Genomic DNA, 56942 nt, shown 5'->3' on the forward strand with positions numbered 1-56942 from the left:
TGCATAGGCTAACGGTTCTCGCTCGACTGAGCCCGTAGAGGACTTTCACCTCCTAGAACAACGCCATGCTCGGCGCACAACGAAAAAAGCGAGAGTCCCTACTCTCGCTTTTTCTATATATCTAATCTACCTCAAGATGTTCGTTTCTACGACGCGCCTGTTATCCCCCAATCTGGAAGAAATTGCGTATCCCGTCCAAAAACATCTGGGTCGACATCATGATCAGCAGCAAGCCCATCAGGCGCTCGACGGCCTTAAGCCCCTTCTCACCCAGGAGGCGGTTAAAGACTTCATAGAACATCAAAATGACAAAGGAAGCTCCCCATGCCAACAACACAGCCAGAACCCAGTCCCCGGTTCTGCCCGGCTCCTGGTTAGACAACAGCAGCAAGGATGCCAGCACCGACGGTCCGGCAATCATCGGTATTGCCATAGGTACAATAAACGGTTCCTCACCAGCTGCCAGCCCTGTGACACCACCCGGCTGAGGGAAAATCATCCGGATTGCAATCAAGAACAAGATAATGCCACCTGAAATGCTGACCGTCTCCGCCGAGACATGGAGGAAATTCAGCAGGCTCTGACCACCGAATAAAAATGCCAATAAAATAACCAAGGCAATCAGCAGCTCACGAACCATAATGATTCGTCGCCTTTTCGGCTCAATATGCCGCAGGATCGATAACATTACCGGCAAATTGCCGAGCGGATCCATGATCAAAAATAGCATGACCGCTGCAGAGATTATTTCCACAAAGCAGACCTCAGACAGAGATTAATCGTAAGAAGATTAAGAAAAATAACGGTGTCAGCCAGAAAGCTGACTAGAAGCGGGAAAGTATAACAAACGAACAAAAAGGTGGCGATAAATTTACCACCTTTAACGTAATCTATTTTTTGGGTAGGCGCTTAGTGGCTACACATCCGTTCACGATTGGCCGTGATAGTATCGCCATCTTGAATCACCTTGCGACGATCAAGCAAAAACGTTAACAGCGCATCAAAGGTCAAATCCTGCTGACTACAAGTATGAAAACGCACCTCTTCACCGTATTCGGCAATAACGGCTTGTTTTAGTGACTCAACCGTATAGGGGGTCTCTGCGTCCAGCAGCATATTTAAGACATTGTGAGCATGGGTCTGGGTCATAGGATCTCTCGCAGCCATTGGGATATATGCCAGTATTAAACCACAAGCACAACGCGCGGAGTTGACTCAGGACAACTAAGAGCATTTAAAATATATGTTTAGGGTCTATCACATCCGCACTGCCAGCAAATTTCAAACTGGCCTTCGTTATGCTCGGCGCATTGCGGGCAGTTCCAGCTGCTGGCAGCAGTGTGTTCATATTGCGCCAGCTGCTGCCTTGCCAGCTGCACCTGCTCTTCCCTTACCCAGACACCAACCTGCAGCACGTCTGTCGGCAACTCCCCCGTCGCCGATGACAGACACTCACCACTGAGCTGTACCTCGATATGCTCGCTCTCCAGCATACCCTTGAGGCTATATGCCTCCAGATTATTGGCAGCATCATATACCTTGATCCATGGTCCGCCCATCACACACTCCTTATGGCTGGTTTCGGCCCCGGTAACATCACAGACAAAGACCTTCCTACCAATGGTTTTCTTTCATACCGCCCGGGTTGCTAGCCTTGAATCAATAGCGTTGCCACAAAGAGTGACTGCGCCAGATAGTAACTGGGCATAATGATCGCCGTCGAGGGCTTGAAAGGCCCCCGGAAACGATCAACGGCCAGGACCGTGTCGGAGACTATAAAGACCAGGGCCCCAATAAACGCCAGCAATCCAGCTGTTGAGCCCACGGTTAACCAGAACTCCCCTGCCGCCCAGGTCATCTGAACAATAACCGCAATATAAACGGCAACCGGTACGATCATCTTTCCCAATGACGGTAGCAACAGCAAAAATACGATAACACCGCCACCGACCAACATCGCTGGCAACCACCACACCATGTTACCAGCCAACTGACTCCAGAAAGCCAATGAATAGGCGAGGTGTGCTAGAAGAAAGCTGATCAGGCCAGGAATAAATCGGTCTTTAGGTAACATCAGAAAAACATCACCGACAACAGACAGCCCGAGTCCGACAAAAATGGCCTGGTGGTACACACTCTCGAGCCCAGTTTGCCAGGCCAGGAGTAACAGCAACACCATGGTAAATGGCTTGAAAAAGTAATACTGCCACTTGGGGCCATGGTACGCAGCTGTAACATGTAATAAAGCAGATAAAGATATGGCTAACCAAACCCACATAACATCACCGGTATCATTATAGTTATAAGCAGGGACAGTTTAGAAACCCAAACAGGATTGTCTAGCAGGGATCCCCGAGAACTAGACCCCGCTTATAAAAACACTAAGACATCAGTCGCTAAAGCGTTCAGTATTGGAAATTCACTAAAGCTTTGTTGTGAAATACTTCACGCCATGAGCGATAAGCCTCAGGATAGCAAAACACAAATAGCAAACGGTTGCCCTGCATCAAGGTAATGAATAATCCCCTCACTCAAATTACTCAAACCTATCACAGCCTTTTAGGCGGTAATCCCAACATCACCACGCAGTCAATCTCACACAAACACCCCAACAATATCAACAAGTTAAATGTAAATATTTCAATAAAATACAGAATATATAGCGCAGGACTTTTACACTGCTAATTTCATTAAAAACCAGACATAAACAATATAAGCAGCTGAGCAAACAGCATAATTATCTAATTACCACTTCGCCTTATCGATCCCAATATCACCACCATTTACCAAGACCACATAAAAGCAATCACAGACGACGCATAACGACATATGATCGACAAATTATAAAAAACTCAAAAAAAGACAATGAAAATCACCATCTCACACATTAAAATAAATAAAAAACAGACACTTACAATCATAAAAAGCAAAAACAAGACAATGCGCACACAATTTAATCCACGCAAAAAACACAGTTTATTTAGCCAATAAGCACCATTAAAAGCACCTTAAACTTAACTTATCCTGACAATTTTGCAGTCAAGCTTGCCTAAAGGCCAAAAACAATGCTATTGTATTTATCAAGACATAATCAGCAGCAACACGAGGATCTTACCTATGTTCACAACATCTCAAAAACAAGGGCTTATGATGATCGCAGTGGTTGTCGGTTTAATGACGCTGCCTGTTATCTACTAAGCAAAATACAAAATTCAAAAAAAAGGTGCCTATTGGCACCTTTTTTCGTTTTAGCAGGTAACGGCAGGTAGATTCAGCCCGCAACATCGGGCAAACAGCGGAAAGGGGTAAGCAATTAACCGTTGGTGTTCACTATTCGCGTCAGGGCGTAAGGTTGATACGGTGCCAATGCTCTGAATAGAACCAGACAGCCAATGCGGTAAACCCCAACACGACCAAGGCAGCAACCGTCCAGACAAAGCGGCCGCTGCGGGGTGTCAGTTCATCTTCGCAATCCCGGCAAGCAGCCAGAAAGCCCGGCTTGTCATCCAGCTGATACCCTTCTTCATGTACAGTTTTATTCCGCACCGATGCCACAAAACGGAGTTTGGGGATAATTTCATGAGGCAGGCGTTCCTCACAGCTGGTAATAAGCTGGTGCAGGCCCTTGCCTTCAGCATGATAATGCTCACGCAGTAAGTGCTCAATCCGCCTTGAGCGCGTAACAACTAACTCAATATTGGCCATACGCCGATCTCCTTTCTGCTCTTTCTACTTACCTTATCGTGACTTAAAGTCCTTGCAAAGCCTGCTGACACTGATTTACTCCGGTTTCCTTACAGCAATAACTAACTAATTGTATTGCCTCAGGGAATAACCGTTTCTTTCCCTACAGAGAAAACCCTGTTGCAGTCACGATTTATCACTTCGGATGTACTGCCGGACACGGCATTCCATAATAATACTCTCACCCGGATTGTCCGGCTAACCAAGGAGTACATTGATGCCAATAGGGATTGTGCTGGCTGTTGCCATCCTGTTCGTGATTTCATTTGTTTATTTCATTCGCTTCTATCGCCGCCACGTACAAGGAGAAAACGCCCCCGAAAAGAAAGTTGAGGTCGAGATCCTCGCCAAGCAAAGCGTGCCAGTTATCGGGGCCCAACCCGGTGATGACAACGAAGAGTACTGGATTTATGTTCAGCCGACCAAAGGCGGACCCAAACGCGAATTTTTGGTCGGCATACATTACTACCATGCACTCAACCCGGGCGATCGCGGTATCATGACCTATAAAGGGCTGTCATTCATACACTTCGCCCTGACCCGAGATTAGTTCTGCTACCACCTGGCAGGAGGCTCTAGGGCACCAGCCAGGCTGTTTTAGTGCTCTTTGCCAGCATCCAGCTGGCCGTCAGTGCCAATCCGGTACAAATCAGGGTCCAGAACGGGATCATCATCAGCGGATGGGCAAAATACAGGTCGTATTCACGTACCGGCCACAAAAAAATCGGATGCAACAGATAAATGCCAAGGCTATAACGACTCATGAATGCAATGCGCGTGAGCCAAGCCTGACTTAAGCGATCACAATAATGACGGCACAAGGCAAAAATCATCGCCGCAATACAGGCGGTATTGAGTGTCTTGTAGGACATCCAGCGGCCAACGGTATACTCCCCGGCCGAGAAGCTGTTACTCACCACCATATAGTCGGTCAGCAGCAGTCCCGCTCCCCCCACAACAACCAACCATTTCAATGCCGGCCACTGGAACTGGAACAAACAGTAACCAAGAAGTAAGTACCCGCTATACAAAATCAGCTGATGGCTCCAGAAACCATCAACCCTAACCAGGAACAAAGTGGTCAACACCAGCCAGACAAGGGTAAGTGCGATAGTGCCCGTCCGATCGGTTTGCCGGACATAGTATTGAAGAAACGGCACCACAAAATACAACGGGATAAAATAATAGAAAAAGCCAAGGTGATAGTAGGTTTCGTGCTCAGGCAGGGCTGTCAGCGTCTCCATTGCGGTCGCACCATCATAGCCAGCCGAAGTCAGGCCTGATAACAGAGCATAAAATACAGACCATACCAAGAAAGGGACCAACACCTTGCCAAGGCGCCGTTTGACATAATATTTCGCATCAAATTCACGGGTATCGCTCAGCATTAGCGCGCCGGTGATCATAATAAAGACAGGGACAGCCCAGCGGCTGAAACTATTAAAGCTCGTGGCAGTGATCCAGGCACTGTCGGATATCACACCCAGCTGATCACGGTAGGGTCCAAGAACATGGATAACAACAACCGCAATTGCCGCAACACAACGCAGTAAATCGAAAAAGACAACCTTCTGCCTCACCCGTTGGTCTCCTGTAAGTATTAAGCCAGCTTCTCATCTTGAGGCTAATGGCTTGCCAATACTGTCTAATATAGCAGTCAGCCGGAGTAAGTACCTGAACTTACTCCGGCTTTCATCAATTACTCACAGAATGCTGACATTATGGCTGCTGGCGTGTCGCGGCCAGAACAATCTCGCGGATACACAAGTTCTGCGGCTGCTGGTAGGCAAAACTGATGGCATTGGCAATATCTTGCGGTGCAATCACCCCACCCATGCCGTCTTTCCACTCTTCGTAGCCCGCCTTGATCTCATCATTGGTCGTGTGGCTTAGCAGTTCTGTTTCAACCGCACCCGGTGCAATCGTGATGAAGCGTACGTTGTCGTCGGCAACCTCTTCACGGATATTCTCTGTGATGGCATGAACAGCAAACTTGGTGCCACAGTAGGCAGCGTGGCTCGGGAAAGTCTTGCGACCGGCAACCGAACTGATGTTGATCACTGTGCCGTGCTGGCGCGCCTTCATATCGGCCAGTACCGCGTGAATGCCGTTAAGCAGTCCCATCACATTGACATCGAACATGGTTTTCCACTCAGCCGGATCCTGCTCATGGGCCAGGCCAAGCAACATCACTCCTGCATTATTGATCAGGCAGTCTACCGGCCCGAACTGTGCTTCGGCTTCTTTGATCGCAGCAGCGAAGGCCTCAGCATCTGTGACATCCACCTGACGGCACAATGTATTTGGCAGCAGCAAGGCTTCCAGTCGTTCAATACGACGAGCCAGTAACAATAGAGGATGGCCTTCTGCAGACAGTTTACGTGCCGTTGCTTCGCCGATACCTGAACTTGCACCTGTGATCACAATTAGAGACTTAGACATAATGAAACCCTTTGCTAGTAGATAGTAGAGATGTCATCAACGGCCGGCATTCAGTTGATGGCACTACTATATCGGGCTGTGCTGCTCAGGAAAAATATCCTTTTTTTCTGCTTATCATAAATTTTAGCTATGGATAGATTGCGCTATGCTGTCTGGTATCATGACCATCTGATCCCCAACGAGTTTTCCCTTATGGACTTACGCCTGCTGCGCTTTTTTGTTGCCGTCTACGAAGAGAAGAACATCACTCTTGCAGCCGAACGCTGCTTTGTCTCGCAACCTTCTATCTCCAACGCCATCAAGCAACTGGAAGCCGAGCTCAACACCCCACTGTTTGTCCGCCATAAGAAAGGGGTCGATCTGACCGACGAGGCTCACTACCTCTACCCGCTGGCGATCCGGCTGCTGGGTGATATCAACCGCCTGCCGCAGCTGTTTCAGCAGCGCACCGAGTGCCTGCCACTCAAGCTGGCCAATTTCCCCGATCTGAGCCAATCGCAGCTGGCCGGGGTACTAGCCCAGCTCAAGCAGCAGATCCCGAACTTATTGCTGGAGCTGGTTGATCACGATGCCCCTGCCGATGCGCGTCTGACGCTGGATATGTTCAAGGCCGAAGACGAAATCTTCCTGCCGTTGTGGGATGAGGACTATGTACTATGCATGCCACCAGACCATCCGCTGGCAAGTATGGAAAAGGTGCCGCCGGAGCAGCTCCACCAGCATGATTTCATCGAATGTCCGCCTTGCGAAGCCCACCAGCAGACCATCGGCCTGCTGGCCTGTGACGGCCTTGCCGTAAACCTGGTTGCCAAGGCCGAGCACAAAACACAGGTGATGCATCTGGTACAGGCCGGGCTGGGAATCTCTTTTCTGCCGACCGGGGTGCTGGAAACGGCCAACCAGCTAGTCACCGTCCCACTGGACGGGCCGCGAATGTTCCGCCGCCTTGGGCTATGCTACCCGTCTAACAAAACCCTCAACCCAGCACTGACGGCTGCTGTCAAGGTGCTGAGTCAATATGCCGTGGAAAAGCGCTAGTCTCACCGGTTAGCGAAGACTAACTAACGCAGCGACACTGCAACCAGCCCCAGGCACACCAATCCGGCACCGACCAACCGGGGCCGGTGTGCCGGCTCGCGCAACAGCCAGATCCCCAGCCCGACGCCAACCGGGATGCTGAGCTGACGCAGGGCAACCACGTAGCTGACATTCTCGGTCAACGTCATCGCCAGCAATACCAGCCCGTAGGTGCCACCCATCATGCTCCCGGTCAGCAGGGCAACCCTTCTGTCCTGCCAACCCTGCCTCAACTGCCGGCGCCCTGCATCACTGCAGCACCATAGCAACAACCACAGGCCCGTTACAATAAACTGCATACCCAGATAACCAAACGCTATCCACAATGACGGCAAGGCATGCTGATAATGCCCCGTCATCACTGCCAGCGCGTGGTTATCCAGGACCGAATAGCCAGCCGTGCCCATCGCAGCCAGCAGTGCCCACAGACACCCGCCCTGCCAATAGGCACGCCACTGCCAGCGACGAAAGCTGACTACCGGCACCATCAGGCAACCTAAGGTCACCAGCACCATCCCGGCCCAGGCCAATAAAGGCATCGACTGCCCGAGCAAGGTACTGGCCACCGCCACCATCAACACCGGCAGCGCCCGCGCTATCGGGTAAACTACGCCGACATCCGCCAGCTGATAAGCGCGCGCCAGGCTGGCCATATACACCATCTGACAAAAACTACTGACCGTCAGCAACAGCCAGTACGTAAAGGGAAGCGGCGAGGCCGAGGTCAGTACCACCCAGATCACCGGTACCAAAAGCAGTCCGGCACCGAGGCTGGCAACACAGAAGAACGCCGGTGTCGGCGTTCGGGATTTTCCCAGTAGATTCCAGCTGGCGTGGATAACGGCAGAAAGCACGACCAGCACAAGGGCAAACACAGACACTGTCGATTTATCTCCTGCGGAGTTGTGAAGTTTGGTCTAGTCCCAAAAGACCCAGTGTAAACAAAAAGGCGGTAGCACATCAGCAATGCCACCGCCTTTTCAATAATGATTCATCAAACAGCCACAATCAGGCAGTTGAATCCGGGTTGGGAGAAGTATCAAGGTACAGGGAAGACCACTGCAGGGCATGCTGATAGCTTTTCGCCACCAGCTCCTCACCTATCCCCAGCACCTGGCAATAAGCACTGATCTTCTCCCAGTCAGCCTGCTCGTAGGCATCAAGCAAGGCTAGAATCTGGCCCAGCGCTCCCTGATGATTTAGCAGGGCTTCCCGCACATCCGGCTCAAGCGGCAGCAGGGTCAGCAGCTGCTCCAGCGAGGTATCCAGCAAGGCATCGAGTAGCGAAAACAGACCGGTCAGAAACGCCTTGTCCTTTTCAACAGCCAGTTGGCTACTAACCGCCAGCATCTCGCACATTCTGGCCCGCTGCAGTGACAGCGAGTACAACTCTTTCGGCTTATCGATCGCCGCATGCGCCGTTGCCACGGCACTGACAAAGATTTTGATTTTATCCTCACCAAGATAAACCAGTGCCTGCTTAAACGAGCTGATAGGTTCAATGGTGCGATGAGTGGCCGCGTTAACGTAGCGCAGCAGCAGGTAGGACAGCGAAACATCACTGATGATGATCTTCTCGACCCGGTTAAAGTCCACCGGCTCACGGCAGATCTCCTGCAGCAGGCGCACAGTAGTCAGCTTTTCCGGTTCGACCTGACGATTTTTGAGCATCTCCGGCTTGCTGAAGTAATAACCCTGGAAAAACTGAAAACCGGCCTCATAGGCGGCGGCATAATCTTGATGAGTTTCTACTTTTTCGGCCAGAAACTTAAGCTTGCGGTCACGGTGCTGATTGACGAACTCACACGCCTGCTCGATGCCGATTTTCATCAAATCCAGCTTGATGATGTGGACATAAGGCAAGAAACGCTGCCACGGCGGCGACATCTCGAAGTCATCCAGGGCGATCACATAGCCCTGGCGATAGAGGTACTTGATCGCCACAAACAGCTCTTCATCCGGCGCACAGCTCTCGAGCACCTCAATGATCACTTTTCGCTTCGGCAGAAGCATCGGAAGCAGGCGGATCAGGCTCTCATAGGGAAAATTGATAAACGTGCGCTGACCGGCAGTCGCCGGGTTATCACCAACTGCCATGTAATTTTCCACCAGCAGCCGACACGTCGCCTTGTTCGCATCGATAACAGGAAATGCATTGCTCTCCCCGTCGCGAAACAGCAGTTCGTACCCGACGGTCCGTTGCTGACGGTTAAAAATTGGCTGGCGTGCGACATAGGAATACATGATGCCTGCGTGGTTCCTTAATGGTTTGAAATATAATTAAAATATCTAATCTAATTATAACAGTCCCAGACCTGTGGGCTGAATAGTCACGCTTTGGCCGAGGCGAGCAAGGCGCCGCAGCCAATAAACATCGAACCAAACAGGCGATTTAACCCGCCCATTACCCTGGCAGAGCGAATATACATTGTGAGCTTTGACGCCAGAGTGACATAAAACAACATCACAGCGGTATCAATCACCAAGGTTGTGATCCCCAGCACCGTTAATTGCAGCATCTGCGGCTCGGCCGGGTTCAGGAACTGAGGAAACAAGGCCACCAGAAATACGATCGTTTTGGGGTTGGTCAAATTCACCATGACAGCCTGACGAAACAACTGCCAGGCTGATACCTGGACAACATTCGCCTCAACGTTCAGCGATGCCTTCTCCCGCCACTTCTGAATACCAAGCCAGAGCAGATAAACCACCCCAACCCATTTGATCAGAGCGAATGCCGTTGCAGATTTGGCCACAATCGCGCCCAATCCCACGCCCACCAGCAAGAGGTGAAACGCCAGGCCGACCTGCAACCCCAGAATTGAAGCCAGAGACTTGCGCCAGCCGTAGACCATGCCGTTGCTGATTGAATTGACCGTACCTGAGCCCGGGGCCAAACTAAATACTATCGCCGTCGCCAGATAAGCCAACCAAACTTCGATGTTCACTCTTGCTCTCCCTACCCTGTGAAACGCCTATTATGCAAAATAATTGCCCAGCTAATCAGGCATTATTCTTCTCTAATGCATAAAACGGCTACAAGTTAACAGTAGTTCAATCACTAAAGCAACTCACACTCGCTTAAAGAAGGCGAGCACTTTACGTTATACTGAACGTAGATTTGCCATAAGCCCTGGCGATTGACCGCGCGCAACACCCTATTTTCTATTTTCATTACACTGAGAAAAGCCATGACTGTTCAACCACCGCACTACTTTAATTTTTCACAGGAATCTCAGTTCTGCGATACCATGGCAGGTCCCGTTGCCGAACTCTGGCAACACCGCCTAGAGGGCATGTTTCAGGGGGTTGATCAGCTTAACGTCGGCTGGGTCAGCCTGACCGGATACAATCACGACAAGGCAATTATCGTGGTAAACGGCCGAATCGAAAGCTATTGGAAATACCAAGAGCTTTTTTATGATCTGGTTCAACAGGGCTATGATGTTTTTGCCCTTGATCATCGCGGTCAGGGCGTCTCAGACCGTTTGGCCGAAGACACCGAACTGGGCCACATCGAGGAGTTTGACGACTACGTCAGCGATCTCAAGACCTTCTTTGATACAGTGATAGCCCCCAAAGGCTACCAGCAGCACTGTATGCTGGCCCACTCAATGGGCGGCACCATCGGCAGCCTGTTCATGGCCAAGTACCCTTCCCTGATCGACAGTGCGGTACTCAGTGCCCCGATGCACGGGATCAATATCAACAACTGGATGAAACCCATCGCCTCGCCACTGGCCCGTGTCGTCGAACAACTCCAGCGGCAACCTGACTATGCCCCCGGACAAGTCCCGTATTATCCCAAGCCATTTGCCGACAACCCGCTTTGCCAAAGCCAGATCCGCTATCAGTGGTTCCGCGATCTGTATGAACAAAAGCCCGAGCTTAAAATCGGCGGTCCGAGTGCCCGCTGGGTTTGGCAGGGGATCGCTGCCGCCAAGCAGTGCATCGAGCTGGCTCCCAACATCACCACCCCGATCCTGCTGCTGCAGGGAAGCGACGATTACATTGTCGATAACCAGGCGCACAACCTGTTTTGCCAGGCGATGCAGCAAGCCAACCGCTCCTGCCAGCTAACCGTTATCGAAGGAGCGCGCCACGAACTCCTGTTCGAGGTCGACAAATACCGTCACCCCGTTCTTGCGGCAATTATCAACCATTTTTGGAAGGCGGAAGAGATTGTAGGATAAATTAACCCCTTTTTTCGCAGGCGATCTGGTTTAATATGAATCTTATTACTCCCTATCCCCAGGGGTGGTGAGAGTCCTATTCATTGTTCCGAGAGTTTCCATGTATAAGATAGTTGCTTCAGATCTAGACGGTACCTTACTCACCCCCGAGCACAAAATTGCCCCTTTTACCAAAGATGTTATTAACCAGCTTCATCGTCAGGATAAAGCCTTCATCTTTGCCACAGGCCGCCACCATATCGATGTCGCCGATATGCGCGAACAACTGGGGATCCCGGCATATATGATCACCTCTAATGGTGCCCGAGTGCATAACTGCAAGGGTGAAGTCATTTATAAGCAGGATCTGGAGCCGAGTGTAGTCCGCGATATTGTTGCCATGGCGAAGCAGGATCCCGAGCTGAAAATCCATATCTACCGCAACGATGACTGGCTGCTAAATATCGACTGCGAATACCTGAAAGATTTTCACGAGACATTCCAGTATCAGCTGTTCGATGTCGACAACCCGCCGCTAGAAGGCGTTGCCAAAGTCTTCTTTATCCGCGACGACCAGGATCACGACAAAATGGTGGAATGGGAGGAGCGCTTCAACACCGCTTTTGGCCAGCAGACCAACATCGTCTTTTCGACGCCGTGGTGCCTGGAAGTGATGGATGTCAATGTATCGAAGGGGCATGCCCTTGAAGCGGTGGCGAAAGAAAAAGGCTATGAGCTGAAAGACTGCCTCGCCTTTGGTGACGGCATGAATGATGTCGAAATGCTCAGCATGGCCGGCAAAGGGGTGATCATGGAAACGGCACATGACAGGGTCAAGCAGGCTCTTCCGAACCATGAAATCATTGGCCCTTGCAGCGAAGAGGCCGTAGCCCACTATCTTGCCGACAACCTGCTGTAACCCAAACGTACATCCAACAGGCTGCCTGGCAGCCTGTTATGTTCAGCCTTACCTAGAACTGCCCTGTCATCTGCAGGATTTCCTGCCACTGCGCGTCAGTTACCGGCATAATGCTCAGACGGTTACCGCGCTTGACCAGCGGCATCTCGGCCAGCAACGGGTTGGCCTTCATCCGTTTGAGCGACACCAGACGCAGGTGGCGACGGTATTCAATATCGACCATCACCCAGCGCGGATTATCGGGATCGGACTTGGGATCATAATACGGCCCCTCCGGATCAAACTGGAAATGATCCGGGTAGGCTTCCCTGACCACGGTCGCAATACCAACCACCCCGACATCCTTGCAGGATGAGTGGTAGATAAACACCTGATCGCCGACTTTGATCTCGTCCCGCATCATATTACGGGCCTGATAATTACGAACGCCTTCCCAGCAGGAAACTTTTTGCTGTTTCAGGGTGTCTATCGAAAATGTATCCGGCTCTGTTTTAAATAACCAATTGGCCATAATCGTTCTCGTTATAGTTATTGTGCTGCGCTATCACCCGAGTCCTATCTGGACAAACCGGATGCCCCTGCGAGCGGTATAATGACTTTACGACGGCTCAGCCTAACATACCGAGGGAATCGAATGACACACTTGAGACAGGCTTTACCTGCAGCAGCACTACTGGCAGCTCTAGCTGGCTGCACCACCTCATCACCCTCGTCAACTTCCGGGCCGATTGAGATCACACCTGACGCCAGCCCCCCGACAGCCACCACCGAGCAAGGAAAGGTGCAGGCCTTTATGCTCCGAGGCAATGTCGTCCTTGGCCATGAGTCCAACAGCATCCAGCCCTGCGGCAGCAGCCAGCAATACTGGCTCAATACCCCGATAGCCGCTCGCCAGGCGATTGCCCAAATCACCCGTCCTGGCTACGAGCCGATGTACGGGGAGTTTATCGGCTATCTCGAGCCTGCTCCCGATGAAGGCTTCGCGGCCGCCTATGACGGCCGCTTCCAAGTCAAGCAAATTAACCTGATCTCGGCCGAAATGCTCGGCGGTTGCCAGCGGCCCCCGCATGCTACCCGGGCCTTCGGTAATGAGCCAGGCTGGGTGATCGAGCTGGACGGCGACAAGGCCAATCTGATCCGCCCCGGCCAGCAGCGTCAGCAACAAGTTATTACCAGTAAAGAAATTGTTGCCGGCAGGCAGCATTATCAGGGCCAGGGGTTCTCGTTGACCCTGACCAAGGGCCAGTGCAACGACACCATGAGCGACTCGTTGTTTGGCTGGCAGGCCACGCTAAACTGGCAAGGCAGCAATTACAACGGCTGTGCAACGCTGGGAGCGACAGACATTACCCTGAGCTGGTCCGGTCGCTACCAGGGAACATCCTATATCGACAATACCCCGGTGCTGACCACCACCGTCACCCTTAACCCGGACCATTCGGCGACCACCCGCTATGACTACCCATCCGGCGAGCCCAGCCTCAATGAGGTCGGATTCTGGCAACAGGCCAGTGACAATACCGTACAGGTTGTCATGACCCAGCATCAGGGACGACGTCTGATCAGCGAGCGGGTATTTACCTTCGATGACAACCGGATCACCGTCAAGGAAGAGACAGTCAATGGTCAGACTTTTAGCCTCGGCGGTGACGGGCTAAGTCTGGAAAGGCAATAGCCGGATCACCAGGCGCGAAGATAGCTATCATAGTTATTTGACATAGTTGTTTGGCATAGTTGTTTTGGCCGGCAGGGATATGTCACACTCCCGCCAGCCGAAAACAACCACGAGTACTTTCTATGTCCTGTTCCCGCTGCGGCTTTCAGCACAACTGCATCTGCCATGCCGAGCCCCGATTAGACAGCAAGGCCCGCTTTATACTGCTGACCCACCCCAAGGAGCTTGGCAAGGACACCAATACCGGAGAGCTTATGCTCCGTACTCTGCCTGACAGTCAGCGCTACACCTGGGATAGGGTTAACCCGCCCGCCGCACTGCTTGACGAGCTCCGGGCACCCGACAATCAGCCATGGCTGCTGTTTCCCAGTGACGAAGAACACCCGGCCACAGCCTACTGGCCCGAATCCGACAGACAACCGCTGTTCATCCTGCTTGATGCCACCTGGCAGGAAGCGAGAAAAATGGTACGAAAAAGCCCGTGGCTTGCCCAGCTGCCACGCCTTAGCCTGAGCCCGTCATCGGCTTCCGCCTACCAGCTCCGCCGTAACCAGCAGGCAGGCAACCTCTGTACCTGCGAAGCCGGCATCGCACTGCTAGAACTGCTTGGCGAAGTGGATCAGGCCGCACAGTTAAACGAGTATTTTCAAGCTTTTATCGATACCTTTCATGCCGATAAAAGCGGCCATGCCAAACACACCCAGAGTTAGCTCCCGAGCTCGCTCTCAGCGCCCATCGAACCATTGGCATTCCCGGTTACGCCCGGTTCAGATTCTTCGGCTATACTAAAACCGACTGACTAGTCGGTTTTGTTGAAATAATTATCGATCGTCCGGCAGGACAATAGAGGAAGGGAGAGAGGCAATGACAGCAATTGAAGAGATCAAGACACATCACATAGATAGTGCCGTAATGGAAAAGACCTTACAGTCTCAGCGAGACAAATTCCTGGCCGATCCCATGCCGTCTCTCCAACAGCGCCTCGATAAACTTAACGCCTTGAAACGTGCCCTGCTCAGCGCAACAACGCCACTGTGCGAGGCGCTCAGCCAGGACTACGGCCAGCGCAGTACCCACGACAGCCTGATGGCCGATATCCTGCCGTGCGTGACCAATATCAACTACACAGTCAAGCACCTGAAGAAATGGATGAAGCCCTCCCGCCGTCATAGCGGCCTGATGCTGGCCCCGGCCAAGGTCGAGGTCATTTATCAGCCCCTGGGTGTCGTCGGAATAGTGGTGCCGTGGAACTTTCCGGTCATGCTGAGCCTCGGCCCGCTGATCACCGCGCTGGCGGCCGGCAACCGGGCCATGCTCAAGCTGAGCGAGTTCACCCCGAACACCAATAAGGTCTTGCGAGACCTGCTGTCGGACACCTTCAGCCACGATGAAGTCGCCGTCTTCGAAGGCGAGGCCGACACCGCTGCCGCCTTTACCGCCCTGCCGTTTGATCATCTGCTCTTTACCGGCTCCACCACGGTCGGACGCCATGTTATGCACGCTGCAGCCGATAACCTGACCCCGGTAACCCTGGAGCTGGGCGGCAAGACACCCGCCCTGATCGCCCCGGATATGCCTTTAGAACTGGCTGTTGAGCGAATGATATACGGCAAGAGCCTGAATGCCGGACAGATCTGCGTCGCACCGGATTATGTGCTGGTTCCCGAGGAGAAAGTCGATGACTTTGTTGCCGAGTACCTAAAGCAGTTTGGCAAAATGTACCCGCAGGGCGTGGCCAGCCAGGACTTCACCTCGGTAGTAAACACCCGACAATATGAGCGCCTTACTCAGTGGCTGGACGAGGCCAAGGAGCAGGGAGCCAGGGTGATCCCCTGCCACAGCCAGGCCCGAGATGATCAGCAGCACCGGATGATCACCCATTTGCTGCTCAACACCACAGACACGATGACCCTGATGCAGGAGGAAATCTTTGGTCCACTGCTACCGGTGCTCCCGTATCAGAAAATCAGCCAGGCACTGGACTACATTCGCCAGCGCCCTCGCCCGCTGGCCCTGTACCTGATGAGTTTCGATGCCGAGCTGCAAAACGAGGTCAAAACCACCACCCACTCCGGTGGTATGTGTATCAATGACTCGGTACTGCATGTCGGCGCGGATGATGCGCCCTTCGGCGGTATCGGCCCGTCAGGCATGGGGCATTACCACGGCAAGGAAGGGTTCCTGACCTTCTCCAAGGCCAAGACGGTACTTAGCCGCGGCAAGTTCACCACCACCAAGCTCGCCACACCGCCTTATGGCGGCTGGATTCAAAAGTTGATGCTGGCCTTCTTCCTGCGCTAATCCCCTTCCTTCCGGCCACCTGCCTCGGGTGGTCGGGTCTATCCTTGATACAGTGACAAACAATAATTAGCGAATCGCTAAACCTAAAGTAAACCCAGTATGGCCAAAACCAAACAGCAGAACATTCTCGACACAGCCCTTAGCCTATTTGTCCGCAACGGCATCCAGGCAACCTCGACCGCCAGCATTGCCAAGCAGGCCAATGTAGCCACCGGTACCCTGTTTCACCACTTTGCCAGCAAACAGGCCCTGATCATTACCCTCTACAGTAATATCAAAACCGAACTCGGCCAGGCCATGCAGCCTCAGCACCACCATGATGATATTCAGGCGCAGGTCCGGCATTTCTGGCAACAAGCCCTGCAATGGGCACAGGACAACCCCGACAAACTGCATTTCATGCAGCAAATCGCCCATGATCCGGCGTTTGAGATCAGTCTGCATCAGGAACTCATGGCCGTATCAATGGGCTTTATGATTGATCAGGTTCAGCAGGCACAAGCCCAACAACAACTGGCACCACTGCCGCTGGAGCTGGTCCTCAATTTCTGCCACAGCCACTTTCTGGCAACCGCCAACCTGTTTGCCGAACGCCCGGACTTCGCCTGTCAGCCCGACTACCAGGAAGGTGCTTTTCAGATTTTATGGCGGGGGCTGGCACCGACTGCGCCGTAAGCCAATTTAACGCCGCAAAAACAAAAAACGGGATCCCAGATCCCGTTCTATGATTCACCCTATCCAGCTGGCAATACCGCCTACCTAGGCGTATACCTGAATCCTATGCCTGAATACGGGCATACTGGTTCAGCTCGTCAATGCTTACCGCTGTGACGAATTCGCCATCCAGATAAAAGTTCACCGCGTCACCGGCTTTCTCGCCACGCAGTACTGCACGCTCACCATTCGTGTAGGCCACGTTCATCTCAAGTGTTTTTTCGTCCAGCTGGCGGAAACTTGCCGCTTCGATATTACTCTGACGAACGCTTGCCAGTGGCGCTGAGGTCATCGACTTGTCCAGGCTGCCGTTCACCTTGAAGATTGCCTCCACAGGCTGATCTGCCACCGCCGGCGACTTGCCGGTAATTGGGTTTTTGCCGGTCCAGAACTCGATGGTATTGAAGATAAACAGATCGGCGGTTGCCGCCAGGCCATATACCGGGCTCATCAGAACAAACAACCCGGCTCGGCCATAGCGGTTGTCCACGGCACTCAGGTTAGCCTTGGTAACCAACTGAGATGTGCCCATCTGACCAATACACCCTGTCAGCGACGTCGCCAGTACCGCCATCGCCACAACCTTCAGTGCTGTCTTTTTCATTTCCGATAAACTCCGATATTTTGTACAGATAAAAAAGCTCGCGGATTATAGGTTTTTTCTCTGCGCTGGCTAGGCCTTTTCCGCTGAATTTTTCTAAAATCTCACCGACATTTCTCGGCTGTTAGGGAAAGGTAACATCTGGGTAATCGGTTACTTGTTTGCCCTGATCGAGCGGACTGTTTTTATTGACGGGGTAGATATAATAAACGGCGCGAGTGCGCCGTTTATTAGTCGAGTAATATTTCTTAATCAGACATGCTGGCCGGCAACAAAGCCCGAGCTCCAGGCCCACTGAAAGTTGTAACCACCGAGCCAGCCGCTAACGTCCATCACCTCGCCGACAAAATACAGCCCGGGAACCTGCTTGGCTTCCATGGTCTTCGACGACAGCTCGTCGGTATCGACCCCGCCGAGCGTCACTTCGGCAGTACGGTAGCCTTCGGTGCCGTTCGGGGCAATCTGCCACTGGTGGAAGTAGGCAGCCATCGCGGCGATTTCTTTCGGATTAAACTGCTTAAGCGGCTTGTCCTGAATATCCCCGCGCTCAATCAGCACCTCAATCAGGCGCTTTGGCAACAGGCGGGACAGTGAATTCTTCAGGCTCTGGTTCGGGTGCTTCTCACGCATCGCTGCCAGGGTGTCAGCCAGTTCCAGATCCGGCAACAGGTCAACCGTCACCTTTTGTCCCGGCGTCCAGTATGAGGAGATTTGCAGGATCACCGGGCCAGATAAGCCGCGGTGGGTAAACAACAGGTTCTCTTTAAAAGTGGTTCCGTCTTCGGCCTCAACCACCGCCGGGATCGCAATTCCTGACAGCTCTGCATAGGCTTCCTTCTCTTCCTTGTGCAAAGTGAACGGCACCAGTCCGGCTGTTGTCGGTACCATCTTAAGGCCAAACTGCTCTGCCACCTGATAGCCAAACGGCGTCGCCCCTAATTTCGGCATCGACAGGCCACCGGTAGCAATCACCAGCGACTCACACTCTACCGTTGTCGTATTTAGCTTGAGGCTGAAGCCCGTTTCTGTCTTGGCTATATCGTGGACATCGCAACGGTAACGCTGTTCAATCGTCGGCTGGTCGCACTCAGCCAACAGCATATTAACGATGTCCTTGGCGGAGTCTTCACAGAACAGCTGGCCGTGATCGCGCTCTTCATAGGCAATCTCATGCTTGGCCACCATAGCAATAAAGTCCCACTGGGTATATTGCGACAGCGCCGACTTAACAAAGTGAGGGTTACGGCAGACATAGTTGTTGGCTGCAACATCGTAGTTGGTAAAGTTACAGCGACCGCCACCGGAAATCAGGACTTTTCGTCCCGGCTTTTTGCCATGGTCCACCACCAGCACCGAGCGACCGCGCTTTCCGGCCTCTGCTGCGCACATCAGTCCTGCAGCGCCTGCCCCTATCACCACCACATCAAACTTGTCTGCCATGTCAGTACCGCTCTTCACTCACCCGTTATTGCGCTTTGCAGTTTCTGCAAAGCAATGAAAAAGGGATGCCAGAGCCAAGCAGCCTGCATCCCTCAAAACCGGTGCTATTCTACCTACCCCGGTACTGAATACCAAATTGAATCTATGTCGTACAGTTCACCACGCTTCGCGTCATAAGGACAGCAGAGTGGTATCGCTAAGTGACGCGGCGGCTAGATCCCCAGGTAGGCCACCACGAAAATGGCAATAAAAAATACCATCAGATAGGTACTTGCCAGAATAAACAGTTTGCGGACTTTAACGCATTTTTCCATGAATACCGGATCGTGATGATTCTGATATTGCTGACTGCGTATATAGTGAAATAGGCGAATTTGCTTGGTGACATTGCCTTGGGAAGAGAAAAACCCCCGGCCGTCTACCTGTTGGTAGAGAAGCGGATCACACTCGCGCATCACCGCCAGCAGAGTACGTAGCGTACTGATATAGCGAGATATATTAACGACTGCGACCAAAAAGAGAGCGAATAAAAGTGCATCACCACTAATGATCATAATAACCCCCGAACAACTTTCTCAGATGCTGGCCGGGCGATTCAAGGGCGTGTCAGGCACGCCCTCGGCCATTGTTAGCCAGCCTGAGTATCCATTACCGATGTAGACTCAGCTTTTGCCATCGCGGCAAGATCTTTATCGATGAAGAACAATGCCTTACCGTCTTCACCCACCAGCTCAATCTTATCCAGAATACCTTTAAACAGTTTCTCTTCTTCGTGTTGTTCTGCAACATACCACTGCAAGAAGTTAAAGGTAGAGTAGTCCTGGGTCGTAAACGCGACATGAGCCAGTTTATTAATTTTGTCAGTGATTAGCTGCTCGTGCTCATAGGTTTCGCGGAATACGTCTCCCAACGATGAGAACTCGTGCTTAGGTGCTTCAATCGCACCCAGGATTGGCATGGCACCCGTTTCACTCACGTAAGTGAATAGACGCTGCATATGTTCCATTTCTTCGACAGCATGGGCGCGCAGAAACTCAGCCGCACCTTCAAAGCCCTTGTCCTCACACCAGGCACTCATCTGCAGGTAAAGGTTAGAGGAAAAGAACTCCAAGTTAATTTGCTCGTTAAGTTTTTCAACCATAGCGTGAGCTAACATCGCACTACTCCTATCTATTCTAGTGTATACCAATCTCACCGATCGGTTTGAAATCGCCGATAACCCATTGTCACAATGCATAATTGAGAATGCAACTCAAAGGAATCCATTTATCGCGTCCACCGTGTATCCAGGCCTGCCAGGATGGGATCTGGCCGATATTTTTCCGTTATACTCAGTGCTAGCATGGAAAAAAATATGATAAGGAGTTCACTGTATGGCGTATAAACATATTCTGGTCGCAATCGACCTCTCTGATGACAGCTACACTCTGATAAGCAAGGCTGCCCAGTTAGCCAAGTCACTTGATGCCAAACTATCCCTTATCCACATTGATGTGAACTATGCCGAGCTCTATACCGGGCTCATCGATATCAACCTGTCCGAAGCCCAGCACCGTATGGCCGATGACGCCCAAAAGCAGCTGCACTCCCTGGCTGCCAAGGCCAATTATCCGGTATCGCATACCCTGGTCGGCAGCGGCGATCTGAGCGATGAAATTTGCCACGCCATCAATGATATCGACGTGGAGCTGGTGGTGTGCGGCCACCATCAGGATTTCTGGAGCAAGATACTGTCTTCTGCCAAGCAGCTGATCAACCACACCCCGGTCGACCTGTTGATGGTACCGCTAAAATAAGCGCCATCGTTACCCGAGTGCTCACGGCGAGTGGGCGCTCTGAACCTAATCCCACACAAATTGGCGATATTTCATTCCGCTGCAATCAGTTACACTAGCTGCATTATTCAATGAAACTTCGTTACTTATTCATATGGGATATCTATCTGCTATCACCCTGCTATGGGCATTTTCCTTTAGCCTGATCGGTGTTTACCTGGCTGGCCAGGTCGATGCCTGGTTTTCCGTTTTGACCCGGGTGGCCCTTGCGGCACTGGTCTTTTTACCGTTTCTGCGCAAGCAGCACCTCTACCCTAAACTGGCTGTCAAGCTGATGGTTGTCGGAGCCTTCCAGCTGGGATTGATGTACTGCTTCTACTACCAGTCCTTCCTGTATCTCAGTGTGCCGGAAGTCCTGCTGTTTACCATATTCACCCCTGTTTATGTCACCCTGATCTACGATCTGCTGCACCGGCAGTTCTCGGCCTGGTACCTGATCACCGCCGCCATTGCCGTTTTGGGCGCAGCTGTCATCAAGTTTGAAGGGATTAACGAGAACTTCATTATCGGCTTTTTCATCGTACAAGGCGCCAATCTGTGCTTTGCCATCGGTCAGGTCGGCTACAAGCGTATCATGGAGCAGGAAAAGGCCGAGCTGCCGCAGCACACCGTGTTCGGGCTGTTCTACCTCGGGGCAATTTGCGTTGCCCTGCCGATGTTCCTGCTGTTTGGCAACCTCGACAAGCTGCCGACCACCAACACCCAGTGGGGCATTCTTATCTACCTGGGCATCATCGCGTCCGGTCTGGGCTATTTCATCTGGAACAAGGGCGCCACCCTGGTCAATGCCGGTGCCCTGGCCATTATGAACAATGCGCTGGTTCCAGCCGGGCTTATCGTCAATATCGTCATCTGGAACCGTGATGTCGACTACCTGCGCCTGATCATCGGCGGAGTCATTATCATGGCCTCGCTGTGGGTCAACGAGGCCTGGGTTAAACGCAAGGTCGAGCTGGCGAGGCTCTAACGCCCGCATTAAGCGCCTCGGTTTAAGTAACACGCACTAAAAAGGCGAGACATCTGTCTCGCCTTTCTTGTGACGGAATTTCGCCCTGACGTTAGATAAAGGCAAACGCGTCGGCAAACATACGATCGCGCTCGGCCCCTTTCTCTGCCGTAAACTGCTCTCGCGCAGCCCCGGCCATCTCAAAGCGGCCACACAGGTAGATGTCGTAAGCCGACAGGCTGATAAAGTCATTGTCGACCGCTTCCAGCACATTGCCTACCTTGCCCTGCCAGTTCTCCGTTGCCGTTTCGACCACAGGCACATACGTCAGGTTGGTGTGTTTCTCAGCCAGTGCCTGAAGCTCATCATGGGCATACAGCTGACAGGCGTCACGGCCACCCCAGTAGACAAAAATAGGCTGGCTCACACCGCGGCTCAGGCAGTTGTCCAAAATGCTGCGCACGTAAGAGAATCCGGTGCCACCGGCAATCATCAGCATCGGCTTGTCGCTGTCTTCGCGCACCCAGGCCTCGCCATGCGGGGCTTCAATCTCAAAAGACTGGCCCTTTTCAAGCGCAGCCTTCATCGCATCAACCACTTCGATCGCATACGGGTTATGCTCGGCGGCGCCGATATGCAGTTCCAGTTCGCCCTCACGGCAAGGGCTGCTGGCAATAGAAAACGGGCGCTTGTCTTTCTCGCCCATCACGGCCAGCAAATACTGACCCGCTTTGAAATCTAGTTTTTGCTCTGGCTGAAGCAGAATACGGTAGGTATTGCACGCGAGCGATTCAACTGACTTTACTTCACATTTAATAGACATTGTTTTCCTCTAGTCTAACTCTAATACCAAGTCACTTTTGGCTGTGGCCTGACAGGTAAAGATCCAACCTTCGGCTTGCTCTTTCTCAGTAAGCATAGGCTCAAGCTGGTAACTTATCTCGCCAGATAGCTTGCGACACAGACACATGGCGCATGCCCCGACCTGACACCGGTTAGGAAAAGCGACACCTGCATTGAGCGCAGCCTGCAAGACAGTTTCCCGCTCATCGGCAGTAAACGTAATATCATGAGGCAACAGGCGTACTTGGTGCATATGATTTCTCTCAAAGTGGCTAACACCCGGCTAGCCACTCATTCTCTTTGGGTTATTTCAGAATACCCAACTCACCCCAGATAGCATCGACTCTGGCAACGATTTCCGGGTCTTTGCTGATAGGAGTTCCCCACTCGCGATCCGTCTCGCCCGGTAGCTTGTTGGTGGCATCCATCCCCATTCTCGAGCCTGAAGGCACGCTGTCGATAAGCAAAGTATCACGGCTTGGATCCATCCGGGTCGTGACCGCCCAGATGACATCATTCCAGTCACGAACATTGACATCATCATCGCAGACTATCACGAACCGAGGATCAGTAAACTTATCCAACAATGCCCAGACACCATCCATGGCTCGCAAGGCCTGACCGGCAGTCTCTTTGCGAAGACTCACAATAGCCATTTTGCTGGCATCGGCTTCCGGCGGCAGATAAAAATCGACTATCTCAGGATACTCCTGCATCAAAGCAGCGATACCCGCCTTGATATCGAAGCTACCATCAAACGGACGCTGTTCTGCAGACGAACTAACGGTTTCAGCCTCCCACTTAATGGTGGCATCCAGTCCCATTTTCGAGCCAAGACCAACCACCGGCGAGGCAAAGTCCAGCGAGTCGATAGGGGTATGCTCGATCATCACCGTATCACGCGCCGGCGCCATACGGGTCGTCATCGCCTGAATCACACTGTTCCAGTCCCGGGCGTTGACATCCTCGTCACAGACAATCACAAACTTGGTATACATGAACTGGCGCAGGAACGACCACACTCCCATCATCACCCGCTTGGCATGCCCCGGGTACTGCTTCTTCATGGTAACGACAGCCATCCGGTATGAACACCCTTCCGGCGGCAGGTAGAAATCAACAATTTCCGGGAACTGCTTTTGCAAGATAGGCACAAACACTTCGTTCAGTGCCACCCCCAGTACCGCGGGCTCATCGGGCGGACGACCGGTATAGGTACTGTGGTAAATAGGATCATTACGCATTGTAACGTGCGTAATCGTGAACACGTGGTGACGCTCGACCTCGTTGTAGTAGCCGGTGTGATCGCCATACGGCCCCTCATCGGCAAACTCGTCGGGATCGATATAGCCTTCCAGCACCACTTCGGCACTGGCCGGTACTTCCAGATCATTGCTGATACTTTTCACGACTTCCGTTTTGCTGCCTCGCAGCAAGCCGGCAAAGGCATATTCAGACAAGGTATCCGGCACCGGGGTCACCGCGCCCAGAATCGTCGCCGGATCGGCACCAAAGGCTACGGAAACAGGAAACGGCTTGCCCGGATGGGTTTCCATCCAGTCACGCAGATCCAGCGCCCCGCCGCGGTGGGCCAGCCAGCGCATAATGATCTTGTTCTTGCCCAGCTTTTGCTGGCGGTAAATCCCCAGGTTCTGGCGTTTCTTATTCGGGCCCCTGGTCACCGTCAGCCCCCAGGTCAGTAGTGGAGCAACGTCACCCGGCCAGCAACTCATCACCGGAATTTTATCCAGATCCACCGCATCGCCTTCCCAAACCACCTGCTGGCAAGGCGCTTTGCGCAGCCGTTTGGCCGGCATATTCAACACTTGTCTGAACACAGGCAGCTTATCGATGGCATCACGAAATCCGCGTGGCGGCTCGGGCTCTTTCAGGTAAGCCAGCAACTTGCCGACTTCACGCAGCTCTTTGACATCCTGCCGGCCCATTCCCATCGCTACCCGCTCGGGGGTACCGAACAGGTTGCCCAGTACCGGCATGCTATAGCCAACCGGGTTTTCAAACAGCAAGGCCGGGCCGCCGGCACGTAGCGTACGGTCACAAATTTCTGTGATTTCCTGATCCGGATCGACAGGCTGCTTAATTCGCTTCAGCTGGCCGATTTGCTCCAGATACGCAATATAGTCTCGCAGATCTTTGAATTTCATAGGCTCAATGCTATCCACTATCCAAAAGGCATCAAATCCCGATCTGGTCACCTTACCAGACGGGATCTGCAATTAAAGTGGCAACATTATAACGAGTTGTTAACTTGAACACACTGGAAAATCAGTTAACTGAGGTATCAGGGCAACCTCGCCATCGCTGCCTTGAGGTTGTTTTTTACCACCTGGTTGCGACTGTCGGAGGCCAGTTTTTCCAGCCACTGCACGTAACCTTGCCGGGCCAACTCATAGGCAACCATCTCGCCGTCATCCACTTCGTCCAGCTTCTCTTGCAAAAATGCTCTGGCTTCAACCGGCAGGGGCTTGAGAGTCACGAGGGCTTTGTAGGCGATAGGCTTCAGGGAAGGGTTCATCGTTGCGGCCATCAGTTGCTTAACCGCTACCGGGGCCGGTGCCAAATCAGCCAGTCGGTTCACCTCTGCCAGGCTGTATCGATCCGTTCGGCGTAGCCATAACAGGTGATACATTTGCTCATCACCGGAAACCGCCGCCAGCCGGGCGATAACCCCGTTATCCGGTAGCCACATTAGCTTGCTATCAGAGGTAAACTGGCGTACCAGTTGCGCGACCGCCTGCTCGGATAGCTCAGGGAGGTGCTTAAGAAACAGATCCCGGCGTTTCTTCTGGCTGCGCAGATCCCCGACCAGCCAGCTCGATAGCACCAACTCACCGACCTCGGCATCACGGACCATCTCCTGCGCCAACAAGATCTGTCGCCACTCCATCACCAGACTGCGTGCCTGGACACCGTAATGAAAGGCCGACTGGGTAACAAGGTAGCCATCACCCTGCTCGACCACGGTAAAAGCAGGCTTTCGTTCAGCCTGTGCCTGGAGCCAGGAAGCCTTCGCCTGATCCAGCTCGCCGCTATCAAGCGCATGCTGCACCAGCTGGGAACGGACTGCTTCCTGCTGCAACAGGGCCAATTGGGAAAGATTAAACTCCAGAGCGCGAAAGTCACTCCGGTCATAGAGGGTTGTCAGAGCCGCAACCCGGGTTTGTACCTGGGGCGAAGCCACTACCTGTTTTACTTCCTGTTTCGAGACTTCAACGGCGACGGCAGGTTTCAGGCCGCCCGCCAGAAGTAACAACAGCATGCACAATCCTTGTCGCATGTCACCTCCTCACGGTGAAGAACGCATTCCATTTTAAGCGCTGCAGCCTGTTCACCTTCCTGGTGCACAATCAGCTGCGAAGCCAACGCCTACAGTACCTCAATACAGTGATCAGCATCTACAATGAAATGTAATCGAATACTGTTTGATAGGATTATGCAGGATCTCTGCCCAATAAAAAACGCCACACAAGGTGGCGTTTCAGAAAACTGTGAGTTAGGCAGCTAAATTATTACTTCTGACGGCGCATCGCGTCAAAGAACTCATCGTTGGTCTTGGTCATCGACAGTTTATCGATCAAGAACTCCATGCTGTCTGTTTCACTCATCGGGTGAACAATCTTACGCAGGATCCACATCTTCTGTAGCTCATCCGCTTTCGCCAGCAGCTCTTCACGACGGGTACCAGAGCGGTTGAAGTCAATCGCAGGGAAGACACGCTTCTCGGCAATCTTACGAGACAGGTGCAGTTCCATGTTACCTGTACCCTTGAACTCTTCGTAGATAACTTCGTCCATCTTCGAACCAGTATCGACCAGCGCGGTAGCGATGATAGTCAGGCTGCCACCTTCCTCAACGTTACGTGCCGCACCGAAGAAACGCTTAGGACGATGCAGGGCGTTTGCATCAACACCACCTGTCAGTACCTTACCAGATGAAGGCACTACGGTGTTGTAGGCACGCGCCAGACGGGTAATTGAGTCAAGCAGGATAACCACGTCTTTCTTGTGTTCAACCAGACGCTTCGCCTTTTCGATAACCATTTCTGCCACCTGTACGTGGCGAGATGCCGGCTCATCAAACGTAGAGGCAACCACTTCACCCTTAACCAGACGCTGCATCTCGGTCACTTCTTCCGGACGTTCGTCGATCAGCAGTACCATCAGCTCACACTCAGGGTGGTTGTAGGCAATGCTCTGGGCAATATTCTGCAACAACATGGTTTTACCCGCTTTAGGCGGTGCCACGATTAGACCACGCTGACCTTTACCGATTGGTGATGCCAGATCAAGAACACGGGCCGTAATATCTTCCGTCGACCCGTTACCACGTTCCATACGCATGCGATCATTGGCATGCAGCGGAGTCAGGTTTTCAAACAGGATCTTGTTACGGGCATTGTCAGGCTTGTCGTGGTTAACTTCGTTGACTTTCAGCAGGGCAAAATAACGCTCGCCATCTTTCGGAGGACGGATCTTCCCGGCAATGGTATCACCAGTACGTAGGTTGAATCGGCGAATTTGGCTAGGAGATACGTAGATGTCGTCAGGGCCGGCAAGGTAAGAGCTGTCTGCAGAGCGAAGGAAGCCGAAGCCATCTTGAAGGATCTCTAGAACACCATCGCCAAAAATGTCCTCACCACTTTTTGCGTGCTGCTTGAGAATAGAAAAGATGATGTCTTGTTTTCTCAAACGCGCCAGGTTTTCTAACCCTAAGCTTTCGCCAAGCGCAACCAACTTCGAAATAGGTTGGTTTTTCAGTTCTGTAAGATTCATAGTGGTGGGTTTCTTGTCAGTCAAAATCGGGGTTCTATGTTAGTTGAGAGAGTGTTGACCAATGGGGCTGGTCAAGGAATGAACAAATGTACAATTTACGTGCAATAAGTTAGCACTAAACACGCCATCCGTCTAGCATAGTCGGAAGTCAAACCATGCACAACTGAGAAATTGCGCACGGTTCGGGCAAGAAGCTGCTTACAGGTTCGCGTCCAGGAACTCTTTAAGCTGGCTTTTAGATAGCGCACCTACCTTGGTAGCTGCCACACCGCCGTCTTTAAACAGCAGCAGTGTCGGAATACCGCGGATACCAAATTTAGGCGGCGTACCAGCATTCTGATCGATGTTCAGTTTACCGATCGTCAGCTTGCCTTCGTATTCGTCCGCGATTTCGTCAAGAATTGGGGCAATCATTTTACAAGGGCCACACCATTCTGCCCAAAAATCGACTAATACAGGGCCCGCAGCGTTAATCACGTCGTTATCAAAACTTGCGTCTGTCAGCTGCACAATCTTGTCGCTCATCTTCCACTCCAATGGTTGATTTTGTTGGCTGATTTCATTTTAACCAGCAAATCGATGCTCTATTTGAATGGAATCCGTTTCGTATTGCAACCCTAAGCTGATATTCTATACGAATGAAGACGACTCACATCACAGAGCAGAAATTTGCCGACCTGGGGTTAGACCCTCAGGTTTTACAAGGATTGGAAGCCAAAGGTTTCCATAATTGTACGCCGATCCAGGCGCTGGCATTGCCGGTAGTGCTCACCGGCCGAGACATTGCAGGTCAGGCTCAGACTGGTACAGGGAAAACCCTGGCCTTCCTGACTGCGACTTTTAACTACTTGTTGCTAAACCCGGCAGCGGAGGACCGCAAAACCAACCATCCCCGTGCCATCATTATGGCACCTACACGCGAACTGGCAATCCAGATTTACAACGATGCCAAACCATTGCTTGAAAGCACGGGCCTGAAAGCCGGCCTTGCCTATGGCGGTGAAGCGTACGAGAAACAGCAAAAAACACTGGAAGCCGGTGTGGATATCCTGATCGGTACCTGTGGCCGTATCATCGATTTCTACAAACAGCGCGTGATTGATCTGCGCTCGATTCAGGTTGTTGTGCTTGACGAAGCCGACCGCATGTTCGATCTGGGCTTTATCAAAGACATTCGCTTCTTGTTCCGTCGTATGCCGGCACCAAAGGCACGCCTGAACATGCTGTTCTCGGCTACCTTGTCATACCGGGTAAAAGAGCTGGCGTTTGAGCATATGAACAATCCTGAAAGCGTGATTGTCGAACCAGAGCAAAAAACGGGACACCGTATTCAGGAAGAACTGTTCTACCCGTCAAACCAGGACAAAATGTGTCTGCTACAGACCCTGATTGAAGAAGAGTGGCCAGATCGTGCCATCATTTTTGCCAACACCAAACACCGCTGTGAAGATATCTGGGCGCATCTGGCAGCCGACAAGCACCGCGTAGGCCTGCTGACCGGCGATGTACCGCAGAAAAAACGTGTCCGTATTCTGGAGCAGTTCACCCAGGGTGAAGTAGATATCCTGGTTGCAACCGATGTCGCAGCCCGAGGCCTTCATATCCCTCAGGTAACGCACGTATTCAACTACGATCTGCCTGACGATGCAGAAGATTATGTCCACCGTATTGGCCGTACAGGCCGTGCCGGTGCCAGCGGTCACTCAATCAGCTTTGCCTGTGAGCAATATGCGATTAACCTGCCGGCTATCGAGACCTATATCGAGCATGCGATCCCGTTATCCAAATACGATGGCGATGCCCTGCTGGACGATTTGCCAGCGCCGGTAAGCATCCCGCGTTCACCACGCCAGGGCGGAAACCGTCGCAATAATTCATCTCGTCAGGGTCAGTCGCGCCAACGTAACCGTCGCCGCCCGCAGCACCAAAAACAACAGTAAGATATGTCTATGGAAAGAACAGTATCACCTCTGTACGCCGCGATAGATTTGGGGTCGAACAGTTTTCATATGTGGATTGTGCGGGAAGTCGCCGGCAGTGTGCAGACACTGGCCAAGATCAAGCGCAAGGTCCGCCTCGCTGCAGGCCTCAACAGCCAGAATGAGCTGAGTGAAGAAGCCATGCAGCGCGGATGGGACTGCCTGAGCCTGTTTGCAGAAAGACTGCAGGACATCCCCGACGACAACATCCGCATCGTCGGCACAGCTGCGCTGCGTACGGCCGTAAACTCAGATACTTTTCTTTCTAAGGCCAAAGATATTCTTGGCCATAGCATCGAAATCATTCCCGGTGAGGAAGAAGCCAGGATTATCTACCAGGGGGTCGCCCACACCTCAGGCGGGTGCGGCAAACGCCTGGTAGTTGATATCGGCGGCGCCAGCACCGAGGTTATTATCGGTGAAGGTTTTGACGCCAGTGCCCTGACCAGCCTGAAGATCGGCTGTGTCACCTGGCTAGAGCGCTACTTCAAAGATCGTTACCTGACGGCAGAAAACTTCGACGCGGCAATCAACGCGGCAAAACATGCGATAGAGCCAATCGTCGAGTCCTACCACAAGCTGGGCTGGGACACCTGTGTTGGTGCCAGCGGTACCGTTCAAGCGCTGCAGGAAATCATGCTGGCCCAGGGGATGGATGAAATCATCACCCTGCAGAAACTCAAGCGCATGCAGCGTCAGGCCATGCAGTACGAACGCCTGGAAGATCTGGATATCGAAGGGCTGACCCTGGAACGCGCCCTGGTATTCCCGAGCGGCCTGTCAATCCTGATTGCGATTTTCGAGTCACTGAATATCCAATCGATGACCCTGGCCGGCGGTGCCCTGCGTGAAGGTATGGTTTACGAGATGATGAGCCAGATGCGCCATCATGATGTTCGTGAGCGTACCTTATTGAGCCTGCAGTCACGCTTCCAGCTCGACAGCCAGCATGCCGATGCCGTTGCTCACACAGCCCTGTCGCTCCTTGGCAGTTGCGAGCAGGCATGGCAGCTAGAGCCGCAGGCCAGATACCTGCTCAATGCCAGTGCCACCCTGCACGAGATTGGTACCAGTATCGAGTTCAAGAAAAGTGGTGACCACGCCGCCTACCTCATCAACAACATCGATCTACCCGGTTTTACCCGCGCCCAAAAGCACCTGATCGCCGAGCTGCTACGCCGCTTCCGTGAACAACTTACCAGTTTACCGGAACAGCATGCCCTCTCGGCCCAAAGTGCTGCACGGATCCTGCGCCTGCTACGTCTGGCCGTGATCCTGTGTCACCGTCGCGACCATAACCACCAGCCACCGTTTACGCTAACCGTCGATGACAACACATTGACCCTCACGCTGCCTGCACACTGGCTCAGCACCAACCCGCTGACCAAGGCAGAGCTGCAGCAAGAAGCCGTTCGCCAGACCGACATGGGCTGGCCGCTGGTTATTGTCGAAAGCAAGTAAAACCACAACAACAAACCGTTCGATCAAAAAAGGCTCCCCAGGGAGCCTTTTTATTCTTTTAGCATGCGTCTGATTTAGCCCTGATTCAAAGAGAAAGCGCGGAGTTGATGCTAATCAATGAGCACTTTCGATACTGAAGCAGGGCTAAATAACCAGTTTGAAATTCAATTAGCCGGTGATGCCAGAATGACGCAGTAAAGCATCAATCTTCGGCTCCCGGCCACGGAAGCGCTTGAACAACGCCATCGGCTCCTCGCTGCCGCCACGCTCGAGGATACAATCAAGGAAATCGGCACCGGTCTCGGTATTGAAGATCCCCTCTTCCTCGAAACGCGAATAGGCATCAGACGACAGCACTTCTGCCCACAGGTAGCTGTAGTATCCGGCGCTGTAGCCACCGGCAAAGATATGGCTAAAGCTGTTCGGGAAACGGCCCCACTCCGGACTTGGCACAACCGAGACGCGAGATTTGATATCCGCCAGGGTATCGAGTACCTGAGCGCCGACTTCCGGATCGTAGTTGGTGTACAGGGTAAAATCGAACAGGCCGAATTCCAGCTGGCGCAGGATGCCCATCGCCGACTGGAAGTTCTTGGCATCCAGCATCTTGTCCAGCATTTCTTTCGGCAGAGGTTCACCGCTCTCATAGTGGCCGGAGATAAACGCCAGCGCCTCTTCTTCCCAGCACCAGTTTTCCAGGAACTGGCTCGGTAACTCGACGGCATCCCACGGCACACCATTGATACCGGACACGGCAGGTGCATCGACCTGGGTCAGCATATGATGGATACCGTGGCCGGTCTCGTGGAACAGGGTGACTACCTCGTCATGGGTAAACATGGCAGGCTTATCACCAATCGGTTTGTTGAAGTTACAGGTCAGGTAGGCTACCGGCTGTTGCAGGCTCCCGTCAGTACGGGTACGACGTACCATACACTCATCCATCCACGCTCCGCCACGTTTGTGCTCACGGGCATAGAGATCCAGATAGAAGCTGCCACGCAGCTCGCCCGACGCATCGAAGATATCGTAGAAGGTCACGCTGTCGTCCCAGACATCGACGCCGTCACGCGGTTTTACATCCATGCCGAAGACACGCTTCAGGACCTCGAACAGGCCCGAGACCACCTTGTGCTCAGGAAAGTACGGACGCAGTTGCTCGTCAGAAATACTGTAACGGTGCTGCTTCAGTTGCTCGGCATAATAGGCAAAATCCCAAGGCTCCAGCGACTCGGCACCGAATTCAGAGGCCGCATAGTCACGCAGCTCGGCAACTTCACGCTCGCCCTGCGGCTTGGCGCGGGTTGCCAGATCATTCAAAAAGCCCAGCACCTGATCCGGCGTTTCAGCCATCTTGGTCGCCAGGGATTTCTCGCTGTAAGTGCTAAAGCCCAGCAGTCGGGCCAGTTCATGGCTCAGCTTCAGCTTTTCTGCAATGATATCGGTGTTATCCCACTTGCCGGCATTCGGGCCACGATCGGAGGCACGGGTCACAAACGCCTCGTACATTTCCTGACGCAGCTCGCGGTTATCACAGTATGTCATCACCGGCAGGTAAGACGGAATTTCCAGGGTAAACAAATAACCGCTCTGATCTTTAGCCTCGGCGGCCGCCTGAGCCGCCTGCAGTGCTGATTCCGGCAAACCGCCCAGCTCGTCAGCGTTGCTCACCAGCTTGCTCCAGCCCATCGTGGCATCAAGCACGTTGTTGCTGAACGTCGAGGCCAGCTCCGACAGACGCTTGCTGATCTCGCCATAACGGTGCTGATCGGCCGCTGGCAGGCCGATGCCCGACAGTTCGAATTCTTTCAGGGCATCGGTGATGGATTTTTGCTGCGCCGGGGTCAGTTGCTCGAAACTCTCATCGGCCTTAATCGCCTTATAGGCTTCGTATAGACCTTTGTGCTGACCCACCCAGGTTCCGTAGTCGGAAAGAATCGGCAGACAACTCTCATACGCCTCGCGCAGCTCGTTGCTATTTTTCACCGCATTCAGGTGGCCAATTGGCGACCAGATCCGGCTCAGACGATCATCGGTCTCGGCCAGCGGGGCACAAATCGTCTCCCAGCTTGACGCGGCTTCATTTGCCAATACCGACTCGACATGGGCACGGCAGTCGGCGATAGCCTGTTCAACAGCGGGCTTGATATGTTCAGGCTTGATTTGGGAGAACGGAGGCAGATCCGTCATGGTTAATAATGGGTTCGACATGCGCTAATCCTTAATTCTTCTATCCCTTATTAGATGTGTCTTCGGGCTTGTAAATTCAATCCCTTAATCGCGGTTTGTGATCGCGCTTATCCTTTCATTTTAACGTGTAATTAACAGCCTGTACGACTAAAGATCTTACCGCTTTCTGGATATTCGCCAACAATCAGCCATAATATGCCCCCTATCCCAACACTGACTACCTGTAGAGATCTCATTCATGCTGAGCTATCGCCACAGTTTCCATGCCGGCAACCATGCCGACGTGATCAAACACATCGTACAAAGTCTGATCCTCGATGCCCTGAAGCAAAAGGATAAGCCATTTGTCTATCACGATACCCACTCGGGCGTCGGCCGCTATGATCTGCAGGATGAACGCAGCGAGAAAACCGGTGAGTTCAAGCAAGGCATCGCCCGCCTATGGTCGCGTGATGACATTCCCACTGACATCACCTCATACATTGATGCGATCAAGGTACTAAACGACAGCGATGATCTGCGCTACTACCCGGGCTCGCCGCGTGTCGCCCGAGCCCAGATCCGCGAGCAGGACCGTATGGTTCTGACCGAGCTGCACCCAACGGACTTTCCCCTGTTGCTGCAGGAGTTCCGTAGCGACCGCCAGGTCAAAATCTACAAGGAAGATGCCTTCCTGAGACTCAAGGCCAGTCTGCCACCGAAAGAGCGCCGTGGTGTCGTGCTGATCGACCCGCCCTATGAGCTAAAACATGAGTACATGGATGTCGTTAACGCCATCGCGGAAAGCTACAAGCGCTGGGCAACAGGTACCTATGCGATCTGGTATCCGGTTGTCTATCGCGAGAATATCGACAAGATGCTGAAAGGCCTTGAAAAGTTGGGAATACGCAAAATCCTGCAAATCGAGCTGGGCGTCGAGCCCGATACCACCGAGCGAGGCATGACCGCTTCCGGGATGATTGTCATCAACCCACCGTGGAAACTGGAAAGCCAGATGCAGGCCATTCTGCCCTGGTTACAGCAGGCTATCGCTCCAACCCATGGTCATCACACCGTGCAGTGGGCAGTACCGGAATAACTGGCTTCGAGCATAATTAACCAAGGCGGGTTCCAGCCCGCCTTTATTCTTTCTTGCCATCAGTTATTACTATCCAGCCCGACTTTCTCGATCCTCCCCTCTCGTAACTCCCTGCGTTCTTGATTACACTAGGTTTAGCTAATAAATCGTAGAATTAAGCGGAGAAAGTCATGGCAAAGCATTTTGATTACATTTGTATCGGCGGCGGCAGCGGCGGTATTGCATCAGCAAACCGTGCAGCAATGTATGGTGCCAAGGTTGCTCTGATCGAAGCCAAAGCATTGGGCGGTACCTGTGTAAACGTCGGCTGTGTTCCGAAGAAAGTTATGTGGCACGGCGCACAAATTGCCGAAGCCATGCACCTGTATGCCAAAGATTACGGCTTTGATGTCGATGTCAAAAAATTCGACTGGAGCAAGCTGGTAGAGAGCCGCGAGGCGTACATCAGCCGCATTCATACCGCGTACGATAACGTACTTGGCAACAACAAGATTGAAGTAATCAATGGTTTTGCCCGCTTTGTTGATCAAAAAGAAGGGGTTGATCAGAAGACCATCGAGGTAAACGGCGAGCACTACACCGCCGATCACATTCTGATTGCCGTCGGTGGCGAACCAACCATTCCTGACGTACCGGGTGCTGAGCACGGCATCGACTCTAACGGCTTCTTTGAACTGAACGAGCAACCAAAGCGCACTGCCGTGATCGGCGCAGGCTATATCGCCGTTGAAATCGCCGGCGTACTGAGTGCACTGGGTACCGACACTCACCTGTTTGTCCGCAAGGAATCCCCGCTACGCAGCTTTGACCCGATGATCATCAATACACTGGTCGAAGTGATGGATGCGGAAGGCCCGACCCTGCACACCCACTCAATTCCGAAAGAAGTGGTCAAAGAAGCAGACGGCTCTGTCACGCTTCACTTCGAAAACGGTGAATCTCACAATACCGACGTTCTAATTTGGGCTATCGGCCGTAACCCGACCACGGACAAAATCAACCTGGCCGCTACCGGTGTTGAGACCAACAACCGCGGCTACATCAAAGTTGACGAGTACCAGCAGACCAACGTCGACGGTATCTACTGTGTCGGCGATATCATGGAAGGCGGTATCGAACTGACACCTGTCGCAGTCAAGGCCGGCCGTCAGTTATCCGAGCGCCTGTTCAACGGCAAAACCGATGCAAAAATGGACTACAAACTGGTACCGACCGTGGTCTTCAGCCACCCGCCAATCGGCACCATCGGCCTGACGGAGCCTGAAGCCATTGCCGAGTACGGCGAAGACAATATCAAAGTCTACCAGTCCGGTTTCACCGCCATGTATACCGCCGTAACCGCGCATCGCCAGCCATGCAAGATGAAGCTGGTATGTGCCGGTCCTGACGAGAAGGTTGTCGGCCTTCACGGCATTGGTTATACCGTTGACGAGATGATCCAGGGCTTTGGTGTCGCGATGAAGATGGGAGCCACCAAGGCAGATTTCGACAGCGTCGTAGCTATCCACCCAACAGGGTCGGAAGAGTTCGTTACCATGCGCTAAGTAACAACAGGCTAGTGGCAGTTTCCACCAGCCTAGATATAAGTCTTCTCTGGACAACCTACCAAGCTGGTTAGATGCCTCACTCTGGCGCATCTAACCAGTTTTTTGTATCTGGCGGCTATCTCTGTTATCAGCTGCTGCCATACATAGGTTCCATTAACCTATGATGAATATCTCCCTCACCACCCATTCAACCAACCAATGAGACCCTGTAGACACATTAACTCGCGACAGGTAAATCTCCAATGGAATGCCGCTGCACCCAGGTCGAGCGTGTCAAAAGGACTTTCTGGCAACGTTTGCTCTATAAAGCCATCTATCGTTGCAAGCAATGCAGAAAGGTTTTCAAATTATAAAGGGAGCAGTGAACGGTGGAGGACATGCCACGGCCTCCATTTTAACTACCTAACAAAGTGCATATCTTGTCATCACACCCCGACTGCAAGTAACTGCAAACAAGCTATTTGACAGAATAAAAGTGAATAAATACACATTAAACACCACAAAGTATTCCATTTCCAAACTAAAAACTGTAATCTTTCACCACCTGATTATGGAAGATCAGTGAATATTTATTCCGAAAGGCATAGAGCAGTTATTTACTCCCAGTCAATACAGTTAGTTAAAGGTCGAGTATGCAGGATCAGGCGATAGCAACATCATCCAGAAACAAAGCCACGTGGCTTATGTTTCTTCTCCCTTCACTGTTAGGTGTGTTTCTGTTCATGGCACCTATCGAATACCAGGACACCCTTACTATTCCTATTGCGGTGCTGGCCAAGTCCGTTCAGGCACTGTTTGACGGTATGCTGACAGCCATCGTGACATTCGTGATCTCCCTGACCGCAGGGGCTGCCATTTTGACCAAACTCTTCCAGCCTCGAGCGATCACCGAGAACAGCTTTTTGAGCGGCCTGCTAAATCCGACACTGCCATGGTTTGTTGTCCAGCAAATGGGTGCCGTGTTCGTCCTGATGACCTTCTTCGGTATCGGCCCTGAAATGATCCATGATGGTGCCACAGGTGGGCTGGTACTCAATGACTTGTTACCTGTTCTGTTCTCGGTATTTCTGTTCGCTGGCCTGCTGCTACCGCTTCTGCTGAACTTCGGCCTGCTTGAGTTTGTCGGCGCCCTGTTTACCCGCATCATGCGCCCACTTTTCAATCTGCCGGGACGCTCTGCCGTTAACTGTATCGCCTCATGGCTGGGTGACGGTAGCGTCGGTGTGCTGATGACCAGCAAGCAATACGAGAGCAAGATTTACACCGAGCGTGAAGCTGCAGTGATCGGTACCACATTTACAGCCGTTTCCATCACGTTCAGCCTGGTGGTTATCGCTCAGGTTAACCTGGAACACATGTTTGCCCCGTTCTATATGACTGTTTGTCTGGCTGGCCTGGCAGCAGCTGTCATTGTGCCTCGCCTACCGCCGTTATCTTGGAAAAAGGATAAGTACATTGACGGTGCAGACCTTACCGAAGACTACGAAGCCGTACCGGCAGGAAAAACAGTTGTTAGCTTTGGCCTGGAACAGGCACTTAACAAAGCCGCTGAAGTAAAAAGCCTGCGCCATGTCGTCACAGAAGGGGTGAAGAATGCCGTCGATATGATTTTCGGCGTACTGCCTGTGGTAATGGCAATCGGTACTGTCGCACTGGTGATCGCTGAAAATACGCCGGTATTCAGCATCCTCGGACTGCCATTTATTCCGTTTCTGGAGCTACTGCAAATTCCTGAAGCAACAGCAGCTTCCGAGACCATCGTGGTCGGTTTTGCCGATATGTTCCTGCCGTCAATTCTGGCATCCGGCATCGAAAGCGATCTGACTCGCTTCGTCATTGCAGCAATGTCTGTGACCCAGTTGATTTATATGTCGGAAATCGGTGCCCTGCTGATCGGCAGTAAAATCCCGGTTAAGCCATGGGAGCTGTTCATGATCTTCATCTTGCGTACTATCGTTACCCTGCCGGTCATCGCGCTGATGGGACACCTGTTCTTTTAACCGAGAATTATCCTTCATACAAAAAGCCAGCTGCCTGTCAGCTGGTTTTTTATTGTCCCTTTACCAGCTCCAGCAACTCCCTCAGCATCCCCCCATATCAGTACATCAATATCAAAACCTTAACCTCATTAAGCGGTACCCTCTTCACGCGAGCTGCTGTTCACTTTCCCTCATGACGTTATCAGTTCCTCTATAAGAAGCGTCTTCCTGTGCCCGGTAATAACGTCCATCTCTGTTTACATTTATGCATCTTTCACTGATAAGCCTTTCTCACTGATATCAGTCTACTGTGTGCTCATACTTAGAGAACAAGGAACCTGGCCTTGGTGAGGCACACAGGAACAATGAATGGCGGTTGGCTTACCCTCGGCGATATCGTCAGACATAAAAAAAGCGGCCAGTTGGCCGCTTTCTCATACACTTGCCGGTTACCCTTTGTAAATCTTCGGGTTGAAGACATCACGTAGCCAGTCACCCAGCAAGTTGATAACCAGCACTAGGGTCACCAGTACCAAACCAGGGAAGGCGGTGATCCACCATGAACCCGAGAAAATGTAGTTAAAGCCGATACTGATCAGCGAGCCGAGTGACGGCTGATCAACCGGCAGACCTAACCCGAGAAAAGACAGGGCGGCTTCGGACATAATCGCATTCGCCACCTGTACGGTCGAAATAACCAGTATTGGCGACAGGCAATTCGGCAGAATATGGCGGAACATGATACGAGGCGCCTTAAAGCCCATAACACGAGCGGCCTCGACATACTCTTTCTTCTTCTCGGCCAGTACCGAGGCACGCACTGTCCGCGCGTACTGCGGCCATTCAGCCACCCCGATAATCACCACCAGCATCACCACCGCATACTGGGCAAATAGCTCGGCACCGAGTGCGGTACGGAAGATAGCCGATACGATGATAGCCACCATCATGGTCGAGAACGACAGCTGGACATCGGCAAAACGCATCAGGAAGCTATCGACACGGCCCCCGAAATAACCGGCACTCAGACCGATCACGACACCCAGTATCAACTGCAGGCCAACCGCCAGCAGACCAATCGTCAGCGATAGACGTGAGCCGTAAAGCATAGTCGAGAAAATATCTCGTCCCTGATCATCGGTACCCAGCAAGAAACGACTATCGCCCTCCTCCATCCATGAAGGCGGCAACTCGGAGTCCATAATATCGATGGTCGACAAGTCATACGGGTTTGTCGGGGCCACCCATGGTGCCAGGACTGCCGAGACCACAAAAACCATAAATACCGCAAAGCTGAACATTGCCACTTTGTCTTTGAGAAAATAATACAGAATGTCCGATTGCTTAAAGCGTTCCCAACGGCTCGGCGCTGCTACTGTCGTACTACTCATGACTTACTCTCCTTTGCCAGTCAGATTGACAGTCGGGTTAACCAGGCCATATAGCAGGTCAACAATGGTATTGGTGACCACAAAAATCAGGCCAACAAAAATTACGTATGCGGTGATCAGCGGGGTATCGACACGGTTAATCGCCTCGAGGAACAAGAAGCCGGTACCCGGCCACTGGAACACGGTTTCGGTCAAAATGGTATAGGCTACCATGGTACCTATCTGCACGCCGCCTACCGTCAGCACCGGTAGCATGGTATTTTTCAGTGCATGCTGATAATAAATTTTGTTCATCGCCAAGCCTTTGGCCTTGGCAAACTTGATGTATTCCGAACTCAGAACTTCCAGCATTTCCGAGCGGACTAGGCGTATAAACAGCGGCAGCATGATTGATGCAAGAGCCACACAAGGCAACACGAGGTGGCGAAGTCCGTCGAGGGTAAAGAAGCCTGACTCCCAGCCAAGAAGGTTATAGGTCTCGCCCCGACCGAAAGAAGGCAGCCAGCCAAGTTCAATCGAAAAGACATACATCAGCATGATCGCTGTCAGGAACACAGGGATCGAGATCCCGATACTACTGAAAGCCATCACCACTTTGGTAAACAGGCTATTGGGGTGGATAGCGGAATAGACCCCAAGTGGTATCGACACCACTATAATGATTAGCGTTGCCCCGAAAACCAGCTCCAGCGTCGCGACTAGTTTGTCGAGAATAACGTCTACTGCCGGGCGCTTAAAGAAGTAAGATGTCCCTAAGTCTCCCTGGATGGCATTGCCGAGAAAACGGCTGTATTTGGCTACAAACGGGTCGTTCAAACCCAACTCATCACGTAGTTGTTGACGTTCAGCTTCTGATACCGACTGCCCCACCAGCTCGCGCAACGGGTCGCCAAGGTTATCCTGAATGGCAAACGCCACCAGACTGATCACAAACATCACTATCAGTGCCTGAAACAGGCGCTTGACCAGAAACGTAAACATTCCTTGCCCCTTTTATCATCCTGAAAATCAGTGCCGGAAAACCCTTTCCGGCACTCAGCTTACTTTATTGCTTGATTTCTTGGTGACTTAACGTCTTATAACAAGTCGTTAGTCGACAACAAGATCACCAAAATATGGCATTACCATCGGGTTTACGATGTCAGCAGCATGGACGTTTGACTTAGCGCCCCATGCTTCACTCTGCCAGTGTAGAGGAACAAACGCAGCCTCGTTGTACAGTGTTGCTTCCACTTTCTGCAGGATCTCAGCACGCTTGGCCGGATTAGTCTCTACGTTTGATGCTGTAACCAGCTTATCAACCTCAGCATTAGAATAGTGGCCACAGTTGTACTGGCCTTTACCGGTTTCCTCGTTACGCGTCATGGTCAGGAACTCAGAGAAGTTCGCTGAGTCCTCTGTATCCGAGTGCCAGCCGATCATCATCATGTCAGCCGCACAGACATCAAACTCTGGCCAGTATTGCGCTTTTGGCAACGTCTTCAGATCTACCTTGATGCCAATTTTCGATAGCATCGCCGCAGCAGCCTGTGCCACCTTGGCATCATTCACGTAACGGTTGTTCGGTGCCATCATGGTCAGCTTGAAGCCTTTCTCATAACCGGCTTCTTTCATCAGTTGCTTGGCTTTTTTCAGATCGTAACGTGGAACCAGCTCTTCACTGTAGCCCGCGTAACCAGAAGGCCCTTGTTGACCAGCCGCTGTCGCGAAGCCTTTCATGATTTTCTTCACGATGCCTTCGTTATTGATCGCATGCACAATTGCCTGACGTACACGTACATCCTTCAGCGCTTCGTTGCTGCTCTGGTTCATCTGGAAGGTGATAATACGAGTACCCGGCAGAGTAACCAGGTCGATACCCTTAGCACTCTTAACACGCTTATGATCATTCGGCGCAACCGGATGAATCATATCTACACCGCCAGAAAGCAGCGCAGCAACACGGGTGGCATCTTCTTTGATTGGTAGCAAGGTCAGCTTATCAACATTACCTTTGGACTCTTTGTCCCAGTAATCGGCAAAACGCTCAAACTCAACCTTCACACCCTGCTCACGGGCTGTAACGATAAAAGGACCGGTACCGGATAAATTGGTGGAGGCAAACGAGTTACCGTGCTTAACTAGCTCAGCTTTATCTCTACCGTCTTTTGTTTTACCGGTATAGAACTTGCTGTCCATCGGGAAAATGTAAGTTGCAGTCTGCAGTACCAGCGGGTAAGGACCGGAAGAAATCAAATCGATCGTGTAATCGTTAACTTTCTTAAGCTCGGTATACGGTTCGAAGATCGCTTTAAAGTCTGGCGAGCTCTTCAGACGATTGAATGTCCATACCACATCATCTGCGGTCATGACGTTGCCTGAGTGGAACTTCACACCTTCACGAAGCTTAAAACGGAAAGTGGTGTCGTCGATACGCTCCCAGCTTTCAGCCAGACGCGGCTCAAAATCCATCTCTTGGGTAAAACGTACCAGGGGATCAAATACCATATGGGACAGTTGCAGCGTGCCACCGGAAAGCTGCTCATGCGGATCCAGCGATACAGGGTCAGCACTATAGCCAACTTTGATGTCAGCTGCTGCTGCACTAAAACTGAGGCCTGCGGCCATTAAAGCGACTGCCAGCTTGGTCTTGATGGTTTTCATTGCATAGCTCCTTTATGCGGGGGAGATAACTCCCTTGCCGTTGTGTTTGCTTGTTATTGGTTCTTGCATATACCAGCCCCTGCCACCGCGTCTCAGGCGATGGCGGCAGAGGGTTAAGCTAACTTCAACCCTTCTTGGCTCATGCCTTTAAACTCTGGCATCAGCGAGATAAGTTGTTTGCTGTACTCATGCTGTGGTGCGGTAAACAGCTGCTCGGTCGGCGAGACTTCCAGCAGTGTGCCCATTTGCATCACACCGATGCGGTCACACATCTGTCGGATCACCGGCAAATCGTGGCTGATAAACAGCATGGTAAGGTTCAGTTCATCCTGCAGATCTTTTAACAGGTTCAGAATCTGTGCCTGTACCGACACATCCAGTGCCGATGTCGGTTCATCACAGATCAACAGGCGAGGACGGGTTGCCAGGGCACGGGCGATAGAGATACGCTGGCGCTGGCCACCGGAGAATTCGTGCGGATATTTCACTCCTGAAGCTCGGCCCAAACCCACATGATCCAGCAAATCATTCACGATTTGGCGGGTCTGCGCTTCGTTGTCAGTCAGCTTGTGGAAACGAATCGGCTCGGCAATGATGTCGAAGATCTTCATCCGCGGGTTCATCGAGGTATACGGGTTCTGAAACACCATCTGCATCTGGCGACGCAGCGGACGGCGCTCGGCCTCGCTCTTCAGAGCGGTAAGGTCAATCCCTTCGAACACCACCTTGCCGGAGTTTGGCGGATACAGGCCAGCGATCACCCGGGCAATGGTCGATTTACCGGACCCGGACTCGCCAACCAGACCAAATGTTTCACCTTCGAAGATTTCAAAGCTGACATTATTAGACGCCTGAACATATTCACGGCGGCTTTCAAAGAAAGAGTTCTTGGTGATAAAGCGCAAATTGACATTTTCAACCTGCAACAAAGCACCGTTATAGCTGCGCTGATCTTCACTCTGGCCCAGCCAGTGGTTCTTGACGTCCAGCTGGGTCATTTCCTGCGCTTCTTCAATGTAGCTGACCAGCGGGAAACGCTTCAGCTTCACATCAGAACGCGGTACCGCAGAAATGAGGCTCTGGGTATAGGGGTGATTCGGACGGCCTAACACCTGCTCGGTCGCACCAATTTTAACCAGATCGCCACGGTACATCACCGCAACACGATCCGTCACATTGGAAACAACCCCCATGTCATGGGTGACGAGCATACAACCAACGTTTTTCTTAACGCAGAGTTCACGAATAAGATTGAGGATTTGGTCCTGAATCGAGACATCCAATGCCGTGGTAGGCTCATCGGCAATAATCAGATCAGGCTCACCCGCCAGTGCAATCGCAATCACCACTCGCTGGCGCATACCGCCAGAGAACTGATGGGGATACTGCTTGATCCGCAGTTCAGGCTGAGGAATACCTACCTGCTCCATTAAACCCAGAGCGCGAGTATAGGCCTCTTCCTGACTCACCTGTAAATTAGTGATGATCGTTTCTGTCAGCTGCTGCTCAACCGTAAACAGAGGATTCAGTGATGTCATCGGATCCTGAAAGATAAAACCAATTTTCGACCCGCGCACTTTTCTCATCTGCTCAGGCGTTAAACCTGACACCTTTTCACCGTCGAGATACACATCACCACTGGCGATTTGTCCCGGCGGGCTCAGCAGATCAATCACAGCATTACCGACTGTAGATTTACCTGCGCCTGATTCTCCCACCACACCGACTATTTCACCACGCTCAATCGAGAACGACAGTGATTTCACTGCGGCATGAACACCATGACGAGATGGATATTCAATACGGAGATTTTTAACTTCTAATAATGCCATTACCAGACCCCAACTGCTTGGCAGCGTTCTGCCCTGTCTGAAAAATTGAATCCTTTCATTTCCAGCACAAATTGCTGAATACATGTTAAGCAGTCAATTTGGCAAAAATTTCACAGAAAATCAACAAAACAAGCTGAAAAACTGCAGAAATGAATAATTTTCGAATAATTAATCATTATATCACGTTCAAAAAGCAAACAAAGCAAGTTTAAGCAGTCATCCACACCGCCAGCGAGCGCTTTGTTTATCAGCATATCACGCTATAAATATCGTTATAAGCTATACCATCACCACAGCGCATGATGAATAATTTCTCACACGCAAAAACCCGCACCATTAACAATGTGTAAACAAAAACCCGTAAAACCCTACCTTATTAGTGGTAATGGTGGGTTTAGTGACAATTTGTAAGACAGACAACTGCATATAGATAAAATTTGCAGCAGATCACACTGAGAAGAATTGGGGGATTTGAGCATCAGTTAAGTGCGTTTTTTATAAAAACGTCAAGATAGCTTTACTAGTAGACAGCAAGGGTCAGCCGACTCATTCACCCAGCTTATAATTATGAGCAATACGGCTTGCCAGGTTCGACTGAAAGTGAACAGAGATCGGTGATGTGTCACTCGATGGATGACTGATGAAGAGAAAATCGGACTGGCTACTGCGCTCCATCCACAGACAGAGATCTACAGACATAAAAAAACCCCAGTCTGACGACTGGGGTTTCGAATGGTGGTCGGTGAAGAGGGATTCGAACCCCCGACCCTCTGGTCCCAAACCAGATGCGCTACCAAACTGCGCTATTCACCGAGCAATTTTAGGCAAGTGCCAAGGAAATGATAACATTACCTGAAAAATGGGGTGGCTAACGAGACTTGAACTCGCGACAACCGGAATCACAATCCGGGACTCTACCAACTGAGCTATAGCCACCATTGTAAGTGGTCGGTGAAGAGGGATTCGAACCCCCGACCCTCTGGTCCCAAACCAGATGCGCTACCAAACTGCGCTATTCACCGAGCAATTTTAGGCAAGTGCCAAGGAAATGATAACATTACCTGAAAAATGGGGTGGCTAACGAGACTTGAACTCGCGACAACCGGAATCACAATCCGGGACTCTACCAACTGAGCTATAGCCACCATTGTAAGTGGTCGGTGAAGAGGGATTCGAACCCCCGACCCTCTGGTCCCAAACCAGATGCGCTACCAAACTGCGCTATTCACCGAGCAATTTTAGGCAAGTGCCAAGGAAATGATAACATTACCTGAAAAATGGGGTGGCTAACGAGACTTGAACTCGCGACAACCGGAATCACAATCCGGGACTCTACCAACTGAGCTATAGCCACCATTGTAAGTGGTCGGTGAAGAGGGATTCGAACCCCCGACCCTCTGGTCCCAAACCAGATGCGCTACCAAACTGCGCTATTCACCGAGCAATTTTAGGCAAGTGCCAAGGAAATGATAACATTACCTGAAAAATGGGGTGGCTAACGAGACTTGAACTCGCGACAACCGGAATCACAATCCGGGACTCTACCAACTGAGCTATAGCCACCATTGTAAGTGGTCGGTGAAGAGGGATTCGAACCCCCGACCCTCTGGTCCCAAACCAGATGCGCTACCAAACTGCGCTATTCACCGACAAAATTCTTTTCTTGGTTTGCGTCAAAAGGTTTACCCTCTAGTCCGCTATTCCAAGAGCCGTGATGCGCTATCAAACTAGGCAATTCAACGACTTAATTCTTCAAGGGATTTACCCTTAGATACTGATATTATAATCAATACCTGTGTAATATGGGGTGGCTAACGAGACTTGAACTCGCGACAACCGGAATCACAATCCGGGACTCTACCAACTGAGCTATAGCCACCAAAATGTTGCTGCCAATATTTCTTAAGACCGGAATGGCGCGCCCGAAAGGATTCGAACCTTCGACCTTTGGCTCCGGAGGCCAACGCTCTATCCAGCTGAGCTACGGGCGCCTTGCCCTATCGGCGGAGGTGAATATTACGGATCACACTGCCCCTCGTCTAGTCTTTTTTTTAATTTTTTTCTCGTTCGCTGTAAATATAAACAAATATCTGTTGATTAGTATCATACAAATACAGCCCCCCGGTTTATCACAGTAAATTTAGGGGATATAATCACGTAGTTTTTACATTTTAAACAATCTGTAAATAATCACTGCCTTGTCTCAACAGTACGATTAACAACAACTCATGCAATACGACTGTGGCAATCGCATATAAGAATCTGGAAGTGTAAGGTGAGCTCAATGGAATTATCTCTTCGACAACTAATGGTAGCCGCAGTAGCAGCAATTACTTTTGCCGGCTCTGCCGTGGCAGCCGATATGTCAGACGAAGCTATTGCGGAACGAATTCAGCCTGTTGGCTCGGTATACCTTGAAGGAGAGGCGCCCGCAGGACCTGCCGTAGCCGCTGGCCCGCGCAGTGGTGATACCGTTTATGGCACATTTTGTGTTGCCTGTCATGGTGCCGGCGTTATGGGCGCGCCGAAAAAAGGCGATGCTGCCGACTGGGAAGCCCGTCTTGCCAAGGGTAATGATGTACTGGCTGATCACGCCATCAACGGCTTCAACGCAATGCCAGCCAAAGGCTCATGTATGGATTGTAGCGATGACGAAATCATTGCCGCCATCGACCACATGATTGAAGGCCTATAAGAAGGTCTTAAAATAAAAAGGGTTGATGCATTGGCATCAACCCTTTTTTTATCTTTATTTCTTAAACATGGCCCGGATGTTAGCAATATGCGCCTGCCCTTTTTGCATTCGCTCCTGCTGGGTAACCGGCTTTCTTTCCGTCTCCCAGTCCAGATCATCCTGAGGGAGTTCGTACAAGAACCGGCTCGGCTCGGGTTTCAGTAGCTCGCCGAACTGTCTACGCTCCTTACATAAGGTGAAGGTTAGCTCTTTCTGGGCACGGGTAATACCGACATAGGCCAAGCGGCGCTCTTCCTCGACATTGTCTTCATCAATACTGCTCTGGTGCGGCAAGATGCCTTCTTCAGTACCAATCAGGTAAACATACGGAAACTCCAGCCCTTTTGAGGCATGCAAGGTCATCAGCTGTACCTGGTCGGCATCATCGTCATCTTCACCGCGCTCCATCATGTCACGCAGTGTCAGCCTCTGTACCACCTCTTTCAGGGTTTTCACTTCCTGATCGTAGTTGTCGCCTTCCAGGTCGGCGGTGATCCAGCTATAGAGATCCGACACGTTCTTCATCCGCATCTCGGCCGCCTTCGGACTCGCCGACGTTTCATACAGCCAGTCTTCATAATTGATATCACGCACCAGCTGACGAACAGCCGCAACCGTATCACCACGCTCGGCATTATCGGACAGCTCAACCACCCAGCGGGTAAAGCGCTGCAACGATTCTAGCCCTCGACCGCTCAGGTGCTGCTCCAAGCCCAGCTCAAAACTCGCGGCGAACAGACTTTTCCCTCGCATATTGGCATAGGTGCCGAGCTTCTCCAGTGTAACCGGGCCAATCTCCCGCCGCGGGGTATTCACAATCCGCAAAAAGGCATTGTCATCATCTAGGTTGGTCAACAAACGCAGATACGCCATGATGTCTTTGATCTCGGCGCGCGAGAAAAAAGAAGTGCCTCCCGATATCTTGTAGGGGATCCGGTTTTGCATCAGGGCTTTTTCAAACAACCTTGACTGGTGGTTGCCCCGGTACAGGATCGCATAGTCCTTATAACCGGTATTGTTCAAAAAGCGATGGGCAATCAATTCACCCACCACCCTTTCCGCTTCGTGATCTTCGTTCTTGGCGGTGATCACCTTGAGCAACTCGCCATCGGGGATCTCCGAAAACAGCGTCTTCTCGAATAGGTGAGGGTTATTGGCAATCAAGATATTGGCGGTACGCAGAATTCGGCTGGTCGAGCGGTAGTTCTGCTCCAGCTTAATCACCCGTAATGACGGAAAATCTTTATTCAGCAAGCCGAGGTTTTCCGGCTGGGCACCACGCCAGGAATAGATCGACTGATCATCATCGCCCACCACGGTAAATCGTGAACGCTCACCCACCAGCAACTTCACAAACAGGTACTGGCTGGTATTGGTATCCTGATACTCGTCCACTAGCAGATAGCGAATTCGGTTCTGCCAACGCTGGCGAACTTCCTGGTTATCGCGCAACAACAGTACAGGCTTCAAAATAAGATCATCAAAATCCAGCGCGTTGTAGGCTTTCATCTGCTTCTGGTACATGTCGTAGCAGTGGGCAAAGAGCTGATCTCTTTCTGTCTTGGCATAGGCCATCGCCTCACCAGGCGACAGCATGTCATTTTTCCAGTTGGATATCGTCGACAGCAACTGCTTGAGCAAATCTTTGTCACCGTCAATCTCGGCCTCGGTCAGCTCTTTAAGCAGGGCCATCTGATCCTGATCGTCGAACAGGGAAAAGCTCGCCTTCAGATCCAGGGCTTTGTATTCACGGCGAATAATATTAAGTCCCAGAGTATGGAAGGTAGACACCATCAGCCCTTTTGCTTCCTGACGACCCAAAGTCTGCCCGACCCGCTCTTTCATTTCACGAGCGGCCTTGTTGGTAAAGGTCAGCGCCGCAATATTTCGGGCTTTATAATCACAACGCTGAACCAGATACGCGATCTTGTTGGTAATCACCCGGGTTTTACCCGATCCGGCACCAGCCAGCACTAAACACGGCCCGGCGACGTAATTTACTGCTTCGGTTTGCCTTGGGTTCAGTTTCATCAGCGTATCCTATGTCGTTTTTGATCATCTAAAGGTCAGCAGGCGCATTGTAGCGGGTTCCTGTCACATGTCTATTCGCCCCCGAATATTCATGGCTGATACCGTCTTCTTGTTAAGAAAACACTTGCACAATAAACAATGCTCAATAGAATAATGAATGAACATTCATTCATTACCTTTTTTTACATTTGTGACTTTTATGAGTGATAAGAAAACACGCATATTGCAGGCAACTGAAAAGTTGCTGGCAGTATATGGCTTTCACGGTATATCCATGCAGATGGTGGCCAAGGAAGCAGGTGTCGCGGCGGGGACCATTTATCGCTACTTCGAGGATAAAGACGACTTACTCCACCAGCTTCATGACCATATTTTAACTCACGTGGCGAACAAAATTACTCAGAACGTGTCAGATGAAATGCCTCTGAAAAATCGCTTTCGTACCATGTGGTTGAATATTTGGAACATGGCAAATCAGGGGGATGCCCCACTGATAAACCGTGGTCAGTTTGAAAACCTGCCAAGGCGTCAGGGACAGGAACAGCATCAGTTGGAACAAAAGCTCTTTGCCAAGGTCAACCAGCTGTTTGATGAAGGAAAAGCCGGCGGTCAGTTTAAGCAACTCGATAATGAAATTTTAAGTGTTTTAAGCCTTGAGCCAAGCGCTTGCCTGGCTCGCAAACATGTAAACGGTGTTTTCAACGTTAGCGACGATGCACGAGATGCTGCACTCGAAGCGTGTTGGGATGCCATAACACAGCATTAACATTAGCAATTCCGGAGCACACCATAAAATGAAAAAATGGATAGTGATGCTACTTCTCGCACTTCTGCTGTTCGGTAGTGTGATTGGTTTCAATCTAATGAAACAGAAAGGAATAGCAGAGTACATGGCTAACATGCCTGAGCCTGAATTTCCTGTAACGATTGTTGAAACTCAATCAACCAACTGGGTACCGGCAATTGAAGCCATTGGCTTCATCGAGCCAAACCAGGGGGTCACAATCACAACTGAAACCTCGGGCGTGATTAACAAAATTGACTTCGAATCAGGCTCGACAGTCAAAACAGACCAGCCTCTGGTCAGTCTTGACTCAGATGTTGAAATTGCCAATCTGAAGAGCTCTGAGGCTCGCCTGCCAGCAGCAAAAGCCAAGTATGCTCGTTACCAAGGGCTATATCAGAAAGGGTCTATTTCCAAAGAAGCTTATGATGATGCCGAAGCGTCTTACTTCTCGCTGTCAGCCGACATTGAAAGCCTGAAGGCGACCATTGAGCGCCGTACAATCAAAGCACCATTTGATGGTGTCGTCGGCCTGCGTAATGTTTTCCTTGGCCAGTACATCCAGCCAGGTGATGACATTGTCCGCCTGGAAGATACCACGCTGATGAAACTGCGTTTTACCGTGCCGCAGACAGATATCTCGGATATCCACCTAGGCCAGGACATTGAGATTTTTGTCGATGCGTACCCTGAAACACCGTTCAGCGGCAAGATCAGTGCTATCGAGCCTGCCGTGAGCTATCAAAGTGGCCTGGTACAGGTACAGGCTGATATTCCAAACAATGAAGGCCAGCTACGCAGTGGTATGTTTGCCCGTGCACACATTATTCTGCCGACTCTGGAAAACCAAATCACGCTGCCACAGACTGCTATCACCTTTACGCTATACGGTGACAACGTTTACTTGGTAGGCAAAGATGACAATGGTGATCTGCGAGTTCGTCAGTCAGTGGTTAAAGTCGGTGAACGCAAAGGCGAGGTCGTACATATCCTTGATGGCGTCAAAGCCGGTGACACTGTTGTCACATCAGGTCAGGTTCGCCTGAGTAATGACGCGAAGGTGCGTATTGTCGAAAGCAATGCACTCGAAGCGCCAGCAGAAACACCAATGCTGTAATCCGGAGGATTAATGCGTTTTACTGATGTTTTTATTAAACGTCCTGTTCTGGCGGTGTCGATCAGCTTTCTGATCGCCCTGCTCGGCCTGCAAGCCATTTTCAAGATGCAGGTGCGAGAATACCCAGACATGACCAACACCGTGGTAACGGTGTCAACCAGCTATTACGGGGCCAGTGCAGATCTGATCCAGGGCTTTATCACCCAGCCTCTGGAACAGGCCATTGCCCAGGCTGATAATATCGACTTCATGACCTCGTCATCGGTGCTGGGTTCGTCCACCATTACGGTGACCATGAAGCTCAATACCGATCCGAATGCGGCGTTGGCGGATATTCTGGCCAAAACCAACTCAGTGCGATCCCAGTTACCTAAGGAGTCAGAGGATCCGACTGTAACCATGTCGACAGGTTCGACGACCGCGGTAATGTATATCGGCTTTACCAGTAACGAGCTGGCTTCCAGCCAGATCACCGACTACCTGGAGCGCGTGATCAATCCGCAGTTCTTCACGGTAAACGGTGTCTCTAAAGTCGATCTCTATGGCGGGATGAAATATGCCCTGCGTGTCTGGTTGGATCCGGCCAAAATGGCAGCATACAACCTGACAGCGACCGATGTGATGAACGTGTTGAATGCCAACAACTACCAGTCGGCAACCGGTCAGGCTGTGGGTGAGTTTGTCCTGTACAACGGTACGGCAGATACCCAGGTATCCAATACCGATGATCTGGAGAAATTGGTGGTATCAACCAAGGAAGGCCAGGTGATCCGTCTGGGTGACATCGCGAAAGTCACGCTTGAAAAGAGCCATGATGTCTACCGCGCTTCGGCAAACGGTGAAGAGGCTGTTGTTGCTGCTATTAACGCCGCTCCGAGTGCCAACCCAATCAACATCGCCGCTGATATTATTGAGCTGTTACCTGAGCTAAAACGTAACATGCCTGAAAATATCTCGATGAACGTGATGTATGACTCCACCATCGCTATCAACGAGTCAATTAACGAAGTAATCAAGACTATCGCAGAAGCGGCTCTGATCGTATTGGTGGTGATCACCCTATTCCTGGGTTCATTCCGTGCCGTTATCATTCCGATCGTGACTATTCCTCTCTCTTTGATTGGTGTAGCAATGGTTATGCAGAGCTTTGGTTTCTCCTGGAACCTGATGACCCTGCTGGCAATGGTACTGGCGATCGGCCTGGTGGTTGATGATGCCATCGTTGTACTGGAAAACGTCGACCGTCACCTCAAGCTGGGCGAGTCACCGTTCAGGGCAGCAATTATCGGCACCCGTGAAATTGCCATTCCGGTTATCGCCATGACCCTGACGCTGGGTGCGGTATATGCACCTATCGCTATGATGGGCGGGATCACCGGCTCGCTGTTCAAAGAGTTCGCCCTGACCCTGGCCGGGGCGGTATTTGTATCCGGTATCGTAGCATTGACGCTGTCGCCGATGATGTGTTCTAAAATGCTCAAGGCTAATGAGAAGCCAAGCAAATTTGAAACATCTGTCCATAACTTTCTGGATCGCATGACCAACCGCTATGAGAAAATGCTTGGCGGCGTCATGAACATGCGTCCTGTAGTTATTGTCTTTGCGGTTATCGTGTTTGGCTCCCTGCCGATGCTGTTTAAGTTTATCCCGAGTGAACTGGCGCCATCGGAAGATAAGGGCGTATTAATGATGATGGGTACATCACCGTCCAATGCCAATCTAGACTACATCGAAAACACCATGGCAAAGGTCAACCAGATCCTGACCGAGCAGCCTGAAGTAGCCTATGCGCAGGTATTCTCCGGGGTACCAAACTCGAACCAGGCCTTTGGTATTGCGTCGATGGTGCCTTGGAGTGAGCGTGAGGCGAGTCAGGCAGAGGTTGTTAAGCGAGTCACTGACTTGGTTAAGGATGTCCCTGAAATGGCTGTCACAGCATTCCAGATGCCGGAACTGCCGGGTGCGGGCTCTGGGCTGCCAATTCAGTTCGTTATTACAACACCGAACCAGTTCGAAAGCCTGTTCCAGGTTGCCACTGATATTCTAGCCGATGTGAATGCAAACCCGATGTTCGTCTATTCCGATCTCGATCTGAACTACGACTCGGCAACAATGAAGATCCATATCGACAAGGACAAAGCTGGCGCCTACGGCGTGACGATGCAGGATATTGGTATCACCCTGAGTACCATGATGGCCGATGGTTATGTCAACCGTATCGACCTCAATGGCCGCTCTTACGAGGTGATCCCCCAGGTTGAACGTAAGTACCGCCTGAACCCTGAATCGATCAAAGGTTACTACGTACGTGCTGCTGACGGTAACGCCATTCCACTGGGTAGCCTGATCACCATTGATGTCGTAGCAGAACCTCGTTCGCTGCCACACTTCAATCAGCTTAACTCTGCAACCATTGGTGCAGTTCCGGCACCGGGTACAGCGATGGGTACGGCGATTGACTGGTTCCAGAACGATGCAGCCAGCCAGCTTCCATCAGGCTATCAGTATGACTTTATGGGTGAGGCCCGCCAGTTCGTTACCGAAGGTAATGCCCTGTACATGACCTTTGCCCTGGCACTGGCTATTATCTTCCTGGTATTGGCAATCCAGTTCGAGTCACTACGCGACCCACTGGTTATTCTGGTCTCGGTACCGTTGGCTATCTGTGGTGCTCTTATAGCTCTAGCCTGGGGTGCGGCTTCAATGAACATCTACTCACAGGTCGGTCTGATCACCCTGATTGGTTTGATCACCAAACACGGTATCCTGATCTGTGAGGTTGCCAAAGAAGAACAGCTTCACCACCAGAAAGATCGCATGGCAGCAGTGATGGAAGCAGCGAAAGTTCGTCTGCGTCCTATCCTGATGACAACAGCGGCGATGATTGCAGGTCTGATCCCATTGCTCTATGCAACGGGTGCCGGTGCCGCTCAGCGTTTTAGTATTGGTATTGTTATCGTATCGGGCCTGGCCATCGGTACGCTCTTTACCCTGTTCGTACTGCCGGTGATCTACACCTATCTGGCAAGTATTCACAAACCGCTACCAATCTTTGTCGAGGACAAAGATCTGGAAAAGCTGAAGCGGGCGGACGAAGCACGCAATGCTTTGAAAGCTCGTGACTGCTAAGCTAGTTAGATAAATGATAAGGCCGCTTTATGCGGCCTTTTTTAATTTATGATTGAACGACGACAACCCGATTATATTTGAATAAAATAACCGCAACAGATTAAAAGCCGTTACGGAGTTAACTCAGCTATGTTTGATCCAAAAAAGCTTGAGCAGGTTGCCAAGCAGATCCACGAGTCAATGCCTCAGCCAGTAAAAGAGCTAGGCAACGATGTAGAACAGAAAGTTCGTCAGGTGATTCAGGCGCAGCTTGGTAAACTAGACGTTGTTAGCCGCGAGGAGTTTGATGTTCAGACTCAGGTTCTTTTGCGCACCCGCCAGAAGCTTACTGAGCTGGAACAGAAAATGGGCGAGCTGGAAACAAAGCTGGCTGACAGCAAGCAAGATAGCGATGCGTAATCTACCGTCACTATAAAACAAGTAACAAAAAGCCCGGCAAATGAAATGTGCCGGGCTTTTTATTTATCTAGCTGAAATTAACCACCTACAGCAATGCGCTTCATGTCAGTCATGTAGCCGCGTAGCTCCTGTCCAACCCACTCAACCGGGTGACTACGCACAGCTTCATTCACATCAATCAGTTTCTGGTTATCAACCTGGTTGCTGGTTTCGCCCAGGCCTTTACCAATCACGTCAGTACCTACTGAAGGCATGAACTTCTCGCGTAGTAATGGAGTGGCAACATTGGCGAACAGGTAGTTACCGTATTCTGCTGTATCAGAGATAACAACATTCATCTCATACAGGCGCTTACGTGCGATAGTGTTCGCAATCAGCGGCAGCTCATGCAGGGACTCATAATAGGCCGACTCTTCGATAATGCCTGAGGCTGTCATCGCCTCAAAGGCAAGCTCAACACCGGCACGAACCATAGCAACCATCAGGATGCCGTTGTCAAAGTACTCCTGCTCTGCAATCTGCAGCTCCGAATCAGGGTAGTTTTCAAAAGCAGTTTCAGCCGTCTCGGCACGCCATCCCAGCAGGTTGGCATCATCATTGGCCCAGTCCGCCATCATAGTGCTAGAGAAGTGACCGGTAATGATGTCATCCATATGCTTGTTGTAAAGCGGACGCATGAGCTCTTTAAGCTCTTCGGACAGCTCGTACGCTTTAACTTTCGCCGGATTAGACAGACGATCCATCATATGAGTGATGCCACCGAACTTCAGGGCTTCGGTAATCGTCTCCCAGCCAAACTGAAGTAGTTTACCGGCATAGGCAGGCTCAATACCTTCAGCAACCATTTTCTCGTAACAGACGATTGAACCAGCCTGCAGCATGCCACAAAGAATTGTTTGCTCACCCATTAGGTCTGACTTCACTTCGGCAACAAACGAAGACTCGAGTACACCAGCACGGTGACCACCAGTTGCCGCAGCCCATGCTTTGGCAATATCCAGGCCCTCACCTTTCGGATCGTTTTCAGGGTGAACAGCAATCAGGGTCGGAACACCAAAACCACGCTTGTACTCTTCGCGAACTTCGGTACCCGGACATTTAGGCGCAACCATTACAACAGTCAGATCATCACGAACCTGCATGCCTTCTTCAACAATGTTGAAGCCATGCGAATAACCCAATGCCGCACCTTGCTTCATCAACGGCATTACGGTTTCAACAACATTTGAGTGCTGTTTGTCTGGCGTTAGGTTAACCACAAGATCAGCTTGCGGGATCAGTTTTTCGTAGCTATCGACTTCAAAACCGTTTTCTTTGGCATTCCTAAACGACTGACGCTGCTCATCAATTGCCGCCTGACGTAATGCATAGGCAACATCCAAACCTGAATCACGCATATTCAGACCTTGGTTCAAGCCCTGCGCACCACAACCAACGATAACCACTTTCTTGCCTTTCAGGAAATCGGCTTCTGTTGCAAACTCAGCACGATCCATAAAACGACAACGGCCAAGCTGATCTAGCTGCTGGCGTAGGTTTAGGGTATTGAAATAATTAGCCATAACTACAAACTCCGTGAATTCTGTTCCTTGGGTCGACATCTTCCTGTCGAATAACCTGATAGTAGAACAGGTACTTTGTTGCGCAAAGTGATATATTCACAACAACTCATTGCAAAAAGTGCAACATGGACGATGAACATCAAAAACCTGCAACTATTCCTACATCTGTGTGATTCTAAAAGCTTTAGTCAAACAGCGCAGGCTATGCATATTAGCCCGTCAGCGCTTAGCCGCATCATTCAGCGAATGGAAGATGAGACCGGACAAACATTATTTATCCGAGACAACCGCAGTGTGGAATTAACCTCTGCCGGAAAAAAGCTATTGCCAGTTGCAGCCCAAATTGTGTCTAGCTGGCTAGAGCTCAAAACACAGCTCAACGACCAACAGCAGCAGCTACAGGGAAAGCTAAAACTTTTTTGCTCTGTAACAGCAAGCTATAGCCACCTCCCAGCGATTCTCAACGAATTCCGTCAGCTCTATCCGCAGATCGAAATTCAGCTCATCACCGGCGATCCAGCTCAGGCCGTTGATAAAGTATTACAGGATGAAGCTGATATCGCCATAGCAGCCAAACCAGAAGCGCTTTCAGCTAAGTTAACCTACCTTGAGCTAGACAAAGTAACGATGTCTGTTGTTAGCCCGCTGATCCCGCCTCCTGGGCTGCAGAAGTACCTCACCGATACGCCAGACTGGAGCCAGCTTCCATTTATTCTTCCTGAATCAGGGACAGCAAGGGAACGTGCCGACAAGTGGCTGAAGTCAAAGAAAGTAAAACCTAGCATTTATGCCCAGGTTGGAGGGCATGAAGCGATTGTCAGTATGGTTGCTCTTGGCTGTGGCGTTGGTATTGCCCCCGATGTTGTCATTAACAATAGCCCGGTAGGCGATAAAGTCCGTCGTCATTACCAAGAGGATATCGCCCCGATGCAGTTAGGACTCTGCTGTAAGCGCAGTAGAGAGCAAGAACCTTTATTATCAGCCTTGCTTGAACTCTTCTTGAATCACCCCTGACAAACCATTGGTGAGAGCGAAAAACGTCATATCTCAGCCCCTGCAGCTTCAGCAGGCTTGCCTTGTAGAGGATTGATATAAACAGGGGGGACGCGCAGTCTGAGGCTTTCGAAGAAGTGACGGAACAAAGGGGGCGCATAGTCTCGGGCTATCCGACCTGAGGGCGGACAGAATTAACAGATACAAAAAAGCCTCAGCATTTCTGCTGAGGCTTCTTAATAAGTGGCGGAGCGGCTGGGCCGGCATTCCGGCGGGACTCGAACCCGCGAATGCCTTCGGCAGCGTGACAGGCCGCTGCTTTCAAGGTAAATAGGCTAACCAACTGAACTACCGCTCTGTACTGCACATACAAAAAATCCCCAGCATTGCTGCTAGGGACTTAATGACTGGCGGAGTGGACGGGACTCGAACCCGCGACCCCCGGCGTGACAGGCCGGTATTCTAANAAATAGGCTAACCAACTGAACTACCGCTCTGTACTGCACATACAAAAAATCCCCAGCATTGCTGCTAGGGACTTAATGACTGGCGGAGTGGACGGGACTCGAACCCGCGACCCCCGGCGTGACA

Annotated in this window: 50 protein-coding genes and 11 tRNA genes; 21 read left to right on the forward strand and 40 right to left on the reverse strand. The window is 51.4% G+C overall.

The window, feature by feature from the left end:
• Positions 1–160 precede the first annotated feature (160 nt).
• The 5 genes from BIT28_RS09020 to BIT28_RS09040 form a co-directional block, all read right to left on the reverse strand.
• Entirely contained in the window at positions 161–754 is a 594-nt protein-coding gene (locus tag BIT28_RS09020; RefSeq protein WP_075763252.1) for a YhgN family NAAT transporter, read from the reverse strand.
• A 155-nt stretch (positions 755–909) separates the two neighbouring features.
• Positions 910–1149 (reverse strand): YecH family metal-binding protein, encoded by a 240-nt coding sequence (locus tag BIT28_RS09025; protein ID WP_075763253.1) that lies wholly within the window; start codon positions 1147–1149, stop codon positions 910–912.
• Between the two features lie 98 nt (positions 1150–1247).
• On the reverse strand, positions 1248–1559 hold the full coding sequence (locus BIT28_RS09030; protein ID WP_075763254.1) for a putative signal transducing protein: 312 nt from the start codon (positions 1557–1559) through the stop codon (positions 1248–1250).
• Between the two features lie 89 nt (positions 1560–1648).
• A complete protein-coding gene (locus BIT28_RS09035) occupies positions 1649–2278 on the reverse strand; it encodes a lysoplasmalogenase (protein ID WP_075763255.1) in 630 nt (209 codons plus the stop codon).
• A 1061-nt stretch (positions 2279–3339) separates the two neighbouring features.
• Positions 3340–3705, reverse strand: coding sequence for a DUF4145 domain-containing protein (locus tag BIT28_RS09040; RefSeq protein ID WP_075763256.1), 366 nt, complete (start codon positions 3703–3705; stop codon positions 3340–3342).
• A gap of 256 nt (positions 3706–3961) precedes the next feature.
• Here BIT28_RS09040 and BIT28_RS09045 point away from each other — a divergent pair, with 256 nt between their 5' ends.
• Positions 3962–4294: a DUF2500 domain-containing protein gene (locus tag BIT28_RS09045; RefSeq protein WP_075763257.1), complete on the forward strand. Its 333-nt coding sequence runs from the start codon at positions 3962–3964 to the stop codon at positions 4292–4294.
• 25 nt (positions 4295–4319) lie between these two features.
• Here the strand turns inward: BIT28_RS09045 and BIT28_RS09050 are convergent, their stop codons facing one another.
• Complete coding sequence (locus BIT28_RS09050) at positions 4320–5324, reverse strand: acyltransferase (protein ID WP_075763258.1); 1005 nt, start codon at positions 5322–5324, stop codon at positions 4320–4322.
• Between the two features lie 139 nt (positions 5325–5463).
• Positions 5464–6186, reverse strand: a complete 723-nt coding sequence (locus BIT28_RS09055; protein ID WP_075763259.1) for an SDR family oxidoreductase — start codon at positions 6184–6186, stop codon at positions 5464–5466.
• A gap of 192 nt (positions 6187–6378) precedes the next feature.
• On the opposite strand from BIT28_RS09055, the gene BIT28_RS09060 reads away from it, so the two are divergent.
• Complete coding sequence (locus tag BIT28_RS09060) at positions 6379–7224, forward strand: LysR family transcriptional regulator (RefSeq protein ID WP_075763296.1); 846 nt, start codon at positions 6379–6381, stop codon at positions 7222–7224.
• Positions 7225–7247: 23 nt separating this feature from the next.
• Here BIT28_RS09060 and BIT28_RS09065 read toward each other — a convergent pair whose 3' ends face one another.
• From BIT28_RS09065 to rhtB, 3 genes are all read right to left on the reverse strand, one after another.
• Complete coding sequence (locus BIT28_RS09065; protein ID WP_075763260.1) at positions 7248–8144, reverse strand: EamA family transporter; 897 nt, start codon at positions 8142–8144, stop codon at positions 7248–7250.
• Between the two features lie 127 nt (positions 8145–8271).
• Complete coding sequence (locus tag BIT28_RS09070; protein WP_075763261.1) at positions 8272–9507, reverse strand: EAL and HDOD domain-containing protein; 1236 nt, start codon at positions 9505–9507, stop codon at positions 8272–8274.
• An 86-nt stretch (positions 9508–9593) separates the two neighbouring features.
• Positions 9594–10211: a homoserine/homoserine lactone efflux protein gene (rhtB, locus tag BIT28_RS09075; RefSeq protein WP_075763262.1), complete on the reverse strand. Its 618-nt coding sequence runs from the start codon at positions 10209–10211 to the stop codon at positions 9594–9596.
• A gap of 243 nt (positions 10212–10454) precedes the next feature.
• Between rhtB and BIT28_RS09080 the strand changes: the two genes are divergently transcribed.
• A complete protein-coding gene (locus tag BIT28_RS09080) occupies positions 10455–11456 on the forward strand; it encodes an alpha/beta fold hydrolase (RefSeq protein WP_075763263.1) in 1002 nt (333 codons plus the stop codon).
• A 100-nt stretch (positions 11457–11556) separates the two neighbouring features.
• The gene (locus BIT28_RS09085) at positions 11557–12354 is read left to right on the forward strand and encodes a Cof-type HAD-IIB family hydrolase (protein ID WP_075763264.1); all 798 of its coding nucleotides are present in this window, start codon (positions 11557–11559) and stop codon (positions 12352–12354) included.
• A gap of 52 nt (positions 12355–12406) precedes the next feature.
• Here the strand turns inward: BIT28_RS09085 and BIT28_RS09090 are convergent, their stop codons facing one another.
• Entirely contained in the window at positions 12407–12865 is a 459-nt protein-coding gene (locus BIT28_RS09090) for an EVE domain-containing protein (RefSeq protein ID WP_075763265.1), read from the reverse strand.
• 123 nt (positions 12866–12988) lie between these two features.
• Between BIT28_RS09090 and BIT28_RS09095 the strand changes: the two genes are divergently transcribed.
• The 4 genes from BIT28_RS09095 to BIT28_RS09110 all read left to right on the forward strand — a co-directional run bounded on the left by BIT28_RS09095 (position 12989) and on the right by BIT28_RS09110 (position 17005).
• Positions 12989–14029: a COG3650 family protein gene (locus BIT28_RS09095; RefSeq protein ID WP_075763266.1), complete on the forward strand. Its 1041-nt coding sequence runs from the start codon at positions 12989–12991 to the stop codon at positions 14027–14029.
• A 122-nt stretch (positions 14030–14151) separates the two neighbouring features.
• Positions 14152–14739, forward strand: a complete 588-nt coding sequence (locus BIT28_RS09100) for a tRNA-uridine aminocarboxypropyltransferase (RefSeq protein WP_075763267.1) — start codon at positions 14152–14154, stop codon at positions 14737–14739.
• A gap of 154 nt (positions 14740–14893) precedes the next feature.
• Positions 14894–16330 carry a coniferyl aldehyde dehydrogenase gene (locus BIT28_RS09105; protein ID WP_075763268.1) on the forward strand — a complete coding sequence of 479 codons (1437 nt, stop codon included), beginning with the start codon at positions 14894–14896 and terminating at the stop codon, positions 16328–16330.
• Positions 16331–16429: 99 nt separating this feature from the next.
• Positions 16430–17005: a TetR/AcrR family transcriptional regulator gene (locus tag BIT28_RS09110; protein WP_075763269.1), complete on the forward strand. Its 576-nt coding sequence runs from the start codon at positions 16430–16432 to the stop codon at positions 17003–17005.
• A gap of 103 nt (positions 17006–17108) precedes the next feature.
• Here the strand turns inward: BIT28_RS09110 and BIT28_RS09115 are convergent, their stop codons facing one another.
• The 4 genes from BIT28_RS09115 to ftnA form a co-directional block, all read right to left on the reverse strand.
• A complete protein-coding gene (locus tag BIT28_RS09115) occupies positions 17109–17648 on the reverse strand; it encodes a DUF3332 domain-containing protein (RefSeq protein ID WP_075763270.1) in 540 nt (179 codons plus the stop codon).
• Between the two features lie 249 nt (positions 17649–17897).
• The gene (locus BIT28_RS09120; protein WP_075763271.1) at positions 17898–19085 is read right to left on the reverse strand and encodes a BaiN/RdsA family NAD(P)/FAD-dependent oxidoreductase; all 1188 of its coding nucleotides are present in this window, start codon (positions 19083–19085) and stop codon (positions 17898–17900) included.
• Between the two features lie 212 nt (positions 19086–19297).
• Positions 19298–19636 carry a universal stress protein UspB gene (gene uspB, locus BIT28_RS09125; RefSeq protein ID WP_075763297.1) on the reverse strand — a complete coding sequence of 113 codons (339 nt, stop codon included), beginning with the start codon at positions 19634–19636 and terminating at the stop codon, positions 19298–19300.
• Positions 19637–19713: 77 nt separating this feature from the next.
• Positions 19714–20241 carry a non-heme ferritin gene (ftnA, locus tag BIT28_RS09130; protein ID WP_075763272.1) on the reverse strand — a complete coding sequence of 176 codons (528 nt, stop codon included), beginning with the start codon at positions 20239–20241 and terminating at the stop codon, positions 19714–19716.
• Between the two features lie 217 nt (positions 20242–20458).
• Between ftnA and BIT28_RS09135 the strand changes: the two genes are divergently transcribed.
• Entirely contained in the window at positions 20459–20881 is a 423-nt protein-coding gene (locus BIT28_RS09135; protein ID WP_075763273.1) for a universal stress protein, read from the forward strand.
• 133 nt (positions 20882–21014) lie between these two features.
• The gene (locus BIT28_RS09140; protein ID WP_075763274.1) at positions 21015–21887 is read left to right on the forward strand and encodes a carboxylate/amino acid/amine transporter; all 873 of its coding nucleotides are present in this window, start codon (positions 21015–21017) and stop codon (positions 21885–21887) included.
• Between the two features lie 91 nt (positions 21888–21978).
• Here BIT28_RS09140 and fre read toward each other — a convergent pair whose 3' ends face one another.
• The 6 genes from fre to trxA form a co-directional block, all read right to left on the reverse strand.
• Positions 21979–22689: an NAD(P)H-flavin reductase gene (gene fre, locus BIT28_RS09145; protein ID WP_075763275.1), complete on the reverse strand. Its 711-nt coding sequence runs from the start codon at positions 22687–22689 to the stop codon at positions 21979–21981.
• Positions 22690–22698: 9 nt separating this feature from the next.
• Positions 22699–22962 carry a 2Fe-2S iron-sulfur cluster-binding protein gene (locus BIT28_RS09150; protein WP_075763276.1) on the reverse strand — a complete coding sequence of 88 codons (264 nt, stop codon included), beginning with the start codon at positions 22960–22962 and terminating at the stop codon, positions 22699–22701.
• A gap of 52 nt (positions 22963–23014) precedes the next feature.
• On the reverse strand, positions 23015–24874 hold the full coding sequence (gene ubiD, locus BIT28_RS09155; RefSeq protein WP_075763298.1) for a 4-hydroxy-3-polyprenylbenzoate decarboxylase: 1860 nt from the start codon (positions 24872–24874) through the stop codon (positions 23015–23017).
• Positions 24875–25011: 137 nt separating this feature from the next.
• Positions 25012–26007, reverse strand: coding sequence for a hypothetical protein (locus BIT28_RS09160; protein ID WP_075763277.1), 996 nt, complete (start codon positions 26005–26007; stop codon positions 25012–25014).
• Positions 26008–26239: 232 nt separating this feature from the next.
• Complete coding sequence (gene rho, locus BIT28_RS09165) at positions 26240–27502, reverse strand: transcription termination factor Rho (protein WP_075763278.1); 1263 nt, start codon at positions 27500–27502, stop codon at positions 26240–26242.
• Between the two features lie 198 nt (positions 27503–27700).
• Entirely contained in the window at positions 27701–28027 is a 327-nt protein-coding gene (trxA, locus tag BIT28_RS09170) for a thioredoxin TrxA (RefSeq protein ID WP_075763279.1), read from the reverse strand.
• Between the two features lie 113 nt (positions 28028–28140).
• Between trxA and rhlB the strand changes: the two genes are divergently transcribed.
• Together rhlB and gppA are read left to right on the forward strand one after the other, a co-directional pair.
• Complete coding sequence (gene rhlB / locus BIT28_RS09175) at positions 28141–29442, forward strand: ATP-dependent RNA helicase RhlB (RefSeq protein ID WP_075763280.1); 1302 nt, start codon at positions 28141–28143, stop codon at positions 29440–29442.
• Positions 29443–29451: 9 nt separating this feature from the next.
• Positions 29452–30942, forward strand: a complete 1491-nt coding sequence (gene gppA, locus BIT28_RS09180; RefSeq protein WP_075763281.1) for a guanosine-5'-triphosphate,3'-diphosphate diphosphatase — start codon at positions 29452–29454, stop codon at positions 30940–30942.
• Between the two features lie 168 nt (positions 30943–31110).
• Here gppA and prlC read toward each other — a convergent pair whose 3' ends face one another.
• A complete protein-coding gene (gene prlC / locus BIT28_RS09185; protein WP_075763282.1) occupies positions 31111–33153 on the reverse strand; it encodes an oligopeptidase A in 2043 nt (680 codons plus the stop codon).
• 217 nt (positions 33154–33370) lie between these two features.
• On the opposite strand from prlC, the gene BIT28_RS09190 reads away from it, so the two are divergent.
• The 3 genes from BIT28_RS09190 (at position 33371) to BIT28_RS09200 (ending at position 37757) form a co-directional block, all read left to right on the forward strand.
• Positions 33371–34210, forward strand: a complete 840-nt coding sequence (locus BIT28_RS09190; RefSeq protein WP_075763283.1) for a 23S rRNA (adenine(2030)-N(6))-methyltransferase RlmJ — start codon at positions 33371–33373, stop codon at positions 34208–34210.
• A gap of 170 nt (positions 34211–34380) precedes the next feature.
• Positions 34381–35754: a glutathione-disulfide reductase gene (gene gorA / locus BIT28_RS09195; protein ID WP_075763284.1), complete on the forward strand. Its 1374-nt coding sequence runs from the start codon at positions 34381–34383 to the stop codon at positions 35752–35754.
• 635 nt (positions 35755–36389) lie between these two features.
• Positions 36390–37757: a YjiH family protein gene (locus BIT28_RS09200; protein ID WP_075763285.1), complete on the forward strand. Its 1368-nt coding sequence runs from the start codon at positions 36390–36392 to the stop codon at positions 37755–37757.
• A 428-nt stretch (positions 37758–38185) separates the two neighbouring features.
• Here BIT28_RS09200 and BIT28_RS09205 read toward each other — a convergent pair whose 3' ends face one another.
• The 16 genes from BIT28_RS09205 to BIT28_RS09275 form a co-directional block, all read right to left on the reverse strand.
• Positions 38186–39127 (reverse strand): ABC transporter permease, encoded by a 942-nt coding sequence (locus BIT28_RS09205; protein WP_075763286.1) that lies wholly within the window; start codon positions 39125–39127, stop codon positions 38186–38188.
• Between the two features lie 3 nt (positions 39128–39130).
• Positions 39131–40108, reverse strand: a complete 978-nt coding sequence (locus BIT28_RS09210; RefSeq protein WP_075763287.1) for an ABC transporter permease — start codon at positions 40106–40108, stop codon at positions 39131–39133.
• Positions 40109–40216: 108 nt separating this feature from the next.
• Positions 40217–41770, reverse strand: a complete 1554-nt coding sequence (locus BIT28_RS09215) for an ABC transporter substrate-binding protein (protein WP_075763288.1) — start codon at positions 41768–41770, stop codon at positions 40217–40219.
• A gap of 113 nt (positions 41771–41883) precedes the next feature.
• On the reverse strand, positions 41884–43602 hold the full coding sequence (locus tag BIT28_RS09220) for a dipeptide ABC transporter ATP-binding protein (RefSeq protein ID WP_075763289.1): 1719 nt from the start codon (positions 43600–43602) through the stop codon (positions 41884–41886).
• A 546-nt stretch (positions 43603–44148) separates the two neighbouring features.
• Positions 44149–44301, reverse strand: coding sequence for a hypothetical protein (locus BIT28_RS29495; RefSeq protein WP_175577508.1), 153 nt, complete (start codon positions 44299–44301; stop codon positions 44149–44151).
• A 37-nt stretch (positions 44302–44338) separates the two neighbouring features.
• A tRNA-Pro gene (locus BIT28_RS09225) sits at positions 44339–44415 on the reverse strand.
• 47 nt (positions 44416–44462) lie between these two features.
• A tRNA-His gene (locus BIT28_RS09230) sits at positions 44463–44538 on the reverse strand.
• 9 nt (positions 44539–44547) lie between these two features.
• Positions 44548–44624, reverse strand: a tRNA-Pro gene (locus BIT28_RS09235).
• 47 nt (positions 44625–44671) lie between these two features.
• A tRNA-His gene (locus BIT28_RS09240) sits at positions 44672–44747 on the reverse strand.
• Positions 44748–44756: 9 nt separating this feature from the next.
• A tRNA-Pro gene (locus BIT28_RS09245) sits at positions 44757–44833 on the reverse strand.
• A gap of 47 nt (positions 44834–44880) precedes the next feature.
• Positions 44881–44956 (reverse strand) — tRNA-His (locus BIT28_RS09250).
• 9 nt (positions 44957–44965) lie between these two features.
• Positions 44966–45042, reverse strand: a tRNA-Pro gene (locus BIT28_RS09255).
• 47 nt (positions 45043–45089) lie between these two features.
• A tRNA-His gene (locus BIT28_RS09260) sits at positions 45090–45165 on the reverse strand.
• Between the two features lie 9 nt (positions 45166–45174).
• Positions 45175–45251: transfer RNA gene (locus tag BIT28_RS09265), tRNA-Pro, on the reverse strand.
• Between the two features lie 154 nt (positions 45252–45405).
• Positions 45406–45481, reverse strand: a tRNA-His gene (locus tag BIT28_RS09270).
• 35 nt (positions 45482–45516) lie between these two features.
• Positions 45517–45593, reverse strand: a tRNA-Arg gene (locus BIT28_RS09275).
• Positions 45594–45886: 293 nt separating this feature from the next.
• On the opposite strand from BIT28_RS09275, the gene BIT28_RS09280 reads away from it, so the two are divergent.
• Positions 45887–46297, forward strand: coding sequence for a c-type cytochrome (locus BIT28_RS09280; RefSeq protein WP_075763290.1), 411 nt, complete (start codon positions 45887–45889; stop codon positions 46295–46297).
• 54 nt (positions 46298–46351) lie between these two features.
• On the opposite strand, the gene rep is transcribed toward BIT28_RS09280, so the two are convergent.
• A complete protein-coding gene (gene rep, locus BIT28_RS09285; RefSeq protein WP_075763291.1) occupies positions 46352–48367 on the reverse strand; it encodes a DNA helicase Rep in 2016 nt (671 codons plus the stop codon).
• A gap of 199 nt (positions 48368–48566) precedes the next feature.
• On the opposite strand from rep, the gene BIT28_RS09290 reads away from it, so the two are divergent.
• The 4 genes from BIT28_RS09290 (at position 48567) to ubiK (ending at position 53796) form a co-directional block, all read left to right on the forward strand.
• The gene (locus tag BIT28_RS09290) at positions 48567–49133 is read left to right on the forward strand and encodes a TetR/AcrR family transcriptional regulator (protein WP_075763299.1); all 567 of its coding nucleotides are present in this window, start codon (positions 48567–48569) and stop codon (positions 49131–49133) included.
• 28 nt (positions 49134–49161) lie between these two features.
• Positions 49162–50268, forward strand: a complete 1107-nt coding sequence (locus tag BIT28_RS09295; RefSeq protein ID WP_075763292.1) for an efflux RND transporter periplasmic adaptor subunit — start codon at positions 49162–49164, stop codon at positions 50266–50268.
• A 12-nt stretch (positions 50269–50280) separates the two neighbouring features.
• A complete protein-coding gene (locus tag BIT28_RS09300) occupies positions 50281–53397 on the forward strand; it encodes a multidrug efflux RND transporter permease subunit (protein ID WP_075763293.1) in 3117 nt (1038 codons plus the stop codon).
• A gap of 129 nt (positions 53398–53526) precedes the next feature.
• Positions 53527–53796, forward strand: a complete 270-nt coding sequence (gene ubiK / locus BIT28_RS09305) for a ubiquinone biosynthesis accessory factor UbiK (RefSeq protein ID WP_075763294.1) — start codon at positions 53527–53529, stop codon at positions 53794–53796.
• 77 nt (positions 53797–53873) lie between these two features.
• Here the strand turns inward: ubiK and ilvC are convergent, their stop codons facing one another.
• Positions 53874–55358, reverse strand: coding sequence for a ketol-acid reductoisomerase (gene ilvC / locus BIT28_RS09310; RefSeq protein ID WP_075763300.1), 1485 nt, complete (start codon positions 55356–55358; stop codon positions 53874–53876).
• 78 nt (positions 55359–55436) lie between these two features.
• Here ilvC and ilvY point away from each other — a divergent pair, with 78 nt between their 5' ends.
• Positions 55437–56372 (forward strand): HTH-type transcriptional activator IlvY, encoded by a 936-nt coding sequence (gene ilvY, locus BIT28_RS09315; RefSeq protein ID WP_175577509.1) that lies wholly within the window; start codon positions 55437–55439, stop codon positions 56370–56372.
• Positions 56373–56942 lie beyond the last annotated feature (570 nt).

The organism is Photobacterium proteolyticum, assembly GCF_001939735.1.
GTDB classification, from domain to species: domain Bacteria; phylum Pseudomonadota; class Gammaproteobacteria; order Enterobacterales; family Vibrionaceae; genus Photobacterium; species Photobacterium proteolyticum.

What these genes read in the sequence shown, in the direction of transcription:
- BIT28_RS09070 (WP_075763261.1), bottom strand. Translation starts at nt 9,507, where the DNA reads ATGTATTCCTATGTCGCACGCCAGCCAATTTTTAACCGTCAGCAACGG.
- BIT28_RS29495 (WP_175577508.1), bottom strand. Translation starts at nt 44,301, where the DNA reads ATGTCTGTAGATCTCTGTCTGTGGATGGAGCGCAGTAGCCAGTCCGAT.
- ubiD (WP_075763298.1), bottom strand. Translation starts at nt 24,874, where the DNA reads ATGAAATTCAAAGATCTGCGAGACTATATTGCGTATCTGGAGCAAATC.
- BIT28_RS09135 (WP_075763273.1), top strand. Translation starts at nt 20,459, where the DNA reads ATGGCGTATAAACATATTCTGGTCGCAATCGACCTCTCTGATGACAGC.
- BIT28_RS09210 (WP_075763287.1), bottom strand. Translation starts at nt 40,108, where the DNA reads ATGTTTACGTTTCTGGTCAAGCGCCTGTTTCAGGCACTGATAGTGATG.
- BIT28_RS09080 (WP_075763263.1), top strand. Translation starts at nt 10,455, where the DNA reads ATGACTGTTCAACCACCGCACTACTTTAATTTTTCACAGGAATCTCAG.
- BIT28_RS09085 (WP_075763264.1), top strand. Translation starts at nt 11,557, where the DNA reads ATGTATAAGATAGTTGCTTCAGATCTAGACGGTACCTTACTCACCCCC.
- BIT28_RS09045 (WP_075763257.1), top strand. Translation starts at nt 3,962, where the DNA reads ATGCCAATAGGGATTGTGCTGGCTGTTGCCATCCTGTTCGTGATTTCA.
- BIT28_RS09110 (WP_075763269.1), top strand. Translation starts at nt 16,430, where the DNA reads ATGGCCAAAACCAAACAGCAGAACATTCTCGACACAGCCCTTAGCCTA.
- gorA (WP_075763284.1), top strand. Translation starts at nt 34,381, where the DNA reads ATGGCAAAGCATTTTGATTACATTTGTATCGGCGGCGGCAGCGGCGGT.
- BIT28_RS09105 (WP_075763268.1), top strand. Translation starts at nt 14,894, where the DNA reads ATGACAGCAATTGAAGAGATCAAGACACATCACATAGATAGTGCCGTA.
- BIT28_RS09220 (WP_075763289.1), bottom strand. Translation starts at nt 43,602, where the DNA reads ATGGCATTATTAGAAGTTAAAAATCTCCGTATTGAATATCCATCTCGT.
- BIT28_RS09205 (WP_075763286.1), bottom strand. Translation starts at nt 39,127, where the DNA reads ATGAGTAGTACGACAGTAGCAGCGCCGAGCCGTTGGGAACGCTTTAAG.
- trxA (WP_075763279.1), bottom strand. Translation starts at nt 28,027, where the DNA reads ATGAGCGACAAGATTGTGCAGCTGACAGACGCAAGTTTTGATAACGAC.
- prlC (WP_075763282.1), bottom strand. Translation starts at nt 33,153, where the DNA reads ATGTCGAACCCATTATTAACCATGACGGATCTGCCTCCGTTCTCCCAA.
- BIT28_RS09090 (WP_075763265.1), bottom strand. Translation starts at nt 12,865, where the DNA reads ATGGCCAATTGGTTATTTAAAACAGAGCCGGATACATTTTCGATAGAC.
- BIT28_RS09025 (WP_075763253.1), bottom strand. Translation starts at nt 1,149, where the DNA reads ATGACCCAGACCCATGCTCACAATGTCTTAAATATGCTGCTGGACGCA.
- BIT28_RS09100 (WP_075763267.1), top strand. Translation starts at nt 14,152, where the DNA reads ATGTCCTGTTCCCGCTGCGGCTTTCAGCACAACTGCATCTGCCATGCC.
- BIT28_RS09140 (WP_075763274.1), top strand. Translation starts at nt 21,015, where the DNA reads ATGGGATATCTATCTGCTATCACCCTGCTATGGGCATTTTCCTTTAGC.
- BIT28_RS09040 (WP_075763256.1), bottom strand. Translation starts at nt 3,705, where the DNA reads ATGGCCAATATTGAGTTAGTTGTTACGCGCTCAAGGCGGATTGAGCAC.
- fre (WP_075763275.1), bottom strand. Translation starts at nt 22,689, where the DNA reads ATGTCTATTAAATGTGAAGTAAAGTCAGTTGAATCGCTCGCGTGCAAT.
- BIT28_RS09115 (WP_075763270.1), bottom strand. Translation starts at nt 17,648, where the DNA reads ATGAAAAAGACAGCACTGAAGGTTGTGGCGATGGCGGTACTGGCGACG.
- BIT28_RS09200 (WP_075763285.1), top strand. Translation starts at nt 36,390, where the DNA reads ATGCAGGATCAGGCGATAGCAACATCATCCAGAAACAAAGCCACGTGG.
- BIT28_RS09055 (WP_075763259.1), bottom strand. Translation starts at nt 6,186, where the DNA reads ATGTCTAAGTCTCTAATTGTGATCACAGGTGCAAGTTCAGGTATCGGC.
- BIT28_RS09215 (WP_075763288.1), bottom strand. Translation starts at nt 41,770, where the DNA reads ATGAAAACCATCAAGACCAAGCTGGCAGTCGCTTTAATGGCCGCAGGC.
- BIT28_RS09290 (WP_075763299.1), top strand. Translation starts at nt 48,567, where the DNA reads ATGAGTGATAAGAAAACACGCATATTGCAGGCAACTGAAAAGTTGCTG.
- BIT28_RS09095 (WP_075763266.1), top strand. Translation starts at nt 12,989, where the DNA reads ATGACACACTTGAGACAGGCTTTACCTGCAGCAGCACTACTGGCAGCT.
- BIT28_RS09120 (WP_075763271.1), bottom strand. Translation starts at nt 19,085, where the DNA reads ATGGCAGACAAGTTTGATGTGGTGGTGATAGGGGCAGGCGCTGCAGGA.
- rhlB (WP_075763280.1), top strand. Translation starts at nt 28,141, where the DNA reads ATGAAGACGACTCACATCACAGAGCAGAAATTTGCCGACCTGGGGTTA.
- BIT28_RS09160 (WP_075763277.1), bottom strand. Translation starts at nt 26,007, where the DNA reads ATGCGACAAGGATTGTGCATGCTGTTGTTACTTCTGGCGGGCGGCCTG.
- ubiK (WP_075763294.1), top strand. Translation starts at nt 53,527, where the DNA reads ATGTTTGATCCAAAAAAGCTTGAGCAGGTTGCCAAGCAGATCCACGAG.
- BIT28_RS09295 (WP_075763292.1), top strand. Translation starts at nt 49,162, where the DNA reads ATGAAAAAATGGATAGTGATGCTACTTCTCGCACTTCTGCTGTTCGGT.
- BIT28_RS09280 (WP_075763290.1), top strand. Translation starts at nt 45,887, where the DNA reads ATGGAATTATCTCTTCGACAACTAATGGTAGCCGCAGTAGCAGCAATT.
- gppA (WP_075763281.1), top strand. Translation starts at nt 29,452, where the DNA reads ATGGAAAGAACAGTATCACCTCTGTACGCCGCGATAGATTTGGGGTCG.
- rho (WP_075763278.1), bottom strand. Translation starts at nt 27,502, where the DNA reads ATGAATCTTACAGAACTGAAAAACCAACCTATTTCGAAGTTGGTTGCG.
- ilvC (WP_075763300.1), bottom strand. Translation starts at nt 55,358, where the DNA reads ATGGCTAATTATTTCAATACCCTAAACCTACGCCAGCAGCTAGATCAG.
- BIT28_RS09300 (WP_075763293.1), top strand. Translation starts at nt 50,281, where the DNA reads ATGCGTTTTACTGATGTTTTTATTAAACGTCCTGTTCTGGCGGTGTCG.
- ftnA (WP_075763272.1), bottom strand. Translation starts at nt 20,241, where the DNA reads ATGTTAGCTCACGCTATGGTTGAAAAACTTAACGAGCAAATTAACTTG.
- BIT28_RS09060 (WP_075763296.1), top strand. Translation starts at nt 6,379, where the DNA reads ATGGACTTACGCCTGCTGCGCTTTTTTGTTGCCGTCTACGAAGAGAAG.
- BIT28_RS09190 (WP_075763283.1), top strand. Translation starts at nt 33,371, where the DNA reads ATGCTGAGCTATCGCCACAGTTTCCATGCCGGCAACCATGCCGACGTG.
- BIT28_RS09150 (WP_075763276.1), bottom strand. Translation starts at nt 22,962, where the DNA reads ATGCACCAAGTACGCCTGTTGCCTCATGATATTACGTTTACTGCCGAT.
- rep (WP_075763291.1), bottom strand. Translation starts at nt 48,367, where the DNA reads ATGAAACTGAACCCAAGGCAAACCGAAGCAGTAAATTACGTCGCCGGG.
- BIT28_RS09030 (WP_075763254.1), bottom strand. Translation starts at nt 1,559, where the DNA reads ATGGGCGGACCATGGATCAAGGTATATGATGCTGCCAATAATCTGGAG.
- BIT28_RS09035 (WP_075763255.1), bottom strand. Translation starts at nt 2,278, where the DNA reads ATGTGGGTTTGGTTAGCCATATCTTTATCTGCTTTATTACATGTTACA.